The organism is Nocardia sp. CDC160, assembly GCF_035818795.1.
Taxonomy (GTDB): Bacteria; Actinomycetota; Actinomycetes; order Mycobacteriales; family Mycobacteriaceae; genus Nocardia.
The window spans coordinates 1371953-1429623 of sequence record NZ_JAYKYT010000003.1 but is presented as its reverse complement, the minus strand read 5'-3'; the positions used below and the strand labels follow the sequence as shown (position 1 = coordinate 1429623).

Here is a 57671-nt window from a genome sequence, read left to right as displayed (position 1 = left end):
ACCCCGGTGGTGCGGTTCATGGCGGGACGGCCCGGCGAGTTCGGCCGCTTCAACCAGACCATGGCCCTCGAGCTCCCGATCGGCATCGATCGCGCGGGCATCGCCGCCACCGTCGGCGCGGTCATCGACCGCCACGACATGCTGCGGGCGCGCCTGCGCCGGGTGCCGGACGCGGACTGGATCGTCGAAACCGGCGCGGTCGGAACCATCGACGCGGATTCGCTCATCGATCGCACCGAATTCGATGCCGCCGCCACCGACGAGCAGCTGTTCGAGATCGCCACGGCCGCACTGGATGCCACCCTCGACAAGCTGGATCCGGCCACGGGACAGGTCATTCGGTTCGTGTGGCTCGAGCCCTCGAACAACTCGCGCGCGGGACGTCTGGTCGTCGCCGCCCACCACCTGGTGGTCGACGGTGTCACCTGGCGAATCCTGGTGCCGGACTTCGTGACCGCGTGGGGCCAGATCTCCGCCGGACAGACCCCCGAACTGGTCGCGCCCGCCACCTCCATGCGCACCTGGGCGCACGCCCTCGAGCGCGAGGCGGCCACCGAGGAGCGGATGGCCGAGCTCGACTTCTGGCGCGGCGTCGTCGAGGGACCGGATCCGCTGCTCACCGAGCGCGCCATGGATCCGGCCGTGGACGTCACCGCCACCGTCGTCAAGCACAAGGTGGAGCTGTCGGCCGAGGCCACCAAGACCCTGCTGACCACCGTGCCCGCCCTGTTCCACGGCGGTGTCAACGACGGGCTGCTGACCGCACTCGCCTTGGCGGTGGCCAAGTTCCGCGCCGCCAAGGGTCTGGGGGAGAAGTCTGCCCTCGTCCGCCTGGAGGGCCACGGCCGCGAGGAAGAGGTCGTGCCCGGTGCCGACCTGTCCCGCACGGTCGGCTGGTTCACCGCCATCTTCCCGGTGCGTTTCGACCTGTCCGGCATCGACGTGGACGCCGCCCTCACCGGCGGACCCGCCATGGGCCGGGCCATCAAGGCGATCAAGGAGCAGCTGCTTTCGGTGCCGGATAAGGGCATCGGCTACGGCCTGCTGCGGTACATGAACTCCGAGACCGCCGCCCAGCTGCCCAAGCAGCTGCCGGGCCAGGTCAGCTTCAACTACCTGGGCCGCGTCAACGAGGGCGATGTGCCCGAGGCGCTGCGCGGCTTCGGCTGGATCCCGGCCCCCGAGCTGGCGAACCTGGCGGGCGAGTACGACGCGGACATGCCCGCCATGGCGCCGATCGATATCAACGCCATCGTGGTCGGCGACAAGCTGACCGCGAATATCGGCTACCCGAGCACGCTGCTCGGGGCCGAGGAGATCGCCGAGTTCGCGGGCCTGTGGACCGCGGCGCTGGAAGCCGTTGCCAAGCACGCGGATTCCGCGCAGGCGGGCGGGCACACCCCGTCCGACTTCGGGCTCGTGCGCATCACCCAGCGCGATATCGACGGCTGGGAGAAGCAGTACGGCGAGCTCGACCAGGTGTGGCCGCTGTCGGCGCTGCAGGCCGGTCTGCTCTTCCACGCCCAGCTGGCCGCCACCTCCGTGGACGTGTACACCGCGCAGGCGGTGCTCACCCTCGAGGGCCGGGTGGACGCCGACCGGCTGCGCGCGGCCGCGCAGGCGCTCATGGACCGCCACGAAATCCTGCGCACCGCCTACGTGAACGACGCCTCCGGCGTGCCGGTGCAGATCGTCCTCGACGGGGTGAAGGTGGCGTGGACCAACCACGACCTCACCGATATCGCCGACGAGAACGCCCGTGCCGAGCGCGCGGCGGAGATCATCGCCGCCGATCGCGTCCAGCGCTTCGACCTCACCGAGCCGCCGCTCATGCGGTTCACGCTGGTGCGTACCGGGGCCGAGAGCTACCGCCTGGCCGTGGCCAACCACCACATCCTGCTCGACGGCTGGTCCATGCCGCTGCTCATGCAGGACCTGCTGGTGCTCTACGCCACGCACTCCGACGTCTCGCTGCTGCCGCCGGTGCGGTCCTACCGCTACTTCCTGGAATGGGTTGCGGCGCAGGATCGTTCGGCCTCGCTCGCGGCGTGGCAGAAGTCGCTGCTGGGCGTGTCCGAGCCGACGCTGCTGACCCGTCCCGACGCGGGCCGCGAGATCACCGCCCTGTCCGGGGAGTACTTCTTCGACCTGGACGAGGCGGCCACCGCGCGCCTGACCGCGTTGGCCGCCGAGATCGGCGTTACCCCGAACACCGTGCTCCAGGTGGCGTGGGGCATCCTGCTCGGCCGCCTCACCGGCCGCGAGGATGTCCTGTTCGGCACCACGGTCTCCGGCCGCCCGGCGCAGCTGTCGGGCGTGGAATCCATGGTGGGCCTGTTCATCAACACCGTCCCGGTGCGGGTCGCCTTCGACCCGGCCGAGTCGGCGCGCGCGCTGCTTACCCGCACCCAGGGCGAGCAGGCCGACCTGCTCGACCACCACTATGTGGGCTTGGCCGACATCCAGTCGGCGGCGGGCATCGGCGGACTCTTCGACACCCTGGTGGTGTTCGAGTCGTATCCCGTGGACGCGGAAGGCATCCGGTCCCAGGCCGCCGATATCGACGGCATGGCCGTCACCGGCCTGGACGCCGCCGACGCCACCCACTACCCGCTGACCCTCATCGCCCAGCTCGACACCCGCCTGCGCATTCGCGCGGGCTACCTGCGCGACCTGTTCGACGAGGACACCGTCCGTCACATCGCCGACCGCCTGGTGCGTGTGCTGACCGCCATCACCACGGAACCCGCTGCGGCCGTGGGCGATATCGAACTCCTCGAGGCCGCCGAGCGCGCGCAGGTCGTCACCGAGTGGAACAACACCGCCTTCGACGTTCGGGCCGTGCTCACCGAGAGCAAGGCCGAGGCCGCGACCCTGGTCGCGATGTTCGAGGCGCAGGTCGAGCGGACCCCCGACGCGACCGCCGTCGTGTTCGAAGGGACAGCTCTGTCCTACGCCGAGTTCGCCGAGCGGGTGCACCGCCTCTCGCGCTGGCTCATCGAGCGCGGCGTCGGCGCGGAATCGTTTGTGGCGCTGGGCATGCGCCGCTCCATCGACCTGGTGGTCGGCATGTACGCCGTCACCGTGGCCGGTGCGGCGTACGTGCCGCTGGACCCGGATCACCCGGCCGAGCGCATCGAGTACATCCTGGCGACCGCGGACCCGGTCACCGTGCTGACCTCGGGCGAGGACCTCCCGATCGACACCGCGCAGGTGCGGATCGACCTGCTCGACCTCGCCAGCTACTCGGCCCGTCCGCTCACCGACGCGGAACGCCGTGCGCCGCTGCGGGAATCGAATAACGCCTACGTCATCTTCACCTCGGGTTCGACCGGTCGGCCCAAGGGTGTGGCGGTGCCGCACTCGGCCATTGTCAACCGCCTGGTGTGGATGCAGACCGCCTACGGTCTGACCGCCGACGATGTCGTGTTGCAGAAGACTCCGGCCACCTTCGACGTGTCGGTGTGGGAGTTCTTCTGGCCCTTGCAGATCGGCGCGAAGCTGGTCGTGGCCAAGCCGGAAGGCCACCGCGACCCGGCCTACCTGGCCGATCTCATTGCGCGCGAAGGCGTCACGGTCACCCACTTCGTGCCGTCCATGCTGGCGGTGTTCGTGGCGGAGGAGGCCGCCGCGCGGTGCACAAGCCTGCGCATGGTCTTCGCCTCCGGTGAGGCGCTGTCGCCGAAGCCATCGCACAAGCTGCGCGAGCTGACCGGTGCCGAGCTGCACAACCTGTACGGCCCGACCGAAGCGGCCGTCGACGTCACCTACCACCAGGTCGTCGACGCTGATGTCGATTCCGTGCCGATCGGCCGTCCGGTGTTCAACACCGAGGTCTACGTGCTGGATTCGCGTCTGCGGCCGGTGCCGGTGGGCGTCGCGGGTGAGCTGTACCTCGCGGGTGACCAGCTGGCCACCGGCTACGTGGCACGACCGGACCTGACCTCGGATCGCTTCGTGGCCAACCCGTTCGCCACCGGCGAGCGCATGTACCGCACCGGTGACCTGGTCACCTGGACCGCCGACGGTGAACTGGAGTACATCGGCCGCACCGACTTCCAGGTGAAGCTGCGTGGTCTGCGCATCGAGCTCGGCGAGATCGAATCCGCGCTCACCGCACTGGATTCCATCGCGCAGTCGGTGGTCGTGGTCCGCCATGACCCGCACGCCGGTGATCAGCTGGTCGGCTATGTCATCGCGGCACCGGGTCGTACCGTCGATGTCGAGGCCGTGCGCACCGAGCTCGGCGAGACCCTGGCCTCCTACATGGTGCCGTCGATCCTGATGGTGCTCGACGAGTTCCCGCTCAATGCCTCCGGCAAGCTGGATCGCAAGGCGCTGCCCGCGCCGGTGTTCGAGGCCGCGGTGTTCCGCGCGCCCGTGACCCCGGTCGAGCAGATCGTGGCCGGTGTGTTCGCCGAGATCCTCGGCCTCGAGCGCGTCGGCCTCGACGACGACTTCTTCGCCCTCGGCGGCAACTCGCTCATCGCCACCCAGGTGGCGGCACGACTGTCGGCCGCGCTCGACACCCACCTGGGCGTGCGCGAGATCTTCGAGTCCTCCACCGTCGCCGCGCTGGCCGCCAAGGCCGAAACCCATTCCGGCACCGGCACTCGCCAGCCGCTGGTCGCCCAGGAACGGCCGGAGCGGCTGCCGCTGTCGCTGGCCCAGCAGCGCATGTGGTTCCTCAACCGGTTCGATCCCGAATCGGCCGTGAACAACATCCCGGCGGCCGTGCGCCTGTCGGGTCTGGTGGACCGCCAGGCCCTGCAGATCGCCGTCGCCGACGTGCTGGCGCGGCACGAGTCGCTGCGCACCCGCTACCCGGAGATCGACGGCCAGCCGTTCCAGGAGATCGTCCCCACCGGCCAGGTCATTCCGGACCTGACCCCGGTCGAGGTCTCCGAAGCGACACTGCCGCAGGCGCTGTCGGAACTGGTGCTGACCGGCTTCGACGTCACCGTCGATGTGCCGTTCCGGGCTCGCCTGTTCGAGGTCAGCCCCACCGAGCACGTGCTCGCGCTGGTGGTGCACCACATCTCGGCCGACGGCTTCTCCATGGGCCCGCTCACCCGCGATGTCATGACCGCCTACGGCGCGCGCGTCGAGGGCGGCGAACCGGGCTGGCAGGCCCTGGACGTCCAGTACGCGGACTACGCGCTCTGGCAGCGCGCGGTGCTCGGCGACGAGAACGACGCCGAATCGGTGATCTCCCAGCAGATCTCGTACTGGCGCGACACCCTGCGCGGCCTGCCCGACCAGCTGGACCTGCCGTCGGACCGCCCGCGTCCCGCGGTCGCCTCCGGCCGCGGCGCCACCCACGTGTTCGAGGTGGACGCCGAAACCCACGCCAAGCTGGCCGAACTCGCCCGCACCCGCGGCACCACGCTGTTCATGGTCATGCACTCGGCGCTGGCCGTGCTGCTCTCGCGCCTGTCGGGTGAGCAGGACATCGCCATCGGCACCCCGGTCGCCGGACGTGGCGAACGCGCGCTGGACGACCTCATCGGCATGTTCGTCAACACCCTGGTGCTGCGCACCCAGGTGGACGGCGGCCGCGGCTTCACCGAACTCCTGGATACGGTGCGCGGCACCGACATTCAGGCCTTCGGCCACGCCGACCTGCCGTTCGAGCGCCTGGTGGAGATCCTCAACCCGGCCCGCTCGCAGGCGCGGCATCCGCTGTTCCAGGTCATGCTGTCGTTCCAGAACACCGGCATCACCGAACTGGAGCTGCCGGGCCTGACCGTGAGCGCGGTCGAGCTGCCCATCGACACCGCCAAGTTCGACCTGCAGCTGGTGCTGACCGAGCAGTTCGGCGCGAACGATGTCATCGGCAATGGCCACGGTGGCACCCCGGCGGGCATGAGCGCCGAACTCATCTACGCCACCGACCTGTTCGACGCCTCCACCGTGGCGCGCTTCGCCGACCGCTTCGACATCCTGCTGAAGGCCATTGCGGCCCAGCCGGATCGGGCCGTGGGCGATATCGACCTGCTGGTCGGCGGCGAGCGCACCCGCGTGCTGCGCGACTGGAACCGCACCACCGCCGACGTGGATTCGGTACTGGCCGAACTGACCTCGGGCACGCTGTCCGCCGAGACCCACGCGGGCGAGATCGTCCGCACGGCCTCCGGTGACGAGGGCGCGACGCTGGTCGCGCTGTTCGAAGCGCAGGCCGCGCGTACGCCCGACGCGACCGCCGTCGCGTTCGAGGGGACAGGTCTGTCCTACGCCGAGTTCTCCGGCCGCGTGCACCAGCTGGCCCGCAAGCTCATCGAGGCCGGTGTCGGCCCGGAGAGCCTGGTGGGCTTGGGCATTCGCCGCTCGCTCGACCTCGTGATCGCCATGTACGCGATCGTCGAGGCCGGTGGCGCGTACGTGCCGCTGGATCTCGACCAGCCCGCCGACCGCATCGACTACGTGCTCGAGACGGCTCGGCCGGTGTGCGTGCTCACCACCGAGCGCGATGGGTTCACCCACGACAGCGTGCCGACCATCGCCGTGGACACCGTGGAGCTGTCGGGCTACTCCGACGCCCCGCTGACGGACGCGGATCGTGTTGCGCCGCTGCATGCTTCGAACACCGCGTACGTGATCTTCACGTCGGGTTCGACCGGCCGTCCGAAGGGTGTGGCGGTGCCGCACGCGGCCATCGTCAACCGCCTGGTGTGGATGCAGGACGCGTACGGCCTCACCGCCGACGATGTTGTCCTGCAGAAGACTCCGGCCACCTTCGACGTGTCGGTGTGGGAGTTCTTCTGGCCCTTGCAGATCGGCGCGAAGCTGGTCGTGGCCAAGCCGGACGGTCACCGCGATCCGATGTACTTGGCGGAAATCATTGCCCGCGAGGGTGTGACGACCGCGCACTTCGTGCCGTCCATGCTGGCGGTCTTCGTCGCCACCCTGGCGGGCCAGGAATCTGGCGGGGCGGCGGCCTCCGCCGGTGACAGCCTGCGCCTGGTCTTCGCCTCCGGTGAGGCCTTGCCCGGCACCACCGCCCAGGAGCTGCGCCGGGTCACCGGTGCCGCGCTGCACAACCTGTACGGCCCGACCGAAGCGGCCGTCGACGTCACCTACCACGAGGTCGTCGACGCCGACATCGACTCCGTGCCGATCGGCCGCCCGGTCTTCAACACCCAGGTGTACGTGCTGGATTCGCGCCTGCACCCGGTCGCCCCGGGCATGGCGGGCGAGCTCTACCTGGCGGGCGTGCAGCTGGCCCGCGGCTATGTGGCGCGACCGGACCTGTCCGCGGACCGCTTCGTGGCCAACCCGTTCATTCCGGGCAAGCGCATGTACCGCACCGGTGACCTGGTCACCTGGACCGCGGACGGCGAGCTGGAGTACATCGGCCGCACCGACTTCCAGGTCAAGCTGCGCGGTCTGCGCATCGAGCTCGGCGAGATCGAGGCCGCGCTGACCGCCCACGAGTCGGTCGCCCAGGCCGTCGTGGTGCTGCGCTCGGACGCCCGCACCGGCGACGCGCTGGTCGCCTATGTCGTTCCCGCCGCGTCGAATTCGACCGAGCCGGTCGCGCTGGACGCCGACGCCATCGACGTCGAGGCACTGCGTGCGCACCTCGCCGCGCAGCTGCCGTCCTACATGGTCCCGGCCGCGTTCGTGGCCCTGGGCGCGTTCCCGCTGTCCGCCAATGGCAAGCTCGACCGCCGCGCGCTGCCCGAGCCGGAATTCGCCGCCCGCGAATTCCGGGCCGCCGCAACGCGAGCCGAGGAAATCGTGGCCAGCGTGTTCGCCGAGGTCCTCGGACTCGAGAGCCCGGTCGGCGCGGACGACGACTTCTTCGAACTCGGCGGCAACTCGCTCATCGCCACCCAGGTCGTCGCCCGACTGGGTGCGGCGCTGGATGCCCGGATCCCGGTTCGCGCCCTGTTCGACGCCCCGACGGTGGCCGCCCTGGCCGCCCGCGTGGACGCGCAGGCGGGCACCGGCGGCCGTGCCGAACTGGTGGCCCAGGAACGCCCCGATGAGATTCCGCTGTCGCTGGCCCAGCAGCGCATGTGGTTCCTCAACCGCTTCGACACCGCCTCGGCCGTCAACAACATCCCCCTCGCGGTCCGCCTCACCGGCGACCTCGACGTGGACGCCCTGCTGGCGGCCGTCGGCGACGTGCTCGAGCGCCACGAGGTGCTGCGCACCGTCTACCCGGAGAACGCGGAAGGCCGTGGCGTGCAGGTCATCCTGCCCGCCGACCAGGTCCGCCTGGACTCGGCCGCCAATGCCGGGATCCACGGTGGCGGCACCGGCCTGGCCCCGATCGCGGTGGCCGAGGCCGACCTGCGCGAGCGCATTGCCGAGCTGGTCCTCACCGGCTTCGACGTGACCGCCGCCGCCCCGGTGCGCGCCGGACTGTTCCGCGTCAGCGATGCTGAACAACCCACGCACGTCCTGGTTTTCGTGGTCCACCACATCTCCGGCGACGGCTGGTCGGTGCGCCCGCTGGCCCGCGATGTCATGGTCGCGTACGCCGCCCGCGCCAATGGCCAAGCGCCGCAGTGGGCTCCGCTGCCGGTGCAGTACGCCGACTTCGCGCTGTGGCAGCGCGAGACGCTCGGTGACGAGGACGACGCCGACTCGCTGATCGCCCAGCAGGTGTCCTACTGGAGCAACGAGCTGGCGGGTCTGCCCGACCAGATCGATCTCCCGTCGGATCGCCCGCGCCCGGCCGTGGCCTCCAATGCCGGTGGCGTGCACGAGTTCTCGATCGACGCCGACCTGCTGGCCGGACTCAACGGGCTGGCCCGCGAGCACGGCGCGTCGCTGTTCATGGTCGTGCACGCGGCCTTCGCGGCCCTGCTGGCCCGCCTGTCCAACAGCGACGACATCGCCATCGGCACCGCGGTCGCCGGTCGTGGTGAGCAGCAGCTGGACGACGCCATCGGCATGTTCGTCAACACCCTGGTGCTGCGCACGGCCGTCGACTCGGCTGAGCGGTTCACCGAGCTGCTGGCCCGCACCAAGGACACCGACCTGGCCGCCTTCGGCCATGCCGACCTGCCGTTCGAGCGCCTGGTGGAGATCCTCAACCCGGCCCGCTCGCAGGCGCGGCACCCGCTGTTCCAGGTCATGCTGTCGTTCCAGAACACCGGCGCGGCCAGCTTCGCGCTGCCCGGCCTGGAAGTGGCGGGCGTGCCGCTGGACGTGGTCACCGCCAAGTTCGACCTGCACCTCAACCTCACCGAGCGCGCCGACGGCGACGGCATGACCGCCGAATTCGCCTACGCCACCGACATGTTCGACGCGGGCACCATCGCCGCCTTCGGTGAGCGCCTGGTGCGCACACTGTCGGCCGTGGTCGCCGAGCCGACCGCCGTGGTCGGCGATATCGAACTGCTCGACGCCGCCGAGCGTCGGCAGGTGCTGCGGACCTGGAACGCCACCGAATACGACGTCGAGCGGGTCGCGTTGGGCGGCAAGAAGCGCTCCGCCTCCCCGCGCGTCGACGCCGAGGTCACCCTGGCATCGATGTTCGCGCAGCAGGCGAAGCAGACCCCCGACCTCACCGCGCTGGTGTTCGAGGGGAGCAGTCTGTCCTACGGCGAGTTCGCTGCCCGCGTCCACCGGCTGGCCCGCCACCTCATCGCCGAGGGCGTGGGACCGGATTCCTATGTGGCCCTGGGCATGCGCCGCTCCTTCGACCTGCTGGTCGGCATGTACGCCGTCACGCTCGCCGGTGGCGCGTACGTGCCGCTGGACCCGGATCACCCGGCCGAGCGCAACCAGTACGTGCTCGACACCGCCAAGCCGGTGTGCGTGCTCAGCACCGCGCGCGATGGCTTCGAAACCAGCACGCGCACACTGCTGATCGACGAGCTGGACCTGTCGGCATACTCGGACGCCCCGATCACCGACGCGGACCGGGTCGCCCCGCTGCGCGGCGACAACACCGCGTACGTGATCTTCACCTCCGGTTCCACCGGCCGCCCGAAGGGTGTGGCGGTCACCCACACCGCCATCGTCAACCGCCTGGTGTGGATGCAGACCGAGTACGGCCTGTTCGACGACGATGTGGTGCTGCAGAAGACCCCCGCCACCTTCGACGTGTCGGTGTGGGAGTTCTTCTGGCCCTTGCAGATCGGCGCGAGGCTGGTCATCGCCAAGCCGGACGGCCACCGCGATCCGGCCTACCTGGCGGACCTGATCATCGAGACCGGTGTCACCACCGCGCACTTCGTGCCGTCGATGATGTCGGTGTTCGTGGCCGGTCTGGAAGCCGACGCCGACAAGGCCGCCGCGCTGACCTCGCTGCACCAGGTCTTCGCCTCCGGTGAGGCGCTGCCCGCGCCGACCGCGCAGAAGCTGCGCGAGCTCACCGGTGCGCGTCTGCACAACCTGTACGGACCCACCGAGGCCGCCGTCGACGTCACCTACCACGAGGTCACCGACGCCGACACGCTGTCGGTGCCGATCGGCGCGCCGGTCTTCAATACCCGTGTGTACGTGCTGGATTCGCGTCTGCACCCGGTCGCCCCGGGTGTCGCGGGCGAGCTGTACCTGTCCGGCGTCCAGCTGGCGCGCGGCTATGTCGCGCGCCCGGATCTGACCGCCGACCGCTTCGTCGCCGACCCGTTCCACGACGGCGAGCGCATGTACCGCACCGGCGACCTCGTCAAGTGGACCGGTCGCGGCGAGATCGAGTACCTGGGCCGCACCGACTTCCAGGTCAAGCTGCGCGGCCTGCGCATCGAGCTCGGCGAGATCGAATCCGCGCTCACCGCAATCGATTCCATCGCCCAGTCGGTCGTGGTGGTCCGCGGCGACGAGCGGCTCGGCGAGCAGCTGGTCGGCTACGTCATCCCGACCACCGGGCACACCGTCGACCTCGACGCCGTGCGCGCCGAGCTCACCGACGCGCTGCCCGGCTACATGGTGCCGTCGGCGTTCGTGGTGCTGGATGCCTTCCCGCTCAATGCCTCCGGCAAGCTGGATCGCAAGGCGCTGCCCGCGCCGGTGTTCGAGGCCAAGGTCTTCCGGGCACCGTCCACCCCGATCGAGGAGATCGTGGCGGGCACCTTCTCCGACGTCCTCGGCGTCGGCCGGGTCGGCCTCGACGACGACTTCTTCGAGCTCGGCGGCAACTCGCTCATCGCCACCCAGGTGACCGCCCGCCTCGGCGCGGCCCTGGACACCCAGCTGGCGGTGCGCGATCTGTTCGAGGCCTCCACGGTCGCGGCGCTGGCCGCGCGCGTGGAACGCAATGCCGGATCCGGCGCGCGTCCGCGCCTGGTGGCGGGGGAGCGGCCGGACCTGCTGCCGCTGTCCCCGGCCCAGCGCCGCTACTGGTTCCTCAACCAGTTCGACACCAGCACCTCGGCCGTCGACAATATCCCGCTGGCCGTCCGCTTCACCGGCGCGCTCGACCTGTACGCCATGAAGCAGGCCATCGGCGACGTGATCGCCCGCCACGAGGTGCTGCGCACGGTCTACCCGCGCTCGGCCGAGGGCCCGCACCAGGTCATCCTGCCCGCCTCGCAGACCGACCTGTCGCTGGTGCCCGAACCGGTGACCGAGGCCGAACTGCTCGGCAAGATCATCGAATTCGCCATGACCACCTTCGACGTCACCGTCGAGGTGCCCCTCGCCGTCAAGCTGTTCCGCATCACCGACAGCGCGACCACCCAGCACGTGCTGGCCTTCACCGTCCACCACGTCTCCGCCGACGGCTCCTCCATGGGCCCGATGGCGCGCGACATCATGGCCGCCTACGTGGCGCGCGAGAACGGCGACGTGCCGCAATGGGCTCCGCTGCCGGTGCAGTACGCCGACTACGCGCTGTGGCAGCGCGCCGTGCTGGGCTCCGAGGACGACCCGGAATCCCTTGCCGCCAAGCAGGTCTCGTACTGGACCCGGGCCCTGTCCGGGCTGCCGGACCAGCTGGAGCTGCCCACCGACCGGCCGCGTCCCCCGGCGCAGTCGTTCCACGGCAAGGCGTTGCGCTTCGATATCGACGCCGAGCGTCACGCCAAGCTGCACGAGCTGGCCCGGGCCAACAACGCCTCGCTGTTCATGGTCGTGCACGCCGCCCTGGCGGTACTGCTGGCGCGGCTGTCCGGCACCGACGACATCGCGGTCGGCACCCCGATCGCGGGCCGCGGCGAACGCGAACTCGACGATCTGATCGGCATGTTCGTCAACACCCTGGTGTTCCGCACCCAGGTGGACGCGAACGCGACCTTCGCCGATCTGCTCTCCGAGGTCCGCGAACGCGACCTCGAGGCGTTCGCCAATGCCGACGTGCCGTTCGAGCGGCTGGTCGAGGTGCTCAACCCGGTCCGCTCCACCGCGCGCAACCCGCTGTTCCAGGTGGGCCTGTCGTTCCAGAACCTGGCCGAGACCGCCTTCCAGCTGCCCGGCCTGCACGTGGCCGCGGTCGAGTTCGACTCGCAGCTGGCCAAGACCGATCTGCACGTCACGCTCTACGACCGGTACACCGAGGACGGCACCCCCGCCGAGATCCTCACCGAATTCGGTTACGCCACCGACCTGTTCGACGAATCGACGGTGCGGTCCTTCGCCGACCGGTTCGTGCGGGTGCTCGACGCCATCCTGGCCGACACCACCGTCGCCGTCGGTGACATCGACCTGCTCGACGCGGACGAGAACACCCGAATCCTGCAGCGGTGGAACAACACCGCGCAGGACGTGGACTCGGTCTTCGACGGCGCGTCCGAGGCCACCCTGGTCTCGCTGCTCGACAAGTCCGTCGCCGAGGACCCGAAGGCCGTGGCCCTCGTGACCGACACCGCCGACGGCGTCGAGGCGCTGACCTACGCCGAACTCGACGCCCGCGTGAACCGGCTCGCCCGCGAGCTCATCGCGCGCGGCATCGGCGCGGAAGACCGTGTGGCCCTCGCAATTCGGCGCTCCACCGACTTGGTCGTGGCCATGTACGCGGTCGCCAAGTCCGGTGCCGCGTACGTGCCGATCGACCCGGATCAGCCCGCCGAACGCGTCGGCTACATCCTGGAGACCTCGGCTCCCAAGGCCGTACTCACCACGGCGGCAGTCGGTTTCGACACCGAGCTGGCCGAGGTCCTGCGCATCGACGAGATCGACCTGTCGGGCCACTCGGACAAGCCGGTCACCGATGCCGAGCGGGTGCGGGCGCTGACCGCCGCGAACACCGCGTACGTCATCTTCACCTCCGGTTCCACCGGCCGCCCCAAGGGTGTGGCGCTGCCGCACGGCGCGGTCGTGAACCAGTTGCTGTGGAAGGTCACCGAATTCGGCCTCGACCCGGCCGACGCGGTGCTGCTCAAGACCGCCGCCACCTTCGACCTCTCGGTGTGGGAATTCTGGTCCGGCGCGGCCTGCGGTGGCCGCCTGGTCATCGCCGCGCCCGACGGGCACAAGGATCCGGCCTACCTCAACGAGCTCATGGCTCGCGAATGGGTGACCACCCTGCACGTGGTGCCGTCCATGCTCGACGCACTGCTCACCAATGGCCTGCCGGATTCGCTATGGCGCATCCTGGCCATCGGTGAGGCGCTGCCCGGTCCGCTGGCCCAGCGTGTGCTGCGCGAGCACCCGCGCACCGAGCTGTTCAACCTCTACGGCCCGACCGAGGCCGCGGTGTCCATCACCAACCACCGCGTCACCGAGCGTGACGAGGTATCGGTGTCCATCGGTGCGCCCGAATGGAACTCGCAGGTGTATGTGCTCGACGCGCGCCTGCGGCCGGTGCCGGTGGGCGTGTCCGGTGAGCTGTACCTGGCCGGTGCGCAGCTGGCGCGCGGCTACTTCGACCGACCCGACCTCACCGCCGACCGGTTCGTGGCGAACCCGTTCGGCGGCAATGGTTCCCGCATGTACCGCACCGGTGACCTGGTGGCCTGGCAGGCCAACGGCGAGCTGGAATACCGGGGCCGCACCGACTTCCAGGTGAAGATCCGCGGCTTCCGCATCGAGCTCGGCGATATCGAATCGGCGCTGCTGCGCGTGGATTCCGTCGCCTCCGCCGCCGTGGTCGCGCACACCGATCCGGTGCTGGGCGACCGGCTGGTGGCCTACGTGGTCGGCACCGACGGCGAACCCGACAAGAAGGAATTGCAGTCCGCGCTGGCCGCCGAACTGCCGTCCTACATGATCCCGTCGGTCTTCATGCCGCTGACCGCGTTGCCGCTCAACGCCAATGGCAAGCTCGACCGCAAGGCGCTGCCCGAGCCCACCTTCGAGAAGGCGGTCTTCCGCGCACCCGTCAGCCCGATCGAGCAGATCGTGGCGGGCGTGTTCGCCGAGGTGCTGCGCGTCGAATCCGGCCGCATCGGCCTCGACGACGACTTCTTCGCATGGGGCGGCAACTCGCTGCTGGCCACCCAGGTCGCCGCGCGCCTCGGCGAGGCGCTCAATGCCCGGGTGCCGGTGCGCCTGCTGTTCGAGGCGTCCACGGTGGCCGCGCTGGCCGCCCGCGTGGAACGCGATGCCGGGGCGGGCCGCAAGGCGCTGACCGCCGTCACGCGACCGGAGAACATCCCGCTGTCGCTGGCGCAGCAGCGCATGTGGTTCCTCAACCGCTTCGACACCCAGTCCGCGGCCTACAACGTGCCGGTCGCGGTGCGCCTGTCCGGTGCCCTCGACGAGGGCGCGCTGCGGGCCGCCATCGCGGATGTCGTTGCCCGCCACGAGATTCTGCGGACCATCTACCCGCAGACGGAAGACGGCCCGGTGCAGGTCATCCTGCCGCCCGCGCAGGCCGTGCCGGAACTCGAGGTGCGCACCGTGCGCGCCGATGAGGTCGTGGGCGCGGTGGTCGAGCTGACCTCCACCGCCTTCGACGTCACCGTCGAGGTGCCGATCAAGGTGGCGCTGTTCAAGATCGAGGGCAGCGCGGCGGCCCCGGTCGCGGAGTCCGAGGCCGCGGCCCACGCCGCCGCCTACACCTTCGATTTCGCGGACATCGCGCCCACCGGCCAGTACCCGGCCGTGGATCCGAACGCCCCGGCGAGCGCGGAATACGTGCTCGCCCTGGTGATCCACCACATCTCCGGTGACGGCTCCTCGGTGGCCCCGCTGACGCGCGATCTGATGACCGCCTATGCGGCGCGGTCGATCAAGCAGAAGCCGGGCTGGACGCCGCTGGCGGTCCAGTACGCCGACTACTCCATCTGGCAGCGTGAACTGCTGGGCAGCGAGGACGATCCGGACTCGCTGGCCGCCAAGCAGGTCGCCTACTGGAAGCAGGCTCTCGCCGGTCTGCCCGATCAGCTGGACCTCCCGGCCGACCGGCCGCGTCCGGCGGTGCAGTCCTTCCACGGCGGCAAGATCGACATCCGCATCGACGCCGAATTGCACGCCGGGCTGGTCGAATTGGCCCGCGCCGAGGGCGCGACGCTGTTCATGGTCGTGCACACCGCGCTCGCGGTGCTGCTCTCGCGCCTGTCGGGCTCCGACGACATCGCCATCGGCACCCCGATGGCCGGTCGTGGCGAGGCGGTCCTGGATGACCTGATCGGCATGTTCGTCAACACCCTGGTGTTCCGCACGCAGGTCGACGGCGGGCAGCCGTTCAACGAGCTGCTGGCGCGTCAGCGCGAGACCGACATTCAGGCCTACGCCAATGCCGATGTGCCGTTCGAGCGTCTCGTCGAGGTGCTCAACCCGGCGCGTTCGACCGCGCGGCACCCGCTGTTCCAGGTGGGTCTGTCCTTCCAGAACCTGACCCGCTCCACCCTGGAACTACCGGGGCTGAGCGTGTCCGGGCTGGATGTGGACACCGAGCTGTCGCAGTTCGACCTGCACCTCATCGTGTCGGACATCTACTCCGACAACGGTGCGGCCGAAGGCATTACCGGCATCCTGACCTACGCCACCGATATCTTCGACCGCGAGACCGTGCACGGCTTCGCGGACCGGTTCGTGCACCTGCTGCGCGAGATCGTGGCCGCCCCGCGCACCGCGGTCGGCGAGATCGAACTGCTGGCCCCGGCCGAGCGGACCGAGATCCTCGACGTCCGCAACAACACCGCGCACCAGGTGGACACGGCCGCGACGCTGGTGTCCATGCTGGATGCGACCGTGGCGGCCAAGCCGACCGCTATCGCGCTCATCGGGCCCGACGGCGAAACGGTCACCTACGCCGAACTCGGCGCGCGGGTCAACCAGCTGGCGCGTGAACTCATCGCGCGGGGCATTGGCACCGAAGACCGTGTCGCCCTGGCCATTCGCCGCTCGGTGGACCTCGTGGTCGCCATGTACGCGGTCTCGGTGGCCGGTGCCGCGTACGTGCCGGTCGATCCGGATCAGCCCGCCGAGCGCGTGGGCTACATCCTGGAGACGGCCGCACCCGCGTGCGTGCTCACCACCTCGCGCGACGGGTTCGAGTTCGCCGGGGTCGAGGTCCTGTGCATCGACGAGCTGGCGCTGGCCGAGCATTCGACCGCGCCGGTCGCCGCTGGCGAGCGGGTGCGGGAGCTGACGGCCGCCAACACCGCGTACGTCATCTTCACCTCCGGTTCCACCGGTCGACCCAAGGGTGTGGCGCTGCCGCACGCGGGGATCGCCAACCAGTTGCAGTGGAAGACGGCCGAATTCGGGCTCGGCGCGGACGACGCGGTGCTGCTCAAGACCGCCGCCACCTTCGACCTGTCGGTGTGGGAGTTCTGGTCGGCCGCCGTGTCCGGTGGGCGACTGGTGATCGCGGCCGCCGACGGGCACCGGGATCCGGCGTACCTCAACGAGCTCATGGCGCGCGAGCGGGTCACCACGCTGCACGTGGTGCCGTCCATGCTCGACGCTTTGCTCACCGAATCCGAAGGCACGCTGAACGATTCGCTGCGGCGGGTGCTGGCCATCGGTGAGGCGCTGCCCGCCTCGGTGGCGCAGCGCTTCCGCGCGGGCAATCCGCAGGCGTCGCTGTTCAACCTGTACGGCCCGACCGAGGCCGCGGTGTCCATTACCACGCACCTGGTCACCGACGCCGACTCCGGTTCGGTGTCCATCGGTGCGCCGGAATGGAATTCGCGGGTCTACGTCCTCGACGCCCGGCTGCGGCCGGTGCCCGACGGCGTGGCCGGTGAGCTCTACCTCGCCGGTGCGCAGCTGGCGCGTGGCTACTTCGCGCGACCGGATCTGACCGCGGATCGTTTCGTGGCCAACCCGTTCGCGGTCGGCGAGCGCATGTACCGCACCGGTGACCTGGTGGCCTGGTCGGCCGATGGCGAGCTGGAATACCGGGGCCGCACCGACTTCCAGGTGAAGATCCGCGGCTTCCGCATCGAGCTCGGCGAGATCGAGGCCGCGCTGCTGGCGCTGCCGGAGATCGCGCAGACCGCGGTGCTGGCCCGCTCCGACGAGCGCACGGGTGACCGACTGGTCGCCTACCTGGTGCCGTCCGGCTCGGGTGTGGATGTGCCACTGGTGAAGTCGGCGCTGACCGCCGCGCTGCCGTCCTACATGGTGCCGTCGGCGTTCGTGGTCCTGGACGCCCTGCCGCTCAATGTGAACGGCAAGCTGGACCGCAAGGCGCTGCCCGAGCCCGAGTTCGAGACCACGGCCTTCCGCGCGCCGTCCACCCCGATCGAGGAGATCGTGGCGGGCGTCATCGCCGAGGTCCTCGGTGTCGAGCGAGTCGGCGCGGATGACGACTTCTTCGCCCTCGGCGGCAATTCGCTGCTCGCCACCCAGGTCGCCGCGCGCATCGGCGCGGCCCTGGACGCGCGGGTGCCGGTGCGGTCGGTGTTCGAGGCGTCGACCGTCGCCGGGCTGGCCGCCAAGGTCGAGCAGCACGCCGGTGCGGGAGATCGCAAGGCGCTCACCGCCGTCGAGCGGCCGGAGAACGTGCCGCTGTCGCTGGCACAGCAGCGCATGTGGTTCCTCAACCAGTTCGACACCGCGTCGGCCGCCTACAACGTCCCCGTGGCGGTGCGCCTGACCGGTGCGCTGGACATCGAGGCGCTGCAACAGGCCGTGGCCGATGTGATCGGGCGTCACGAGACGCTGCGGACCATCTACCCGCAGGTCGACGGGTCCGCCGCGCAGGTGATCGTGCCGGTGGCGCAGGCGATTCCGGATCTGACCCCGGTGGTCGTCTCGGCCGAGTCGGTGACCGAGCGCATTGCCGCTCTGATCACCACCGGCTTCGACGTCACCACCGAGGTGCCGGTGCACGCCGCGCTGTTCCGTGTGGAGGATGCCCCCGAGATCGAGCATGTGCTCGTCTTCGTCACCCACCACATTGCCGCAGACGGCTGGTCCATGGGCCCGCTCACCCGCGACGTCATGGTGGCCTACGCCTCCCGCGCCGCGGGTGTCGCGCCCGGCTGGGCGCCGCTGCCCGTGCAGTACGCGGACTTCTCGCTGTGGCAGCGCGAGGTCCTCGGCTCCGAGGACGACGAGCACAGCCTCATCGCCCAGCAGGCCGAATTCTGGCGCACCGCACTGGCGGACCTGCCCGACGAGCTGAACCTGCCCTCGGATCGCCCGCGCCCCACCGCGCAGTCCTTCCGCGGCGGCCGGGTGCTGTTCCCCATCAGCAATGAGCTGCACCGAGGTCTGCAGCAGATCGCGCGCACCAACAACGCGACCATGTTCATGGTCGTGCACACCGCCCTCGCGGTGTTCCTGGCGCGGCTGTCCGGCACCTCCGACATCGCCATCGGCGCGCCCATCGCGGGCCGCGGCGAGGCCGAGCTGGACAACCTGATCGGCATGTTCGTCAATACCCTGGTGCTGCGCACCGAGGTCACCGGACAGGACGGCTTCACCGAGCTGCTGGCCAAGGCCAAGGACAGCGACCTGGCCGCGTTCGCGCACGCGGACATTCCGTTCGAGCGGCTCGTCGAGCTGCTCAACCCGGAACGCTCCACGGCGCGGCATCCGCTGTTCCAGGTGGCGCTCTCGTTCGAGAACCTGCCCGAGAGCTCCTTCGAGCTGCCCGGACTGCGGGCCTCGGCGGTCGAGTTCGAGAACGAGATCGCCAAGTTCGACCTCATGCTCACCCTCACCGAGGCTCCGGCCGACGCGGACGCGGGTATGTACGCCGAATTCGGTTACGCCCGTGACCTGTTCGACCAGAGCACGGTCGAGGGCTTCGCGGACCGGTTCCTGCGTCTGCTCGGCGAGATCATTGCCGCGCCGCGCCAGGCCGTGGGCGATCTGGAAATCCTGGCCGCCGACGAGCGCGCCGACCTGGTCTCCCGCACGGGCGGTCCGGCCATCGCGCCGCGCACCCTGCCCGAGCTGCTTGCCGAGGCCGTGGCCAACAACCCGGTCGGCGAGGCCGTCGCCTTCGACGGCCAGGCCCTCGGTTACGCCGAGCTGGACGCGGCCTCCTCGCGCCTGGCGCGGGTGCTCATCGAGCGCGGTGCCGGACCGGAAACCCGTGTCGCCGTGGCCATTCGCCGCTCGTTCGAATCGGTGCTGGCCATCTGGGCCGTGGCCAAGTCGGGCGCGGCGTTCGTGCCGGTGGATCCGTCCTACCCGGCCGACCGCATCGCGCACATGGTCAACGACTCCGGCGCGGTGCTCGGCCTCACGGTCGACGCCGAGGTCGAGGGGCTGCCGCCGGTCAAGAGTCTGGCGGGCTGGATCTCGCTCGACGATCAGATGGTGCAGGCCGAAATCGCGTCGCACTCGGCCGAACCCGTCACCGACACCGAACGCTGGGGTGCCATCCGGCCCGAGCACGTGGCGTACGTGATCTACACCTCCGGCACCACGGGCATGCCCAAGGGTGTCGTGGTGACCCACGCCGGTCTGGCCAACTTCGCCACCGAGCAGATCGTGCGCTACCACCTCGACTCCGGTTCGCGCGCACTGCATTTCGCGTCGCCGTCGTTCGACGCGTCGGTGCTGGAGTACCTGTTGGCCATCGGCGCGGGCGGCACGCTCGTGGTGGTGCCGCCGGGCGTGTACGGCGGCGAGGAGCTCGCCGAGGTGATCAAGCGCGAGCGGGCCACGCACGCGTTCATCACCCCGGCCGCGCTGGCGACGCTGGATCCGAAGGGTCTGGATTCGCTGCGGGTGCTGGTCGCCGGTGGCGAGGCCGTCCCGGCCGATCTGGTCGAGAAATGGGCAATTCCGTTGGAGAACCGCACGATTCGCGCGTTCCACAATGGTTACGGTCCGACCGAGACCACGATCATGACCAATATCAGCGACGCGCTGGTGCCGGGCGATCTGGTCACCATCGGTGGCCCGATCCGCGGCATGCAGGCGCTGATCCTGGATTCGCGTCTGCGGCCGGTGCCGGTCGGCGTCGCGGGTGAGCTGTACCTGTCGGGTATTCAGCTCTCGCGCGGCTACCACGACCGTCCGGGCCTGACCGCCGACCGCTTCGTCGCGAATCCGTTCGTGGCGGGCGAGCGCATGTACCGCTCCGGTGACGTGGTCCGCTGGACCCCCACCGGCGAGGTGGAATACGTGGGCCGCAACGACTTCCAGGTCAAGGTGCGCGGCTTCCGCATCGAGCTCGGTGAGATCGACGCGGCGCTGGCCTCGCACGAGACCGTCGACTTCGCGGTCACGGTGGGTCACAAGACCGAGGCCGGGGCCACCATCCTGGCGTCCTATGTGCTGCCGGTCGCCGGGCGCAGCATCGACATCGCGGCGCTGACCGAGCATGTCGCGGGTCGACTGCCGGAATACATGGTGCCGACGGCCATTACGGTCCTGGACGCGATCCCGCTGACCCCGGTCGGCAAGCTGGATCGCCGGGCGCTGCCCGAGCCGGTGTTCACCGCGCGCGACTTCCGCGCGCCCGTCACCGAGGTCGAGGCCAGCATCGCCGAGGTGTTCGCCGATGTGCTCGGGGTCGAGCAGGTCGGTGCGGACGACTCGTTCTTCGCGCTCGGCGGTGACTCGATCCTGTCGATTCAGCTGGTCTCGCGGGCCAAGGCGCGCGGCATCGTGTTCTCCCCGCGCGACGTGTTCGAACAGCGGACCGTCGCGGGGCTGGCCGAGGTCGCCAAGCTGGGCGGGGACACCGCGCAGCAGAAGCTGGCGGAACTGCCCGGCGGCGGGGTCGGCGACATTCCGCTGACGCCGATCATGCACGCGATTCTGTCGAACAGCCCGTCCTACGAACGGTTCTCGCAGACCATGCCGCTGCGACTGCCGGACGGGATCACCCGGCCGGTGCTCGTGGGTGCCATCTCGGCGCTGTTCGACCACCACGATGTGCTGCGCTCGCGACTGCGCGGGAACGCTTCGGAGGGCTTCGAATTCGAGGCCCTGCCGAAGGGTGCCGTCGATGTGGACGCCCTGGTGCATCGGGTCGAGCTGGCCGCGGACATCACCGACGAGGAGCTGACCCGGGTCGGCAGCATCGAATTCGATGCCGCGCTGGGCCGTTTGGATCCGGCGAATGCCGCCATGGTGCAGTTCGTCTGGTTCGCCTTCGCGCCCGAGGGCTCCGACGAGGCGCGCGTGCGCCGCGACGTGCTGCTCATCGTCGCGCACCACATGGTCGTGGACGGCGTGTCCTGGCGCATTCTGATTCCGGACCTGGGTCTGGCCTGGTCGCAGGTGGCGTTCGGGCAGCCGATCGCGCTGCCCGAGACCGGCACCTCCATGCGGCGCTGGGCGCACGCCCTGGTCGAGGAGTCGCGCTCGGAGGCGCGGGTCGCGGAACTGCCGTTCTGGCAGCGGGTTACCGAGACCCCGGACCCGTTGCTGGGTTCGCGGGCCTTCGACCCGACCGTCGACACCTTCGCCACCGTCGAGCGCATCGAGGTCAGTGTTCCGGCGTCGGTCACCGAGGCCGTGCTCACCTCCGTCCCGGGCCTGTACCGCGGCGGTGTGAACGATGGTCTGCTCTCGGCGCTGGCCATGGCCGTCGCGCGCTGGCGCGGTGAGACCGCGGGCAGCTCGGCGCTGATCAAGCTCGAGGGCCACGGCCGCGAAGAGGAAATCGTTCCGGGCGCGGATCTTTCGCGCACCGTCGGCTGGTTCACCGCCGCCTTCCCGGTCCGCCTGGACCTGCACGGCGCGGATCTGGACGAGGCGTTCGCGGGCGGAAAGGCCCTGGGCGACATCGTCAAGACGGTCAAGGAGCAGTTGCTGGCGCTGCCCGACAAGGGTCTGGGCTGGGGTCTGCTGCGGCACCTGAACCCCGAAACCTCTTCGCAGCTGCGGGATGTCGGGCAGATCAGCTTCAACTACCTGGGCCGCATGTCGGCGGGCGAGGTGCCCGAGGGCATGGCCGAGCTGGGTTGGGTGCCGGTCGACGACCTGGGTCGCCTCGACGGTGACATGGACGCCGACATGCCCGCCAACGCGACGCTCGACATCAACGCCATCGTCACCGACGGCGAGGACGGGCCGCAGCTGGGCGCGGCCTTCTCCTACCCGAGCGGGCTGCTCGAGCGAGACCGCGTGCAGGAGTTCGCGGATCTGTTCGTGGCGGCGCTGACCGCGCTGGCCGAGCACGCCGGGCGTCCGGAGGCGGGCGGCTTCACACCGTCCGACCTGCCGCTGGTCAAGGTGGAGCAGTCCGATATCGAGGTGTGGGAGCGGACCTACCCGGCGCTGTCGGACGTGTGGCCGCTCTCGCCGCTGCAGTCGGGTCTGCTGTTCCACGCGCTGCTCACCCAGAATACGGTGGACGTCTACACGATTCAGACCGTGCTCGACCTGAGCGGTGTGGTGGACATCGACCGGTTGAAGGTGGCCGCGCAGGCCATTCTCGACCGGTACCCGAGCCTGCGGACCGCGTTCGTCACCGACACCGACGGCCAGGCCCACCAGGTGGTGCTCGACCGCGTGGAGGCTCCGTTCACCGTCATCGATCTGACGGATCTCCCTGAGGCCGAACGCAATCCACGCATGCGGGAGATGATCGAGGCCGATCGCGCCGATCACTTCGATCTGTCGCGGCCGCCGCTCATGCGGTTCAACGTGTTCCGGATCAACGACGAGCTGGTGCACCTGGTCATCACCACCCACCACATCCTGGTGGACGGCTGGTCCATGCCGCTGCTCATGCGCGACCTGCTGGTGCTCTACGCGGTGCGCGGCGACCTGTCCGCGCTGCCGCGGGTGGCCTCCTTCCGCAACTACCTGGCCTGGCTGGCCGGGCGGAACCGGGACGAGTCCATCGAGGCGTGGAAGCGCGCCCTGTCCGGCGTCACCGAGCCCACCCAGCTCGCGCCCGCCGCGACCCGGGACGAGACCTACGAAATCGGCCGCCACAGCCTGGAAATCGACGCCGAGCACACCCGCGCGCTCACCAAGCGCGCCGGGGAGCTCAATGTCACGCTGAACACGCTGATCCAGACCTCCTGGGCGGTGCTCATCGGGCGGCTCACCGGCCGCAGCGATGTGGTGTTCGGCGCGACCGTGTCCGGCCGCCCCGGCGATCTCCCGGGTGTCGAGTCGATGGTGGGTCTGTTCATCAACACGGTGCCCGTGCGCATTCGCGTCGATGACCGCCTGACCATCGGCGGGCTGCTGCAGCGTGTCCAGCACGATCAGGCCGACCTGCTCGAGCACCACCACATCGGGCTCACCGAGATCCAGCAATTGGCCGGTGCCGGAGCGGAATTCGACACCATCATGGCGTTCGAGTCCTACCCGGTCGACAAGGACGCCATCGCCGCGGCCAGCTCCATCGACGGCATGTCGGTGAGCGGTGTCGGCATCAACGACAACACGCACTACCCGATGTCGCTGGTGATCATGGCGGGCGAGACCATCGATATCTCCATGCGCTACCTCGGCAGCCGCTTCACCGCCGAGGAAGTGGCGACCCTGGCCGCCCGCTTCACCCGCATCCTGGACGCCCTGCTGGGCGATCCGGACGGGCTGGTCGGCGACATCGACATCCTCGATGCCTCCGAACGCGCCCGCATCCTCGCCGAAAGCGCCGTCACCCCGGCCGATTCGGCGGCCGACGCGGCGCGGGTGGGCACGGCCACGCTGGCCAATGTGCTGGCCGAGGTGGTCGAGGAGGATCCGCAGGCCCCGGCGCTGCTGTCGGAGGGCGAGGAGATCGCCTACCACGTGTTGGACCGCCGCAGTTCGCAGCTCGCGCGACTGCTCATCGATCGGGGCGCGGGCCCGGGTGACATTGTCGCCGTGGCGCTTCCGCACACCGTCGACGCGGTCGTGGCGGTGTGGGCCATCCACAAGGCCGGTGCCGCGGTGCTGTTCGCCGACGGGTTGTCCTTCGGCGACATCCTCGCCGCCGGAGCGGGTTTCGGCATCGCCCAGGAGCCTGCCGCAAGCTCGGTGCGCTGGCTGGTGCCGTCCGATCCGAAGGTGAAGGCGGACCTGGCGGCCCGCCCGGCCCACCCGGTCTCCTACACCGACCGGGTGCGCCCGCTGTCCGAAACCGATCCGGCCTTCGTCTACCGCGAGGGCGAAACCTGGGCGACCCTCACCCAGTCCGAGGTCCTGGACCGTGCCGCCACCCTGCGCGCGGACAACGAGGTCGACTACGAATCGACCACGTACACAACGGCATCCACCGGAACCGCCGCGATCGACGAATTCCTGGCCTCGTCCACCGCGGGTGCCCTGTCGGTGCTTCCGACCGGCGATATTCCGTCGGATCTGGAAGACGGCGAGGTGACCCATTGGTTCACCGCCGAGGGTGATCCGACCGACGAAGCGGGCGAGGAAATCCGCACCATCTCCAGCTAGCCGATACCGCTGGCCGACTCGCCGGTGACGAACACTCCGTTCGTTACCGGCGAGTTCTATTTGTAGGTGTTTCGTGTCGAACCACGATCAACCCGGCACATTCCCGCAATAAAGCTCAGCTATCCAGGAATTAGATACCGCATTCACTCATTTCGAGTACTGCTCCTGGGGAAGTGCTGATGCGCACTCGATTTCGCTGTCTCGTCGCGGCCGGACTCGTCGCGGCCGCGACCCTGCTGTTCGTGCCCGGTGCCGCCCGCACCGCACCGGAAAGACCGACGAGTGTGCTAGGCGACGACTTTCTCTGGGGTGTGGCGGCTTCCGGATTCCAATCCGAAGGCCAGTCACCCGACAGCAATTGGACCCGCTACATCGAAGCCAATCCCGGCTGGGACCGACTCGGCGATTCCGTCGATTTCCGCGACCGGTTCCGATCCGACATCGCACTGGCGAAGGACCTCGGCGTGAAGGTTTTCCGCATCGGCGTCGAATGGGCGCGCCTGGAACCGCAACCGGGAGTATGGGATCAGGCCGCCTTCGACTATTACGACCAGGTGGTCGACGCCATTATGGCGGCCGGAATGCGGCCCATGCTGACCCTGGACCACTGGGTGTACCCGGGTTGGGAAGCCGACCGGGGCGGCTGGAGCAATCCCGACATGGTGGGGGATTGGCTCACCAACATGCGCAAGGTCGTCGACCACTTCGCGACCCGCAACCCGATCTGGGTCACCATCAACGAGCCGGTCGCCTACATCGTCCACGAGGTCACCCTGAGCGGCACCGACGCCGACGAGATGCTCCACCGAGTAGCCCAGGCGCACAACACCATCTACGACTACATTCACCAGGTCCAACCAAATGCCTTGGTAACCAGCAATGTCGGCTACGTCGCAGGCGCGGAGTCCCAAGTCAACGGCCCTCTCATGGACCTGATCGGCCAAAAGCTCGATTTCATCGGCATCGACTACTACTTCGGCTACGAGCCCCCCAACCTGGCCGCCACCTCTCCCACCCCCACCGGCATGTGGGACCTCCCCGTCCACCCCGAGGGCATCTACTTTGCCCTACAACACTATTCACAACGCTTCCCCGGAAAGCCCCTCTGGATAGTCGAAAACGGCATCCCCACCCAAAACGGCACCCCCCGCCCCGACGGCTACACCCGCTCCCAACACCTCCAAGACACCATCTACTGGCTCCAGCGCGCCAAGTCCGACGGCATGAACGTAATCGGCTACAACTACTGGAGCCTCACCGACAACTACGAATGGTCCTCCTACACCCCAAGATTCGGCCTCTACACCGTCAACGCCTCAACCGACCCCACCCTCACCCGCACCCCCACCGACGCCGTAGCCACCTACCGCGCCATCATCACGAACGACGGCGTCCCCCCGAACTACCTCCCCTCCCACCAACCCGCCGACTGCAACCTAATCGACCCACCCGCCAGCTGCACCACCCCAGTCACGGCCCCTTAGCCGCCGCCCGCACCCGCGCCGCGAGCGCACCATGATCGACCTCTCGAGTGGTGTCAACCGACAGCACCGGCCCAACCCCAAGCGGCTCCGCCCGCGCGGCCCACTCATCCCAGTTCTCCGCCAGCCGCTGCTGATCCCGATAGATCAGCGGGCGCTCCCGCGCGACATACCTGGCTCTGGCGATGTCCGCAGGAATCTCGCACCACACCTCCACAACCCGCCGCGCCCCGGCCTTCTCGATCCCCGCCCTCGCAAACCCCAAATCCCGAGGCTTGAACCACCACGAGTCGACAACGACATCCCCCGCCGCCTGCCCCGCCAACGCCCACACCGCATCCATGGCAATACCACCCAATTCCGCTACCTCGGAGGCATTTTCGATGCAGTCGGCCAACCCCTCCTTGACCGCATCTTTCGACAAGAACCACGCCCCCAAGGCCCGCGAAAGCCCCACCCCCAACGTCGTCTTCCCCGCCCCAGGAAGCCCATTCACCAAAACCAGCACCCCATCCACCCCACGATCATGTCACCCCCAATTCCCCCCCGACGAGCATGCATTCTGGCAGTCAAACGTCGAGAAGACATGTGCTCGATTGCATGCTCGTGGGCGTTGGGCTGCCGAGGCGATCAGGCAGGGGTTGGTTTGATGGCGATGCTGTGCAGAGTTTCGGGCGATGTCTCGTTTTCCGCGCCGGAGACCGTGAGTCCTACCCTGCGGACGATACGCAAGGGCACGTCGGGGAGGACAAGGGTGACAGACGCGTTCTGCGCCTGCTGGCCGAAGTCCGGATTGCTCGCCATAAAGGCCGCGTCGACCGTCCACCGGTAGCGGATCGGCGCGTCGCCCGCCTGCGACCGACTGCCATCAAGCGTGACCACCTGCCCGCTGTACCCAGTCGTCGGCCCGTCGATAACCGCTCGAATCCCGCTACTCCTCTTGGGCGATCCCATGAGCGCGATCGTATCGGCGATGGGCCGATTCCTGCACAAACCGGCGCTTGCGGACAGGTTTCTGTCAATTCGTCTCTCTTAGTGCACGTTTTGGCCCATCTCGCCTCGAGCGTTGGTCACTTCGGTGCGGTGACAGGGGGCAGACAGCGATGATCGCCCAAGACCACTCGGCGACTGGATTCGCGGCTTAGGAGCGTGGGTGTGGGGGGAGGTGGTCTAGGGTGCCGGTCCAGTTCGGGGGGCGGTGGGTCAGGTAGGCGCGGACGCCTTCTTTCGCGTCTTGCTGGGACATCAGGTGGAGGTGGAGGGCGGTTTCGGAGGAGCCGATGTGGGCGGCGTCGTGTTCGAAGGTGGACCAGAGGAGGCGTTTGGCGGCTGCCACCGAGAGCGGGGCGGTGTGCACGGCTAGATCGCGGGCGAGCTCGTAGGCGGTGTCGAGTACTCGGTCCGCGGGGACCGACTGGGTGGACAAGCCCCAGTCGGCGGCCTGGCGGCCGTCGAAAGTTGTTCCGGTGAGGAGTAATTGGGCGGCTCGGGAGATGCCTATCAGGCGGGGGAGGGTCCAGTGGGAGTAGGCGTCGGGAAGGATGCCTCGGCGGACTTGGGGTATGGCGTATGTGGCGTCTACAGCCATGATGCGGAGGTCGCATTGGAGGGCTAGGGTCAGGCCGATTCCGATGGCGTGGCCGTTGACGGCAGCGATGACCGGTTTGCGGAGACGCCAGGCGGGTGGGTTCACACCGGCGGCGGAGAAGTCGGCGGCGGGGGTGGTGAAGACGGTGTCGCCGGGTGAGAGGTCCGCGCCCGCGCAGAAGGCGGGTGGGTGGCCGGTGAGGATGAGGACGCGGACATTGTCGTCGGTGTCGCAGGCTCGGTAGGCGTGGGAGAGCTCGGTGCCCATGTCCCGGGTGAAGGCGTTGCGGCGGTCGGGGCGGTTCAGGGTGATCGTGGCTATTCGGTCGGACACCTGAACGGTCAGGGTGGTGTATCTGGTTGTCGAGTCCATCGCATACCTCCGGGAGAAGCTAACCGGTAGAGACCGCCCCGGTGACAGCCCGGGTTCCACTGGCTGAAACGTCCCTCGTTGCGGTGGCGGGGTGCGTGGCGATAAGTCTGTGAACAGCGGCTTCGGACGTATCGTTGACCTTCGGAGCCACCGGATGCTCCAAGGAGGGGCAATGACGACCAATGGGCAGATGGCACTCGAGTTGGACGGGCTGTACAAGCGGTTCGGCGGGCCGTGGGTGGTCGACGGGGTGAGTTTGCGGGTGCCGCCGGGGTCGTTCTTCGGGCTGGTCGGGCCGAACGGGGCGGGTAAGACGACCACGCTGTCGATGGCCGTCGGGCTATTGCGGCCCGACCAGGGGACCGCGCGAATCTTCGGGACGAATGTGTGGGAAGACCCGGTCCGAGCCAAGACCGCGGTCGGCGTGCTGCCGGATGGGCTGGCGCTGCCCGAACGCCTGACCGGCCGGGAACTGCTGAACTACACCGGTTTGCTGCGCGGCATGGACAAGGCGACCGTGGTGGGCCGCGCGGACGAACTGCTCACCGTCCTCGAACTCACTGACGCGGAAAACACCGTGGTAGTGGACTATTCGGCCGGTATGCGCAAGAAGATCGGCCTCGCCACCGCCTTGCTGCACGCGCCCAAACTGCTGGTGCTGGACGAGCCGTTCGAGGCGGTGGACCCGGTCTCGGCGGGCACCATTCGCACGATCCTGCAGCGCTTCGTGGCGGCCGGGGGCTCGGTGGTGCTGTCCAGCCACGTCATGGCCCTGGTCGAGAGCATGTGCGACCGCGTCGCCGTCATTCACCGCGGCAAGGTGGTGGCCGGAGGCACCCTGGCCGAGGTGCGCGGCGAGGGGACCCTCGAGGAGGCGTTCGTGCGCTTCGTCGGCGGTCGCGTGGGCGGCGAGGAGGGGCTGTCGTGGTTGGCGTCCTGATTCGCATGCGGCTCACCATCACCCGGCGGCACATGCGGGAAGGCCGTGCGGCGCTGAACTTCTGGCTGGGCAGCGTCATCGGGCTGATCGCGGCGGCGGTCACCGCGCTGCTCATCGCGACGGCGCACAACAGTCTGCACGGCGGAGTGACCATTGCGGCCGCGCTGTTCGCGGCCTGGACCCTCGGCTGGATCTGCGGTCCGGCCATCACCGGCAGCAGTGACGAGACACTGCAACCCGAGCAATTCCGATTGCTGCCGTTGACCTCTCGGCAACTGGCGTACGGCCTCGCGGCTGCGGCTTTCGTCGGCCCCGCGCCCATTGTCAATCTGATCGCCTTCGGTGGATTGGTACTGCTGGCCGCACCGATCGGCCTGGGCGCCACGGGAATCGCGATCCTAGGCGCGCTGCTGCAACTCGTCTTCGTCGTGCTGCTGTCGCGGGTCGTGGTGGCCTGGTTGGGCGCGGCCATGCGGTCGCGGCGCGGCAAGGATCTGGGTGTGCTGTTGGCGGCCCTCATCGGATTGTCGTATTACCCACTGAACCTGCTGATCTCGGCGGTCGGACCGAAACTGGACGGCGACAATGGCGGCCTGTCGGTGACCCTGCGCGCGCTTCCGTCCGGCTGGGCCCCGTATGCGGTGGAGGCCGCGTCGCGGGGCGACTATCTCCTCGCGCTGCTGCCACTGCTCGGACTGGCACTGCTCGCGCTGGCGCTCTGGCAGGCCTGGGCGGTGTTGCTGGAACGGCGTCTGACGACCCCCGCCGCCCCGGCCGGACAAATCGTCGACACCGGCGGCGGTCTGCTGGACCGCTTCATCCCGCCGACACCGGTTGGCGCGATGGTCACCAAGGAGCTGCGCACCTGGTGGCGTGACGGCCGTCGCCGCGCGGCCCTGCTGCCGCTGCTGCTCATCGGCTTCGTCCTGCCGATCTTCCTGTCGGTGCGCTCGGGCGGTAGCGGAACCATCCCGTTCTCGGGCGCTTTCGTGGTCTGGCTGGCCACCATGTCCAGCACCAACCTGTACGGATTCGACGGCACGGCCGTCTGGCAAACGCTGGTGACCCCGGGCGCGGAACGCGCGGATGTCCGGGGCCGGGCCTACGCCTGGTTAATTGTGGTCGCGCCCGTGGCGGTGCTCGCCACACTCATCCTGCCCGGCGCGCTCGGCAAGGCGTACCTGTATCCGTGGGCCTTGGCGACATTGCCGGTGCTGCTCGGTGTCGGTGCGGGCAGCGTGGTGTTCCTGTCCACCCATGCCGCCTTCGCCCTACCGCCCCAGGGCGGCAATCCGTTCGCGAGCTCCGGGAATCCGGGCTGCACCAAGCTGCTGTTTCAGCTCTCGGTCGGCCTGGTGCAGTTGTTGGCCACCGCCCCGGTGCTGGCGATCTTGGGACTCGGTGCGGGCCTGCACATTCCACTACTCCAATGGGCGGCACCACCGGTCGGTCTTGTTCTCGGCGGGTGCGCCGCGATCCTCGGAATCCGCACCGCGACCACCCGATTGGAGACCCGCGGCCCCGAACTGCTCGCCGAGGTGAAACCGCGCTGAGCGCCGCTACTTGCACATGGAACGATCTACCGCCCGAATTCGGGTAGCGCACTACTGCGGAGTTCTCCCGCCGCACGACTCATTCTGGATCTCGCTCGCCGAGAGCTCGAATGATCTGGGAGACAGCGAAAGTGGATCAAGTCCTGTATTGGAACGCGGTGGCGCTCGAGTCGGATCGCATGGCGCACACCGAGATCAAACCCGTGGAACGCGGGTCCCGCGGTCCGGTCGGCAGTTCCCGTGCCCTGGCCCTGGTGCACCTGGCCATGCACGATGCCATCTTCAGTATTTTCGGTGCACCGCACGGCACCTGGTTGACCGCGCCCCCGGTGGCGGCCAATGGCGCGGCGCCCGACGCCGCCATTGCCGTGGCCGCCCACACCACCCTGTCCGCGCTGTATCCAGCGCAGACCGCGCGGCTGGACAAGGCCCTGCGTGAGGCGGGTCTGCGCGGACCGGGGACCGGGCGCGGCAGCACCCACGGGCAGGCGGTCGGACGCGCGGTGCTCAAGGCCCGCGCGGGCGATCCGGGCCTGAGCGATACCGACTATCACCCGGACACGTCCCCGCCCAACCACCGCCCCGACCCGGCCAATCCGAAACAGGGTTACTACGCACCGCATTACGGGGCCCGCTCCCGCTGCTTCGCGGTCACCAGCCGCTACACCCTCGACCCGCCGCCCAAGGACAACGATCCCCGCTACCTCGCGGTGCTGCGTGAGGTCCGCGCCAAAGGCGGTGCCTCGGCGGCCATCCCCGGACGCACACCCGACGAAACCCTGCGCGCCCTGTTCTGGGCCTACGACGGCGCGAAACAGCTCGGCACCCCGCCGCGCTTCTACAACCTCATCACCCGCGAGATAGCCATCGCCCGCGGCAATGACATCGAACAGAACGCCCGCCTGTTCGCCCTGGTCAATACCGCGCTGGCCGATGCCGGAATCCTGTGCTGGGACGACAAGTACCGGCACAACCTGTGGCGTCCGATCCTCGGCATTCGCGAATTCGACCCGACCCTGGGGCCGGAGGCCATGCCGGGCAATGGTCTCGACGGCGACTGCGATCCGGGTTGGCTGCCGCACGGTGCGCCCCGCAGCAATGAGATCGCGGTCAACCTCACCCCGCCCTCCCCGTCCTACCCCTCCGGGCACGCGACCTTCGGCGGCGCGGCCTTCCAATCGATTCGCCGCTACTACGACATCTCCGCCGACGGACCCGACATCCTCACCGACGGACTGGGTTTCGTCTCCGAGGAACTCAATGGCCTGACCACCGACAATCGCGGTGTGGTCCGCCCGCGCCACGTCCGCCGTTTCCCGGGCGGCCTGTGGCAGATGATGGAGGAGAATGCGCTCAGCCGCGTATTCCTCGGCGTGAATTGGCCTTTCGACGCCTTCGCCACCGATCTCGCCGGACACATGGACCTGTCACAGAATGTCGGCGGCGTCCGGCTGGGCCGCGATATCGCGGATGACCTGTGGGCCAGCGGATTACGGCAGGATCAGGCGGCCGGACCGCGCCTGCCCTGAGCCTGCCGTCACCGGTCGGCGTTCAGTGAAATACCGCGGGCAGCACGGTGAGATCCACCGTCTCCGCCATCGCCCGGGCTCCGGCGTCATTGAGGTGCATACCGTCGCCGCAGTCGTAGTCGGGGCGGATGAAATCCCGATCGTCCGGATTCTCCACCGCCGCGGCCACATCGAAGACGGCGTCGAACACGTCTGTGGTGCGCAGCCACTCGTTGACCGCGCGTCGCACCGGAATGCCGTCGGCCACAGACAGACCCGGGTAGATTGCCCCGCCGAACGGCCCAATGGTGTTGGCGTAGATCGGAAGTCCCGCCTCGTGTGCCCGCCGGGCCAGCTCGGTGAAACCGGCAATCAGCTGCTCGGCGGTCGCGGTACCGGCCAGGATCAGGTCATTGATGCCGAAGTTGGCCCACACGGCCACCACGCCCGGCACGGACAGCACATCTCGCTCGAACCGCGCGAGACCGTGCTCGCCGACCTCGTCGGTCAGCAATCGGTTTCCGCTGATGCCCTGGTTGGCCGCCCAGCCCCGGCCGAGCCGCTCGTTCAGCACATCCACCGAACGCCGGTTCGCGCCATGGGTGGAGCCCACGCCCTCGAACCACGAGTCGCCGAAGGCCACCAGCACGGGAGCTTCGGAATCGACAGCGACGTCGATCCCGGTGAGGAAGAACCGCGCCGCGGTCTCCTCGGCATCGGACGGTGCAGCGTCGCCCGTCCGATCGCCGGTGCTGATCCAGGCGCTCTCGACCGGGAACTGCGCGAAGGCGGGCAGCGCCGACTCCGGCAGATACACGCTGAGCGACAGTTCGGTTCCCGCCTCGAGGGGGAAGGCGATGGGATCGCTGACGATATCGGCCCCGGCCGGAATTCGAACCGACGTGGACCCCTCGAACCGCACTTGCCGCTGCGTCTCGGCCACGATCTCGCCTCCCGCCTTGCGCTGCGCGATCCGGGCCGTGCCGATCACCAGCTCCTCCGCGCCGTATCGGTTGGTCAGCCGCACCCGCAGCGCCGACCCGCCCCCGGCCATCCGCACGACCTGTCGGACCGTTTCTCCCGCGAAGGCGCGCGGCTCGGCCAGCTTGATCTCCTCGGCCGGATTCACCAGCGGCGCACGGTAACCCGCCACCCAGTGCTGCGTCGTCATTGGAACCTCCAGTTAGTTGCACTGCGGAATATTGCTCTGACAACAAAGATATCTCAGATGTTCCGCGTGTCAACTATCCGCGACGAAAACGTTTGGTTTACGCTGCTCACCGTGGATCCCAAGCATCTCTTCGACGACCCTCGCCTGACCGCGGTCGGGCTGCTGTACGAGGCGCACGACGGGCTCATCGCCCGGTTGGAGGAGACCTGGAAGAAAAACGGCCTCTCCGGCCTCGACCTGAATGCCCTCATGCGCCTGAGCCGCTCACCCGGCCGCAAGCTGCGCATGACGGACCTCGCCACCCAGACCAGCCTGTCCACCAGCGGCGTAACCCGCCTCGTGGATCGCTTGGAGCGCAACGGTTTCGTCCGCCGCGAGGCCGACCCCGCCGACCGCCGCAGCTCCTACGCCGTCCTCACCGCCGCAGGCGCAACCCGAGTAGCCCGTGTCCTCCCCGCCTACCTCGAGGGCGTAGACCGCTGGTTCACCAGCCTCCTCACCCCCGACCAGCTCGAAGCCCTGACCGCCAGCCTCCGCATCATCCGCGACGCCACCAACCCTGCCGCCACCCAGATGTCGGAATAGCCGCTGCTGTGAGATCGAGGCCACGGCCGTCGTATTCGGCGTCTAGCCGGTAGTTTTCAAACCGCAGGGTTGCTTTTGCGGCGGTGAGAAAGTGGGAAACGGGATGGCGAACGAACGTGCGTTGGTGCTCGGTGGGGGTGGGGTGGCGGGGATTGCCTGGGCCACGGGGATTGTGGCGGGGCTGGCGGATTCGGGGGTGGATGTGACGGGGGCGGATCTGTTGTTGGGAACTTCGGCGGGGTCGAATGTGGCGGCGCAGGTGGGGAGTGGGGTGGCGGTCGCGGAATTGGTTCGGTGGCAGGTGGATCCGGCGGTGCAGAGTCGGGAGATCGTGCCGTCGCTGGACAAGGTTGCCGCGCTGTGGGAGACCTATGCGGCGATTCTCGAAGAGACGCAGGGGAATCCGGAGGCGCGGCAGCGGCGCATCGGGGCGCTGGCGTTGAGCGCGGAGACCGTGGGTGAGCCGGAGCGGCGGGCCGTCATCGAATCGCGGTTGCCGGTGCACGAATGGCCCGAGCGGGACCTGCGGATCACGACGGTCAATGCCGAGACGGGTGCGGCGCGGGTGCTGGACCGGAACTCCGGCATCGGGCTGGTCGACGCGGTCGCGGCCAGTTCCGCAGTGCCCATGGTGTGGCCGTGCGTGACCCTCGACGACGGGCGCTATACCGATGGCGGCGTGCGGACCTCGACCAATACCGATCTCGCCGCGGGTTACGCCCGGGTCCTGGTGATCGCGCCCATGCCGGACGAGGATCTCGAGACGCAGGTGGCGGGTTTGGTCGCGGCCGGGGCGCGGGTCGAGGTGATCGTGCCGGACGAGGCGTCCATCACCGCGTTCGGAGCCAACCCACTCGACACCGCCACCCGCGTTCCGGCGCTGGAAGCCGGTCGCGCCCAGGCCAAGTCGGACGCGGCCCGCATCGCGGCGCTCTGGCAGGACTGAACCGGCTCAGCCGACCGCGCCAGCCGCCAAGGCCGCGCGCCAGCCGCCGTATTCGCTGATGTCCTTGGCGGATTCGGCGGCGGCACCGGCGCAGCCGAAACCGGTGTGCCAGGTGCCGTCGGCGAGCTCGACGGCACCGAGTTGCATCGGGGCGGGCAGCCTCGCGAGGAAACGACCCAGGGCGGCCGGGGAGAGCAGCCAGCGTTCCCCGGCCACGCGGACACCGGATTCGGCCTCGGGCACCCGGGTCACCGCGGGTTTCGGTGGAACGGTGTCCAAGGCCGTCAATCGATAGCTCGGCGCGGTCTCGACCGGACCGGCCCAGCGCGCGCCGAGATCAGTCAGCTGGAATTCGAGGGGCTGGCCACGCAGGTGCGCGCCGAAGACGACGAGGTCTTGCACGGGTGCGACGGCCGTCGGCCAGGAAGGGATTTCGAGCTGGGTTCCGGTGACCAGCGCCGCAATATCCAGTGCCACAGCGTCTTCGAAGGCTCGCGCCAGCACCGTCACTCCGAAGAACGGCTCTGGCGTCGGCACGGCGACCGCGCACAGGTCGAAGAGATTGCAGAAGTTCGTGTAGGTGCCGAGCCGGGAATTGACCGCGATCGGATCGGCCGCGACCTCGGCAATGGTGGGATGGGTCGGAACGGTGGGGGTCAGCAGGGCGTCCGCGCCCGCGAGGCTCGCCATGGCCACGCTGCGCAGGCGTTCCAGTTCCGCGAGGTCGGAGACCAGTCGGTGGGCGGGCAGGTCTCGAGCGCCGCGAATGATGGAACCGACCGTGGGGTCAACGGATTCGGGATGCGCGTCGACGAACGTGCCGACGGCCGCGTACCGCTCGGCGACCAGAGCGCCCTCGTAGAGCAGCTTCGCGGCGGCCAGAAAGGGAGCCGGATCCACCTCGACAATGGTCGCGCCGCGATCGCGCAGTGCGGTGACCGTCTCCTCGAACGCGTTGTGCCACAGTGGATCCAGGTCGGGGTGTTCGGAAAATATCGCCACCACCGGCTTCGGCGGTGCGGCCAACCGGGTGTCGGCGGGCCAGGCGCGTCCGGCCGCGCCCGCCGCCATCGCACCCATCGCCCGATCGGCCGTCCGCAGGTCGGCGGCGAAGATCGTCACACAGTCGTAGGACCGGCAAGCGGGAACGACACCCTCGGTGGAGACCACGCCCACGGTGGGCTTGATCCCGACCAGCCCGTGCAATGCCGCCGGAACCCGCCCCGACCCGGCGGTATCGGTGCCGATGGCGATATCCGCCGCGCCGGTGGCCACCGCCACCGCGGACCCGGAACTCGAACCGCCCGAGACATATCCGGGCCGCAGCGCGTTCTCGACAACTCCGAACGGCGAGCGCGTACCAACCAGCCCGGTCGCGAACTGATCGAGATTGGTCTTGCCCACCACAACCGCCCCGGCCGCCCGCAGCGCCGCCACCGCGGGTGCGTCGCGCTCGGGCTCGTAGGCGAAGTCGGGGCAGGCGGCGGTGGTCGGTAGCCCGGCGACATCCACATTGTCCTTGACTGCCAGCCGCAGCCCCGCCAAAGCGCCTGTTGCGGTGGCCGATTCGGCCGCCACCTCGGACTCGGATCGACGGTGGATCCACACGGTCATATGACAAACTCCTCGATCGGTGAAGCGAGTGAGCCGTACACGGCTCAGGGAGTCTCGGTGAGCTCGCCCGCCTCGCGCCAAGAATTGCGTTCGGCCGTAAAGGCTTCGGACTGCCGGGCCCGGAAGTCGGCGATGGACGCCGCGTTGTCGGCCAGAAACTTTCGGTAGTCGACGAGTCGGAACTCGCCGTCCTCGGCCTCGAGGCGGCCCCGTCCCGCGGCGGTGTCGGCGCGCAGGTCCAGGAGTTCCTCCGCGGTCACCGGATACCAGCTGATGCGGTCGAAATAGCGCAGCAGCCACGGGTCTTCGCCAATGCCGGTGGAGCGGTGGTTCCAGACCTGGGTGGTGCGGCCGACGAACTGGTAGCCGCCGGGTCCCTCCATGCCGTAGATGCACAGGTACGCGCCGCCGATGCCGACGGCGTTCTCCGGGGTCCAGGTGCGCGCGGGGTTGTATTTGGTGGTCACCAGGCGGTGGCGGGGATCGGTGGGGGTGGCGACGGGCGCGCCGAGGTAGACGTCGCCGAGGCCGAGCACCAGGTATTCGGCCGCGAAGACGGTGTCGAAAACCTCGTCCACCGAGGGCAATCCGTTCATCCGTCGAATGAACTCGATATTCCACGGGCACCACGGCGCATCGGCTCGGACGCCGTGCATGTAGCGGGTGATGGCCTCGCGAGTGGACGGGTCGTCCCAGGACAGCGGTAGCCGCACGGTGCGGCTGGGCACCACCAGCTCGTCGGCCGAGGGCAGCTCGGCCTCCACCTCGGCGAGCAGATCCAGCAGCTTGCGGGTGGGCAGCCGATCCGGATCATTGCGGACCTGCAGCGACCGCACGCCCGGGGTCAATTCGGTAATGCCCGGCTCGCGACGCTCCAACAGGGCCTGATGCAGGGCGTGGACCCGCGCCCGCAGCTCCAGATCCAGTGTCATATCACCGTATTCGACGAGCAGACCGTCATTGCCCGCCCGCCGATAGGTGACCGCGCTGTCCGCGCCGTCGCGGCGGGACAGTACCCCGTCGTCCCCATCGCCGCCGGTGGACAACACCACCGGCCACGCCGCCCGCCGCTCGGCCCCCAACTCCCGCAGCGAGGCCGCGCGATCGGCGCGCACCGGCACGAAACGCACACTGTCGCCGGGCGTGAGCTGGCCCAGTTTCCAGCGATCGGCCGCCACCACCGTCACCGGGCAGACGAAACCGCCGAGGCTGGGTCCGTCGGGACCGAGCAGGATCGGAGTATCGCCGGTGAAGTCCAGCGCCCCAATGGAATACGCGGTGTCGTGAATGTTGGAGGGATGCAGACCCGCCTCGCCGCCATCGAGCCGCGCCCACTGCGGTTTCGGGCCGATGAGCCGCACACCGGTCCGATCGGAATTGAAATGCACCTCGTAGTCGGTGCCGACAATGGTCTCGAAGTCGGCGCGGGTGAAGAACTCCGGCGCGCCGTGCGGTCCCTCGGTGACGGCCAGTTCCCACCGACGAGTGAGGACGGGCTGATCCTCACCGGTCACCCCGGCGGTGACGTGTCCGGGGGTACCGAGGCTGAACTCGTCGTCGATCGCCAGCGCCCGGCCGGTACCGCCACCGAACTTGCCCAGCGTGAAAGTCGAACGGCTGCCGAGGTATTCGGGCACCTCGAGGCCACCCGCGACCAGGATGTAGCACCGCATGCCCGGCCCGCGCACCATCCCGACATCCAGCACCCCGCCCGCGGGCACCAGCACACTGCGCCACTGCCGCACGGCCCGGCCGTTCACGGTGACCGGCACCGGCGCACCCGTGACGCACACCCAGGTGGCGGTGTCGAAGCGCAGCGCGGGACCGCCCAGCGTGCACTCCAAACCCGCAGCGCCCTCGGGATTTCCGAGCGCGCGATTGCCCAGTCGGAAGGAGAGGTCGTCCATCGGGCCGGAGGGCGGCACACCCACATGCCAATAGCCGACGCGCCCCGGCCAATCCTGCACGGTGGTCTGCATTCCGGGCCGCAGGACCCGGAAAGTAGCTGCGGGGCACGCCGTCTCGACTGCCTCCAACTCCGGTAGAACGGCAGTCATCGGGTCACCACCATCCGCACCGGCGTCGGATCGAAGCCATTGCAGGGGTTGTTGATCTGCGGGCAATTCGAGACCAGTACGAGCGTGTCGATCTCGGCGCGCAAGGTGATCTTCTTGCCCGGCGCGGACAGCCCGTCCACAATGCCCAGCGTGCCGTCGGCCTCCACCGGAACATTCATGAACCAGTTGATATTCGACACCAGATCGCGCTTGCCCAGCCCCCATTTCAGCCCCTCGGCGAGGAAGTTCTCCACGCAGGCGTGCTGATGCCGGGTGTGATGGCCGTAGCGCAGCGTATTGGACTCCTGTGAACACGCGCCCGCCACCGTGTCGTGATTGCCGACCTCGTCGGCGACGACGGTCATGAGCGGCGTGCCCGTCTCGGTCAGCAGCACGCTGCCGGTGCCGAGAAAGATATTGCGCTGCGCGGTGATCGTGGCCTGCGCGCTGTAGCGGTCGGTGTGATCGGCGGCGTTGTAGAGCAGGCAGTCCACGGCCTGATTGCCGTGGAGGTCGATGATCTCCAGCTGGTCCCCGGCGCGTACCACGGCCGACCAGGGCGCGCGGGCGGGAACGGTCTCGTCCAGGACGACGGTGCGAGCGGTGGTGATCATGCGAGGGCCTCCAGAGTGCGTGCGTGCCAATCCCGTTCGGTGTTCTCCACCGCGCGCAGGTATTCCGGGTCGGCGTTGTGGGTGGCCGAGAGCTCCTCGGGCGCGGACCAGGCCACCAGGTCGAGGTCGGTCGGGGGAGTGGGGTCCAAGGGGTGCTCGGCATTGGCCAGCAGCAAGGTCACCGGCAGGTGCACGAGTAGATCGACCGCGGCACCGGCGCCGACTCCACCGGTAACCGTCAGCGCCCCATTCGATTCCACCCGCACACCCCGGAAGAACGACACCGTCGGCGCGATATCCCGTGGCTCGAGCCCCTGCTTGACTCCCGCCAGCCGCAGCCGATCCCGCGCGCGGGGCGAAGGCCCGCACAGCGTGTCGTGACGACCCGACGAATCCGCCACCACCGTGGCCAGCACCCGCCCCTGATCCGACAGCAACGGATGCCCGACACCCAGGTACGCCTGCCACGGCACCTTCACCGTGTCCGCGACATTCAGCCGCTCCCAGGGCGATTCGGCACGCAACAGCAGCAGATGCGCACACGCCGCGCCGAAGGGATCCGACAATCGCACCCGGGTACCGCGCGCCAACACCACGTTCGCGTACCCACCGGCCGGAATGCGCTGGGCGACAGTGATTCGCGCGTGGTCGACCCCGGCGGGCAGTTCGGGCCCGATCCGGGTCGCGGCGGCCGCCTGGGCGCGGGCGTGCTCGCGCGCACCGGTGGTATCGGCTGTGGTCATTACTCCTCCGTTCCTCGAATGTCTGCGGCCGCCCGATTCGCGGGCGGGGCAACGGGGTTCAGGCGATCTGGGTGGCGGGTGCGGCCTCGACCAGTCCGCGCGCGGGCGTCACGATGCGGTGCACGACCGCGCCCACCGCCACGGTGATCAGCACGAACAGCGGTGCGGCCCAGAGCATCCACCAGCCGCCACCGGTCGGGGTGTAGACCGCGCTGCGCGGCCAGGCCAGGTTCACCGCCATGGCGATGCCCCACACCACGGCCAGGGCATTGATCGCAATGCCGTAGCGGCCCAACGCGAACAGCTTCGTGCCCGCGGCGTCACCGGCGATATCGGCGGGCCAGCCCTTGATGCGGCGCACCAGCAGCGGCACGGTGACCAGCAGGTACGCCAGGTACAGCATGACGATGCAGACGCTGGCCAGGGTCGCGAACATGGCGGCATTGCCCAGATTGAGCGCCAGCAGTCCGATGCCGAGCACGCCGATCACGACGGCGGGCCACACCGGGGTGCCGAAGCGCGGATGCACCGTCGAGAGCCGCGTGGCGAAGGGCAGTCGACCGTCGCGCGCCATGGAGAACAGCAGCCGCGAGCCCGCCGTCTGAATCGCCAAGGTGCACACCGTGATCGCGCAGGCCACACAGGCCAGCACGATTTTGCCGGGCACGGTGCTCAGCTTGGCCTCGATCACGTACGCCAGACCGCCGCTGGCCAGCGAGCCGTCGGTCAGGCTGGGGGCGGCCATGAGCGCGCCCAACAGGATCAGCCCGCCGCCCAGTGCCGAGACCGCCAGCGCCGACAGAATCGTGCGCGGCGCGACGTGCCGCGGATTCTTGGTCTCCTCGGAAAGCTCACCGGCGGAATCGAATCCGACCATCACGTAGGCGGCCATCAATCCGGAGGCCAGGAAGGCGGCCCAGTACGGCCCGCCCGCGGCCTGATCGGTGTGGGTGACCACGCCCGGCCCGCGATCGGTGTGGGTGAAGAAGACCGCGATCACCGCGCACACGCCGACGATCTCGATGGTCACGCCGAGGGAGTTGAGGCGCGCCATCCAGTCGATGCCCACGACATTGACGACCGTGGTGAGCACCAGTAGCACGCTGCCCAGCAGCACCGCGTTGGAGGCGCCGTCGCGCGAGGTGAGATCGCTGTCGGTGCCGATGAGCTGGAATCCGGACCAGATGGTCGGCAGCACCACCTGCAGCGCGATGGCGGCCGCCGCGGCGGTGACGACCTGCGCGATGATCATCATCCAGCCCGCGAACCAGCCCACCACCTCCCCGGCCAGCCGCCGCGACCACTGGTAGATGCAGCCCGAGATCGGGTAGCGCGCCGCCAGTTCCGCGAAGTTCAACGCGACCAGGAATTGGCCCGCGAACACGATCGGCCAGGTCCAGAAGAAGGCCGCGCCACCGAAGGAGTAACCGAAACCGAAGAACTGGAAGATCGTGGTCAGGATGGAGACGAAGGAGAATCCGGCCGCGAAGGAGGCGTAGCGGCCCAGCTTGCGATGCAGAACGGGCTGGTAGCCGAAGCGCGCGAGGTCGGCGCTGTCGGCACTGGTGAGGTCGTCGGGAAGGCTCGGCGGGTGGTCGGGGGCGATGGCATCGGCGGAGGCAACCATGGCGGCGGGTCTTTCGCGAGGGGAATATCTATCGATTGAAAGTTTTCCGTCCGCGATCGCTCACCCGGTGACGCCGATGTATCGGTCAGATGGCCCGCCGTAACTTCTGTATTGCCGCTATTTCTATCAAGTGACAGGAAACTCACCTCGCAGGTCGGCCCGGCGGGTAGGACAGAATGGCATACGTGACCCAACTCGGACCCGGCCGTCCTCGACTCGAACCCCGCCGCCGCGCAGGCCAGACCCCGCGCGCCGAAATCCTCGACGCCGCCGCCGAGTTGTTCACCAGCCATGGCTACGGCAATACCTCCACGCGCGCGGTCGCCGACGCGGTCGGCATCCGGCAGGCCTCGCTGTACCACCATTTCGCCGCCAAGGACGACATTCTCGACGCCCTGCTCGGCGAAACCGTCACGACGCCACTGGAACTCGCGGGCAAGCTGGTCGACCGGCCCGAGCCCGCGGCGGTCAAGCTGTACGCGCTGGCCTGGTTCGATGTCAGCCAGTTGCGCGCCAGCCGCTGGAATCTCGGCGCGCTGTATCTCCTACCCGAGCTGCGCAGCGAGCGGTTCACCCGATTCCGGGAGCGCCGCGACGAACTGCGCGGACACTACGAAACCCTGTCCGCGGCCGTCATCGCGGAGGCCGGGACCGATGCCGTGGCCGGGGCCGAACTGCTGCCGTTCCGGCTGGTCGAATCGGTCATCAATATGCGCTCCGACGAGGGCGCGGCGCCGGAGTACGCCGAACAGCTCATCCCCGACGCCATTCTGCGGCTGCTGTGCTGGCCCGGATCGTTGGCCGAAGTCCGCGCGGCCGGACTGGAATTGGCGGCGCAGTTCCCGCCCGAGGAGGGCTGATCCGGCGGGGCTTCAGGACTTGCCCTTCGAGGTGCCCCATTTCAGACCCCACCCGTACGCCTGATCGACGGCCAGCTTGCCCCAGAAGCGTCGGCCCTCCGGCGGCCGCACGAACCGGCCCTCGCGGCGCACCACCAGCTCGCCGCCGTGGTTCTCGATGAGCGCGAGCACCATTTCCCGCGAATCATCGTGGCAGCCGGTCACTTCCATCTCGATGGGCGGCGAATTGCGGGGGTACAGGGTCGCGGTCGCGTGCACGCCGCGGAAGTCCTGCGCGCCCTCGTAGAGCGAGGCGAAGACCAGGATGCGGCGGAAGTCGGCGGTGTGATCGAGATTGATCGACAGGTTCTCACCCGCCGCGCTGCTCCCGGTTCGATCGTCCTGATCCAGGGCGATGAACGGCGGCTTGTGCAGATTGCCGAAGGTGTCGAGCGCGCTCACGCAGCCCTTGGACCCGTCGGCCAGCTCCCAGAACGCGCACAGATCCAGATCCAGCCCGCCGGTGCCGCCGCGCTTGCGCCCGAACAGCCCGCCCGAACTCGGGACCGACCAGTTCAGATTGACCCGCATAATGCCGCCGGTCGCACCCTGTTTGGTCAGCGAGACCGCGGGGGCCTCCATGGTCAGGGAGATCTTGCCGAGATTGACCCGGGGCTCGGGGGTGGGCGGCACGATGGGCTGCGGAGGCATTGGGGGCGGGGGCGGTGCGATCGGCTGCGGGGGCAGCGGCGGTCGCTGGGGCGCGATGGGCTGAGGCATCTGCGGTACCTGCGGTGTAATCGGTTGGGGCGCGGCCGGTTCGTCGACCGAGATGCCGAAATCGGTTGCCAGTCCCGCGAGTCCGGAGTCGTAGCCCTGACCGACGGCGCGGAATTTCCAGCCGCCGTCGCGGCGGTACAGCTCGCCGAGCACGAAGGCCGTCTCGGAGGAGGCGTCGGTGCTGTCGAAGCGGGCCAGCTCCGTGCCGCGCGGATCCACCAAACGCACGTGCAGGCCCCGGAATTGGGCGAAGGTGCCGCCGTCGGCCGAGGCGGCCAGCACAATCGTGTCGATCTGCGGCTCCACGCGCGCCAGATCCACCGAGAGCACATCCACCACCTGCGGGCCCTGCTGCTTGCCGTGGTGGCGGACCGCGCCCGAGGCGTGCGAGGGCTGGTTGTAGAAGACGAAATCGGCGTCGGAGCGGACCCGCCCGCCCGCGAGCAACAGGGCGGAGGCATCGGCGTCGGGAACCCCGGGTCCCGTCTGCCATCCCAGCTCGATCCGAACCTCGGAGACCGCCACCGGAACGTTGGAACCCTTCAACATCGACACATGATCCAACGTATCCGATCCGCCCAAACCACGTTCCGGGGCGAGTGGTCTGCAAATGTTCAGCTGACCAGACACCTGCACCTAGACTGTCAACCGGTCATGCGGCACATTGGTGGCCATCTGCGCACATCGGGTTCTTCGGACGGCTGTTCAGGAGCGATGGATGACGGAAACGCAGCTAGACCTGGGTCGCAAGAAATGGATCACCCTCGGCGTGCTCGCGCTGGGGCTGTCCATGGTGGTGCTCGACGGCACCATTGTCGCGGTCTCGCTGCCCGTCATCATTACTGAGCTGCAGCTGAATTTCACTCAGGCGCAATGGATCAACAGCATCTACGCGGTCGTGCTGGCCGCGCTGCTGATCACCAGCGGACGCCTGGGCGACCGGCTCGGGCGACGGACCATGTTCGCCCTGGGCGTGGTCGTCTTTCTGCTCGGCAGCGTGCTCGCGGCGCGGGCGCACGGGGCCTGGCCGCTGATTCTGGGCCGCATCGTGCAGGGCATCGGCGCGGCCGGGGTCATGCCCGGGACGCTGGCCACCATGAACGCCCTCTTCCGCGGGCGCGACCGGGTCATCGCCTTCGCCGTGTGGGGGTCGGTCATCTCCGGTGTCGCCGCCATCGGGCCGCTGCTCGGCGGCTGGCTCACCACCTACTTCACCTGGCCCTGGATCTTCCTGGTGAACCTGCCGCTGGGCGCGGTGGTGCTCATCGGGCTGGTGCTGTTCGTGCCGGAGACCCGCATGGGCAAGGCCGCGCCGGGACTCGACGTGGACGGATTCCTGCTCAGCGCAGCGGGTTTCGCGCTGTTGGTGTTCGCGCTCATCGAGGGTCAGACCTATGGCTGGTGGAAGCCGCTGCGGGAATTCCCGCTCGCCGGATGGGACTGGCCGACGACCGCGCCGATGTCGCCGATTCCAATCCTGCTCGCGCTCGGGGTGATCGCGCTGCTGCTGTTCGTGCGCTGGGAGAAACACCGGGTGCTGATCGGGCGGTCGGCACTGCTGGATCCGGCGCTGTTCACGATTCCCAGCTTCCGGTGGGGCAATATCACCGCGTTCCTGGTGGCGCTGGGCGAATTCGGGCTGCTGTTCGTGCTGCCGCTGTTCATGGTGAACGTGCTCGGGCTCTCCACACTCGGCGCGGGTTATGTGTTGGCGGCCATGGCGGTCGGCGCGTTTCTCGCCGCGGGCATCGCCGAGGGACTGGTGCGCGCGGTCGGTCCGGTGCGGGTGGTTCAGCTCGGCCTCGCCGTCGAGGCCGTCGCGGTGGCCCTGGCCGCGCTGTTCGTCACCCCGCACATCTCCGGCTGGTGGCTGGCCGTGCTGTTGATCGGTTACGGCATCGGGCTCGGCATGGCGTCGGCGCAGCTCACCGGGACCGTGCTCGCCGATGTGCCGCCGGACGATTCGGGTCGGGGCTCGGCCACCCAGTCCACGGTGCGGCAGGTCGGGTCGGCCTTCGGTACCGCGCTCATCGGTGCGCTGCTGTCGGCGGCGCTGGCCCACGATCTGCCCAGGCGACTGTCGAAGGTGCCGGATCTGTCCCGGCAGTCCGCCGACACCCTCGCCATCGCGACCCGGGAAACGGCGGGTGGCGCGATCGCCGGGGTGCGCGAACACCACGGTGCCGCGGCCATTCTGGACGCGCTCACCCGGGCATTCACCGACTCCACCCGCACCACCCTGTTGGCCGCCGCGCTGTTCCTGCTGATCGGGCTCGCTTCGGCGACGCTCATTCCGAACCGGCCCTACACCGGGGAATCCGCCGACAAGACTCAGAGCAGCTGACCGTCCCGGCACATGCCGGAGGAGCGGGTCGACGACTTCGGTTGCACCACACCGGGATCGAAGGTCCAACCCGACACCGGGCCCGCGGACTTCCACAGCAGGCCGCCGCTGGTAGGTACCGCCTCGAATTGATCCTCGACGCCGGAAATGAGCTGGTCGCCCACGCAGTAGTCGTCGTAATCGGTGCCGGGCTGCCGCGCGCCCGCGCTGAAACGACCCGCCGGATTCGAATCCGCGCCCGGATTGGGTACCGTGCTCGCGCCGCCCGGACCACCGCGGAACCAGTGCGGTCCGGCGGCATCGCTGCCACAGGTGTAGGCGAACCCGCCCGCGACGACCTCCGACCCCTGCGGGTGCGCGCCGCCCGCCCACAGACAGGCGGCGTCCATCCGGGTGTCGGCCACCGTTCCGAAGCCGAGGCCACCCGTGGCCAGCGCGGCCGCGGCGAGCAGAGTAAGCGGTTTGATCACTGCAATCACCCTTGATTCGGTGCGATCCGGAATCCGGACGACCGCGTCCACCGCGGATCCGGTTGGCGGAGATGCCATTCAGGAATAAGCGGAGGGGTTACAGACCCTGCTTCGGCAGGGATTGGGAGTTCGAGGGCCTCGCCCTCGAGCACTCATTTGGTGATTCAGTCGATCAGGCCGAGGGCGTGCAGGCGGCGGAAGACCAGTAGCGATCCGGGGGCGACCTCGTCCATGGCGGCGTATTCGTCGAGGGTGAACCAGCGCAGTTCGGCGATTTCGCCCGACGGCTCGGGCGCGGCGGTGAGTTCACCCAGGAAGCAGGTCATGTGCAGGCGGGTACCGGGGGCGTGGCCGTAGGCCTCGGCTTCGAATACCCCCAATTCACTGACGGCGGTGGCGCCCACGCCGAGCTCCTCGCGAATCTCCCTGTGCAGGGCCATTTCCGGTGTCTCGCCCGGGTCGATCTTGCCGCCCGCCATATAGAAGACGGTCTTGCCGGTGGATCGGGTCTGCAGCATTCGCCGATCCCGGATATGAGCCAGCGCCGCGGTGCGAATCACCCCTCCCACCCTAGCCAGCCGAGATAGCGCGGGGTTAGCAGGCCACCCGTCCGGGTTTGCGCTCGGACCCACCGACGGCCCGCACCGCGGCCGCGAGCGCCACCACCGGAGGCACCCAGCGCGCCTCGTGGGGCATGACACTCCAGGCGATCGCACGGCCCGGACCCGGCAGCGGCACCCGCGCGCCCTCGGTGTGGACGATCGCCCCGGCGGCCCGCAGACTGTCGAGGGCCCGCGCGGCCTTGGCCACGCCGACGACCAGATGGATCTCCCGCCGCTGCGGTCCCATGACCTCGAGCACCGGGCCGGACAAGTTGTTGGCGCGCAGGTATCGGCGCACCCCGGCGGCGACGGAGCCGGTCAGTTCGAGGGCGGCGATCCGCTCGTCGGTGATCAAATCGAGGCCGTCACCCGCCATCTCGATCGTCCATCCGTACCGGCGGAAATCCTCCGCCGCAACGCTCAACGCCACGATCAACACCCTCACACCTGCCGCTGTGCATCCCATCCGTCGTGGCTGTGAGGTTCTATAGAGAACGCTGCGATCACCGGCCACCCCAAGGATTTTGGCGGCGCGGTGCGGTGCGGACATCCCCCTGCGGTCGCCGATGCCTCAGGGATTTCCCCTAGGTGGGCGGTCGCGGGCTCAGCGGGTGGGCGGCGCGATCTTCCAGTGGTACCGCAGGGCTTCGGCGATCTCCGGGAGAACGGTCACCGGAATCCGCTTGTGCCGCAGAATGGTTCGAATCTCATTGACCTGCTCGCGTTTGCGCATGTCATAGGCGTTCGAAATCGGCCGCACCACAGGCGGAATCGACAGCAGCACCAACTCCCGATGCGGCTCGTCCCCGCCATTGAGATCCAGCGCCAGCGTCCAGCGCCCCTTCTCCCCGAGCGTGAACCGCCCCGCGACCACCCGCTCCCACGCGACGGTCGACGCACCCCACGGCGTCCGCCGCACGATCGCGTCCTCGGTCAACTCCACCCCATCCCGCCCGAACAGCACGATCAGCGCGCCGACGGCCACGGCCGCCCCGAAAAACAGCCCGGTGAATATCCGATTCACCCCGAACGCCCCCACCGTCCCCACACAAACGACCCCCACCAAGACCAACCCCACGACCGCGTACCCGGCCACCCGCCGCCCCGGCACCACGCCCGCCCGCACCATCCCGCCACCGCCTCCCGAAGCCAACTGCCGGTCACCGTACCCGCAAGCACCTACAGTGCAGGCATGAAGTACGTCCTGTTCTACGACTCGGCCCCGGATGTGGCCGCGCGGGCGCCTGCCTACTTCGCGGAGCACTGTGCGCGGTGGAAGGAATTCGCCGATCGCGGTGAGCTCCTCATGATCGGCACCTTCGCCGATCCGCAAACCGACGGCTCCATGGCCGTTTTCACCACCGAGGAATCCGCCCGGCAATTCGCCGAGAGTGACCCCTTCGTCCTGCACGGCGTGGTCAGCGCCTGGCGTATCAAACCCTGGAACGAAGCACTCGCCTGAGCCGGGCGGATTCCGGTGCGGGGGTGGGGGCTCGGGCCCGGGCCGGATGGGTCAGTTCAGGTCGGAGCCCGAGGCGACGACGACGCCGTAGAGGTCGGCGATCGTGGCCAGGGCGGCATTGTGCAGCTGCTCCGCGGTGACCTCGCCCGCCGCCGATTTCAGGGGGCGGGTGGCGGAGGCGTCGGCGACGACGGTGGGATGGTTGCCGCGCAGGAACGCGCCCTCGGTGGTGAAGGTGACGCACATGTGGGTCATGAAGCCCGCGAGAATGAGGTTCTTGTTGCCCGCGGCGTCGACGCGGTCGGCGAGGTCGGTGTCGACGAAGCCGTTCGGAACCGTCTTGACCACAACGGGTTCGCCGTCGCGGGGAGCCACGCGCGGATGGATCTGGCCGATCTCCTCGCGGATGTCGTAGGGGGTGCCGACACCGCCGTCGTTCATGACGTGAATGACCTTCGCACCCGCCGCGCGGGCCCGGGTGAGCAGGGCGGCGGCCGCGTCGAGGGCGGGCTGCCAGCCGGTCAGTTCCATGACGCCGCGGGTGTAGGTGTTCTGGTAGTCGATCAGGATCAGGGTGGAGTCGGCCAGGGTGGCCGGGGTCTGATCGAGGCCGCCGAGGTCACGCAGGGTCTGCGCGGACATGGATATTCCTCCTGGTTACAGGTCCGAACCGCCGTGTGCGGCGGACGTTTTCCACGCTATGGCCCGGCGGCCGTGTCGGAAATGTCATGTAACCTGCAGATCCGGACATTGCCGCGTCGACCCGACGGAGGACCGTGGGCACCATCGAACGATTCGTCGTGATCGCGCTGTTCGATCGCGTCGATCTGCTGGACGTGACCGGGCCGCCGGAGGTGTTCGCGCTGCTGCAGCGAGAAATGAACGGGGAGACCGGATATCACGTGGTCCTCGCGGCGGAGACGCTGGATCCGGTGACGACCTCCGCGGGTGTGCGGGTGCTGCCGGATGTCACCTTCGCCCAGATCGCCGACCGCGCCATCGACACCCTCGTGGTACCGGGTTCGGTCGAGGTCGACGGGGACGGGCGGGTGCGCGCGCTCAGCGATCCGGGCGTGGTCGAGTGGGTGCGCACCCTCGCCGCGCACACGCGCCGCATCGCCTCGGTGTGCGTGGGCGCGCACATCCTCGCCGACGCCGGGCTGCTGGACGGCAAGCGCGCCACCACGCACTGGTCCACGGCACAGCAGCTGGCGGCCGAGCATCCGGCCGTCGCGGTCGACGCCGACCCGATCTTCATTCGCGACCAGAACGTCTGGACCGGTGCGGGACTCACCGCCTGCCTGGATCTGGCGCTCGCGCTGGTCGCCGACGACTTCGGTGACGCGCTCGCGCTGCGCGTGGCCCGCCAGCTCGTCATGTTCCTGAAAAGGCCCGGCGGACAGAGCCAATTCAGCGTGACGCTGGAACCGATCTCGACGACGCGGCGCATCGACGATCTGCGGCACTACATCACCCGCAATATCGCCGGGCAGCTCACCGTCGCCGAGCTGGCGGCCCAGGCGCACGTCAGCGAGCGACAGCTGACGCGCATCTTCAAGACGGATCTCGGCACCACCCCGGCGGCCTATATCGAGTCCGCCCGGGTCGAATTCGCGCGCCATCAGCTCGAGACGACCGACAACACCCTGGAACGGGTCGCGACCCTGTGCGGTTTCAATACCACCGACACCCTCACCCGGGCCTTCCGGCGCACCCTGGACACCACGCCGACGGAGTATCGAAACCGCTTCCGGATCAACTGATCACGCCTCGAGCGTCACTGTGGTCACGCCTCGAGTGCGACCGCCGCCTCGGCCGTGTACACCAGGAACGTCAGGCTCTCCTGGAAGTACAGCTGCACCGACTCCGCATCGTGCGAGAGATAGCCGATAGACAGATCCTGGCCCAGCTGCAGATCGAAATCCCCACCGCGCGTGGACAAGACGAACGCGCCGTCGATGGCCGGGGCCCAGATGATCTCGCCGTCGATGAGCCGCTCGATATGGGTGCGAATCGGGTGGCCGTGGTCGGAGGTCTCGCTCACCGCGGTGTACAGATCCGCGGACAGCAGCACCGAATACGGGCCGTCCACACCGGCCAGCCGCAGCTTGCTCAGCGCCTGCGCGACCGCCTCGGGGGCCAGCCGCGGATCGCCGGGCAGCTTCACCGACTCGCTCGAGGTGCTGGCCCGAATGCCGGTGATGCCCGCCGCCGGATAGCCCTCGAAAATGGCCCGGTCCTCGGCGAACGCGATCTTCTTGGCGGCGTCCTTCACCGCGTCCAGATCGGTGTCGCGGGCGCCGCGCTCGACATTGTCGAGCTGCTCGCGCGAGAGCGTGAACGGCACCCGCAACTCCACCACCGGGACCACCACGCGCTGGCGGGCCTGCACGCCATCACCGGGGGAGCCGATGAGGGTGGTGCGGCCCACGCCGACCGCGGAGAAATCGGTGCCGTGCGGACCGGACAGATCCACCACCCGGCGACCGGCGATGTGCCGCTTGAAGGTTCGCGTCGCCTCCTCCTCGATGGCCGACCAGGCCTCCGAGGTAATGGGCGCGAGTTCGCGGTGCAGGTTGTTCATGCCTCAACTCCTTCTCAGCGTCCCGATACCCAGAGATCCGTCCCTGGACACCACGCCATTGGTTGCGGGAGATTCCCGGAGTACTGCCGCCGCCGGGGCGGGAGCGTCCGGCAGCGCGTCGAAAAACCCCGCGGCCGGGGCGAAGAACGAGGTGCCGGTGACGGCGGTGGAGAAATCCAGGATGCGGTCGTAGGCGGCGTCCGGGCTGCCCAGGAACATGCGGGTCAGCATGGTCTCGGTGACCGCCGGATCATCCGCGTAAGCGATGAAGTACGTGCCGAATTCGCCGTCCTTGACCGACCCGAACGGCATGTTCGCGCGGATGATAGTGCCGTTGGTGTCCTGATCGTTCACGGCCACATGGGAATTCGCGGGCTTCTCGTCGTCGGGCAGTTCGAAGTCGTCGAGTTTGGTTCGCCCGATGACCTTTTCCTGCTCGGTGACCGAGAGCGCCTTCCACGAGTCCAGATCGTGCAGGTACTTTTGCACGGTGACGTAACTGCCGCCCGCGAATTCGGGATCCTCATCACCGACCAGCGCGGCGGTGATGCCGAGCTGACCCTCCGGATTCTCGGTGCCGTCCACGAAACCGAGCAGATCGCGCTGCTCGAAGTAGCGGAAGCCGACCGTCTGATCCACGATGGTGGCCGCGCCGGAGAGCCGCTCGGCGATCTTCATCGCCAATTCGAAACAGGCGTCCTGGGTTTCGGCCTTGAGGTGGAACAGCAGATCGCCGGGCGTGGCGGGAGCCTGATGCTTCTCACCGAGGAATCCCGGAAACTCGTGCAGCTGCGCGGGTTTCGGCCCGGAGAATAGGCGATCCCACGCCTGCGAGCCGATGCCGGTGAGGCACGCGAGCCCCGAACCGGGCACCCGGAAGCCGACCGAGCGGCGCAATCCGGGCAGATCTGCGAGCAGATCCCGCACCACCGCCTCGCCACCCTCGTCGATCGTGGCGACGAGGAAGATCGCGGCCGGTGTGAGCGGGTCGAGGATCGGCTGTGGCTCACCCATGATCATCAGCCTAGGCCCAGGCCCCGACAGCCGACGCGCGCGGTGGGTCGGTGTCCGCCGGGCTACTTGGCCACGGTCAGGAGAAACGCCACGTCATCGATGGCCTTCACGCTGTGGCGGGCGTTGGGGATCACAATCAGGTCCCCGGCCGAGCCCTTCCACTCATTGGTGCCGCTGATCAAGGTCAGCACTCCGGACAGGACGATGAGCGTCGCCTCGCCCGGATTCTCGTGTTCGGCCAGCGTCTGTCCGGCCGTCATGGCGATCACCGTCTGGCGCAGACTGTGGGTGTGGCCACCGCAGATGGTCATCGAACTGCGTCCGCTCGAGGCCGTGGCCGCCAGCTTGAGCTGCTGGCGAGCGACCGCGGTCAGCGATTTCTTGTCCATGGACTGCCTTTCGCCGGAATATCGCTGAGTATGCCGGACGCGGCCGGACGGATCGGCTGTTTCGAGACGTGTGTGCGGGAATTGCCGCCGCTCCGCCTCCCCGCGCTTGTGGGATGAGCATCCGCGTTATCGGACTTACCGCGTATAACGACGGAAGCGGTAGCGCAGACCCTTCTTCGACTTCCGCCACTCGCTGTCATCGGCCTGCCATTCCGGGTCGATCACCGGGGCCAGGGTGTCGCCGTCGATATCGGCGTCCACCTCGGTGACCATCAGCTCGGTGGCGAGAGGCATTGCGGCACGGTAGATTTCGCCGCCGCCCGCGATCCACACCGACCTGTCACCGGCCAGCTCGAGCGCCTCGGCGAGCGAGCCCGCCCGCTCCGCGCCCTCGGCCGACCAGTCGGATTGCCGGGTCACGACGATATTGCGGCGGCCCTCCAGGGGGCGGAAACGCGCGGGCAGCGAATCCCAGGTCTTGCGACCCATCACCACCGGATGCCCCCAGGTGACGTCCTTGAAGTGCGCCATGTCCTCGGGTATGCGCCACGGAATCGCGTTGTCCCGCCCGATGATTCCCTTCGGCGTCTGGGCCCAGATCAGCCCGATCGTGCGGCTCATACGGCGACGGGGGCCTTGATCGCCGGATGATGCTGGTAATTCTGGACTTCCACGTCCTCGTATTCGTAGTCGAACAGCGAGGTGGTGGGCCGCAGGTGCAGCGTGGGGAACGGGTACGGCTCGCGGGTCAGCTGCTCGCGCACCTGCTCCACGTGATTGTCGTAGATGTGCACATCGCCGCCGGTCCAGATGAAATCGCCGGGCAGCAGCTCGGTCTGCTGCGCCACCATGTGGGTCAGCAGGGCGTAGCTGGCGATATTGAACGGCACGCCCAGAAACAGGTCCGCGCTGCGCTGATACAGCTGGCACGACAGCTTGCCGTCGGCCACATAGAACTGGAAGAAGGCGTGGCAGGGGGCCAGGGCCATCTTGTCCAGCTCCGAGACGTTCCACGCCGAGACGATCATGCGGCGCGAATCCGGGTCGGTGCGCAGGGTCTGCAGCACCTGCGAGATCTGATCGATGTGGGTGCCGTCCGGCGTCGGCCAGGACCGCCACTGCACGCCGTAGACCGGGCCCAATTCGCCATTGCGGTCGGCCCATTCGTCCCAGATGGTGACGCCGTGCTCCTGCAGCCACTTCACATTCGAATCGCCGCGCAGGAACCACAGCAACTCGTAGACGATCGACTTGAGATGCACCTTCTTGGTGGTGATCAGCGGAAAGCCCTGCGACAGGTCGTAGCGCAGTTGATGGCCGAAGATGCTGCGGGTACCGGTACCGGTCCGATCCGCCTTGGGGGTGCCGGACTCCAGGACCAATCGGAGCAGGTCCTCGTACTGGGTATCTCGGGCGCTCTCCACGCCTGGCAAGCTTACGCACCGTGCGGAAGTTGTATGTGATCGGAATCGGGGCTGGGGATCCCGACCAGGTGACGGTGCAGGCCATCAAGGCGATGCGCCAGGTAAACGTGTTCTTTGTCATCGGCAAGGGCGCCGAGAAACAGGAACTGGTGGACGTGCGCGCCACCATCCTGGCCGAACACGCGACCCAACCGCACACGATCGTAGAGATCACCGACCCGCCGCGCGACCGGAGCGTGCCGGGCCGCGGTGCGGATGCCGCCTATCAGGGCGCGGTCGCCGATTGGCACGAGGCGCGCGCCGAACTCCTGGAACGGGCCTTCACCGAAACCGACGGCGTGGGCGGCATTCTCGTGTGGGGTGACCCGTCGCTATACGACAGCACCCTGCGGATCGTCGAGCGCGTATTGCAGCGCGCGCGAATCCGGTTCGACTACGAGGTGATCCCCGGCATCACCAGCGTCCAGGCCCTGGCCGCCGCGCACCGCATGGTCCTGCACGAGATCGGCGAACCCCTCCACATCACCACCGGCCGCAAACTCCGCGACGACGGCCTGGCCCCCGGCCAATCCACCCTGGTCATGCTCGACGCCGACTGCTCCTTCACCCAGATCCCCGGCGACGACATCCACATCTGGTGGGGCGCCTACCTCGGCATGCCCGACGAACTCATCATCGAAGGCCCCCTGCGTGCGGTCGAAGACGAGATCGTCCGCCGCCGCGCCGCCTTGCGTGCGGTCAAGGGCTGGATTATGGACACGTACTTGCTGCGCCGCGGGCTCTGACCCCTCCCGCGATGCCGTCCTGGCGTCAGCTATTGACTCTTACTGGCGAGGCGTCAATAGTCGCTGCATGACATCCCCGATCCAGCGCGCGGAACAGCTTCGTGACGAGTACGGTGCGCCCGATGCCAATGCGGCCGAGTTGTTGTGCGACCGGCATCCTGCCGATGCGGTTGCTTTCACCTTTGTGCAGCCGGATTTGAGCAGTGTGGACGTGACTTTCGGGGAGTTGCGGGAGAAGTCCGAGCGGGTCGCCGCCGGGCTCGCGGAACTCGGTGTGGTGGAGGGGGATCGGGTTGCCACGCTGATGGGAAAGTCGCAGGAGTTGGTCATCGCGCTGTTGGCCATCTGGCGGCTCGGCGCGGTGCATGTGCCGCTGTTCACCGCGTTCGCGCCCGGCGCGATTGCCATGCGGGTCACGGGCAACGGCACCAAATTCGTCATTACCGACGGGGCGCAGCGGGCCAAACTCGCACCGGGAGAGGACCTTCCGGCCGATCGGGAGTGGCGGGTCATCACCACCGGTGCGCCCGAGGGTGATGATGTGGCGTTCGGGGAGCTGCTCGAAAATACCGGTCCCGCACCGAAATCCGTGTCCATTGGCGGTGACGGCGTGCTGGTCGAGCTGTTCACCTCCGGTACCACCGGGACGCCCAAGGCCGTGCCCATGCGGTTGGGCGGCATGGCGGGCGTGGTCATGTATCTCGAATACGGCATCGACTACGCCGAAGACGATGTGTTCTGGAATATCGCCGATCCCGGGTGGGCGTACGGGCTCTACATCGCCATCCTCGCGCCGATGGCCAAGGGGCGGCGCAGCCTGCTGGTGTGCGCGGCCTTCGATCCGGTCTTGACCTGGCGGGTGCTGGCACGGTTCGGTGTCACCAATTTCGCTGCCGCGCCGACGGTTTACCGGGCATTGCGCAATGTTCCCGTCCCCGAAGGGGTGTCGCTGCGGCGGTTGTCCTCGGCGGGCGAGCCGCTCACGCCGGATGTCATCACCTGGTCCGAGCGGACGCTCGGCGTGGCGATTCGCGACCACTACGGGCAGACCGAGACCGGTATGACCGTCGTCAATGCCTGGCATCCGGATCTGCTCGCGGACATCAAGATCGGGTCCATGGGGCATCCGATGCCCGGGTACACCGTGGAGATCCTCGACCTGGACTCCGAGGAACCCGCCGCACCCGGCGCGGCCGGGCGGGTGGCCATCGCGACCTCCAGCCCGCTGCTCACCTTCCGCGGCTACCGCAACGCACCCGAGGCCAGCGCCAAGCGCTTCACCGCCGACGGCCGGTGGTACCTGACCGGCGATGTGGCGTCCCGGGATGAGGACGGCTACCTCACCTTCGCCTCCCGCGACGACGACGTGATTCTGATGGCGGGCTATCGGATCGGGCCGTTCGAGGTGGAAAGCGTTCTCGCCGGGCATGATTCGGTGTCGGAGGCGGCCGTGATCGGGGTGCCCGACGAACTGCGCGGCGAGGTGCTGATCGCGATCGCGGTGGCCGCGCCGGGCGTCGAGCCCGATGACGCCTTGGTCGCCGAACTCCAGCAACTCGTCAAGCAGAAGCTGGCCGCACACGTCTATCCGCGGCGCGTCCACTTCGTGCCCGAACTGCCGAAGACGCCCAGCGGCAAGGTGCAGCGGTTCCTGCTGCGAGAGCAGTTCCGCGACTGACGGATTCACGTCCCGGGGCCGCGTTCACTGGTGGGCGGCGGCCCTGGCGCGTTCGATCTCGTTGATGTGCTCCTCGGTCCACTGTCGCAGGGCGGCAATGGGTTCGGCGAGGCTGCGGCCCAGCGGGGTCAGTTCGTACTCCACACGCGGGGGAATCGTGGGATGCACCGTGCGGGTGAGGAATCCGTCGGCCTCCAGGCTGCGCAGGGTCTGGGTGAGCATCTTCTGGGAGACGCCGCCGATGCGCCGGGCCAGATCGGTGTAGCGCAAAGTGCCTTGCTGCAGCAGCGAATCGATCACCAGCACGGTCCATTTGCCCGCGATGTGGTCGAGGACCTGCCGGGTGGGGCATTTGGCCGAGTAGACGTCGGCGGGGAGGCCGGAGGATTCGACGATTGTCACCTTGGGGAGAGTAACGCACTAATTAGTGCTGTCTTTCCGAAAGTGTGTCACTCTCCGATGGTTAGTGGCATGACCACGATGAGCGTCGCCGAGGCGATCCGCACCCGCCGCACCGTCCGCCACTACCGCCCAGACCCCATCGCGCCCGAGACCCTCGAAACACTCCTCGAGTTGGCGATGGAAGCCCCGTCCAGTTGGAACCTCCAGGACCGGTCCCTGGTGGTGGTCACCGATCCGGCCCGGCGCGAGGACCTGGCGTGGGCGACCGACGGGCAGCCACAGCCGCGGGAGGCCCCGGTCATGCTCGTCTTCGTCGCCGAACCCCAGGCCTGGCGCGCCGACCGCACCGACATCTTCGACCTGGCCCGCCGCAACCACGCCTGGAACGACGAGTTCATCGCCGAATTCGCCGCCGCCTCCACCGAATTCCAGCGGTCCCTCGCCGACCGCGACCTGCTGCGCGAATACGCGGTCAAGGACGCCATGCTCGCCGCCGCCTACGTCATGCTCGCCGCCACCGCACTCGGCCTCGCCACCTCTCCGATGAACGGCTGGGACGAAACCAAGGTCAAGAAGGTGATCGGCATCGAGGACCGCGACGACCTGGCCATCGCCCTGCTCATGTCGGTCGGCCACCCGGCTGAAACCCGACGGCACCCGGGCCGCCGCCCCCTCACCCACACCGTCTTCCGTGACACGTACCCCAAGCCTCGAGCAAGCTAGCGGCACGCCACCGATCGTGGAAGGACAGTGTCGGTCCTGGTCGGTAGGCTGCGGTTGTGCCCGAGTTGCCGGAGATCGTGGCCCTGGAACAATTCCTGGCCGAGCATGCGGTGGGTGCGGTCGTGGGGCGGGTCGATGTGGCGGCGCTGAGTGTGCTGAAGACCTTCGATCCGCCGGTGACCGCACTGCAGGGCCGTGACGTCACCGGGGTGGGGCACTGGGGCAAGCATCTCGGGATGGATTGCGGCGGGCTGTGGTTGATCACGCACCTGTCGCGGGGCGGCTGGCTGCGCTGGATCGACGAGCCGGGAGCCAGTCCGCCCAAGCCCGGCAAGGGGCCGCTGGCCCTGCGGGTGCACTTCTTCACCCCCGAAGGGGCCACGCCCGCATTCGATCTCACCGAGGCGGGCACCAAGAAGCGGCTGGCCGTGTGGGTGACCGAGGACCCGCTCTCGATTCCCGGCATCGCCCGCCTCGGCCCCGACGCCCTCGCCGTGAGCGAACCCGAATTCGCCGAGATCCTGCACGGCACCTCCGCGCGCGTGAAGACCGCCCTCACCGACCAGACCCTGATCGCGGGCATCGGCAACGCCTACTCCGACGAAATCCTGCACTCGGCAAAGCTTTCCCCCTTCGCGAACTCCGGCACCCTGGACGCCGAACAGCTGGCCCGCCTCTACTCCGCCATGCGCGCCACCCTCTCCGACGCCATCCAACGCTCGGTGGGCCAGGACGCCGCCCGCCTCAAGGGCGAAAAGCGCTCCGGCTTCCAGGTT

The 57671-nt window shown here is 68.7% G+C and carries 36 protein-coding genes (2 of these 36 running past the window's edge); 15 read left to right on the top strand and 21 right to left on the bottom strand.

Features of this window, described 5'->3' with window-relative positions; all coding sequences use genetic code 11:
* Nucleotides 1–24600, top strand: the 3' portion of a protein-coding gene (locus tag VMT40_RS21220; RefSeq protein ID WP_326360178.1) for a non-ribosomal peptide synthase/polyketide synthase. It extends 19503 nt beyond the left edge of the window; only the last 24600 of its 44103 coding nucleotides appear in the window; the start codon falls outside the window, past its left edge; it ends in the stop codon at nt 24598–24600.
* 179 nt (nt 24601–24779) lie between these two features.
* Nucleotides 24780–26084: a family 1 glycosylhydrolase gene (locus tag VMT40_RS21215; RefSeq protein WP_326360177.1), complete on the top strand. Its 1305-nt coding sequence runs from the start codon at nt 24780–24782 to the stop codon at nt 26082–26084.
* Here VMT40_RS21215 and VMT40_RS21210 read toward each other — a convergent pair.
* From VMT40_RS21210 to VMT40_RS21200, 3 genes are all read right to left on the bottom strand, one after another.
* On the bottom strand, nt 26071–26598 hold the full coding sequence (locus tag VMT40_RS21210) for an AAA family ATPase (RefSeq protein WP_326360176.1): 528 nt from the start codon (nt 26596–26598) through the stop codon (nt 26071–26073). The two genes, VMT40_RS21215 and VMT40_RS21210, sit on opposite strands and share 14 nt — an antisense overlap.
* Before the next feature lie 113 nt (nt 26599–26711).
* Nucleotides 26712–27035 carry a hypothetical protein gene (locus tag VMT40_RS21205; RefSeq protein WP_326360175.1) on the bottom strand — a complete coding sequence of 108 codons (324 nt, stop codon included), beginning with the start codon at nt 27033–27035 and terminating at the stop codon, nt 26712–26714.
* A gap of 187 nt (nt 27036–27222) precedes the next feature.
* Entirely contained in the window at nt 27223–28041 is an 819-nt protein-coding gene (locus tag VMT40_RS21200; protein WP_326360174.1) for an enoyl-CoA hydratase/isomerase family protein, read from the bottom strand.
* 172 nt (nt 28042–28213) lie between these two features.
* Here VMT40_RS21200 and VMT40_RS21195 point away from each other — a divergent pair, with 172 nt between their 5' ends.
* The 3 genes from VMT40_RS21195 to VMT40_RS21185 all read left to right on the top strand — a co-directional run bounded on the left by VMT40_RS21195 (nt 28214) and on the right by VMT40_RS21185 (nt 32063).
* A complete protein-coding gene (locus VMT40_RS21195; protein WP_326360173.1) occupies nt 28214–28981 on the top strand; it encodes an ABC transporter ATP-binding protein in 768 nt (255 codons plus the stop codon).
* A complete protein-coding gene (locus VMT40_RS21190; protein WP_326360172.1) occupies nt 28966–30534 on the top strand; it encodes a hypothetical protein in 1569 nt (522 codons plus the stop codon). The genes VMT40_RS21195 and VMT40_RS21190 overlap by 16 nt, the downstream gene beginning before the upstream one ends.
* A gap of 110 nt (nt 30535–30644) precedes the next feature.
* Complete coding sequence (locus VMT40_RS21185) at nt 30645–32063, top strand: vanadium-dependent haloperoxidase (protein WP_326360171.1); 1419 nt, start codon at nt 30645–30647, stop codon at nt 32061–32063.
* A gap of 22 nt (nt 32064–32085) precedes the next feature.
* Here the strand turns inward: VMT40_RS21185 and VMT40_RS21180 are convergent, their stop codons facing one another.
* Complete coding sequence (locus tag VMT40_RS21180; RefSeq protein WP_326360170.1) at nt 32086–33213, bottom strand: GDSL-type esterase/lipase family protein; 1128 nt, start codon at nt 33211–33213, stop codon at nt 32086–32088.
* A 111-nt stretch (nt 33214–33324) separates the two neighbouring features.
* On the opposite strand from VMT40_RS21180, the gene VMT40_RS21175 reads away from it, so the two are divergent.
* Nucleotides 33325–33798: a MarR family winged helix-turn-helix transcriptional regulator gene (locus tag VMT40_RS21175; RefSeq protein ID WP_326360169.1), complete on the top strand. Its 474-nt coding sequence runs from the start codon at nt 33325–33327 to the stop codon at nt 33796–33798.
* 103 nt (nt 33799–33901) lie between these two features.
* Nucleotides 33902–34744, top strand: a complete 843-nt coding sequence (locus VMT40_RS21170) for a patatin-like phospholipase family protein (RefSeq protein WP_326360168.1) — start codon at nt 33902–33904, stop codon at nt 34742–34744.
* A 6-nt stretch (nt 34745–34750) separates the two neighbouring features.
* On the opposite strand, the gene atzF is transcribed toward VMT40_RS21170, so the two are convergent.
* From atzF to VMT40_RS21145, 5 genes are all read right to left on the bottom strand, one after another.
* A complete protein-coding gene (gene atzF, locus VMT40_RS21165) occupies nt 34751–36358 on the bottom strand; it encodes an allophanate hydrolase (RefSeq protein ID WP_326360167.1) in 1608 nt (535 codons plus the stop codon).
* A gap of 44 nt (nt 36359–36402) precedes the next feature.
* Nucleotides 36403–38337 (bottom strand): 5-oxoprolinase/urea amidolyase family protein, encoded by a 1935-nt coding sequence (locus tag VMT40_RS21160; RefSeq protein ID WP_442790030.1) that lies wholly within the window; start codon nt 38335–38337, stop codon nt 36403–36405.
* A 74-nt stretch (nt 38338–38411) separates the two neighbouring features.
* Nucleotides 38412–39029 (bottom strand): urea amidolyase associated protein UAAP2, encoded by a 618-nt coding sequence (locus VMT40_RS21155; protein ID WP_326360164.1) that lies wholly within the window; start codon nt 39027–39029, stop codon nt 38412–38414.
* Complete coding sequence (locus tag VMT40_RS21150; protein WP_326360163.1) at nt 39026–39772, bottom strand: DUF1989 domain-containing protein; 747 nt, start codon at nt 39770–39772, stop codon at nt 39026–39028. The genes VMT40_RS21155 and VMT40_RS21150 overlap by 4 nt, the downstream gene beginning before the upstream one ends.
* A 58-nt stretch (nt 39773–39830) precedes the next feature.
* A complete protein-coding gene (locus tag VMT40_RS21145; RefSeq protein WP_326360162.1) occupies nt 39831–41399 on the bottom strand; it encodes an amino acid permease in 1569 nt (522 codons plus the stop codon).
* A gap of 185 nt (nt 41400–41584) precedes the next feature.
* On the opposite strand from VMT40_RS21145, the gene VMT40_RS21140 reads away from it, so the two are divergent.
* Nucleotides 41585–42259 carry a TetR/AcrR family transcriptional regulator gene (locus VMT40_RS21140; protein WP_326360161.1) on the top strand — a complete coding sequence of 225 codons (675 nt, stop codon included), beginning with the start codon at nt 41585–41587 and terminating at the stop codon, nt 42257–42259.
* Nucleotides 42260–42271: 12 nt separating this feature from the next.
* Here the strand turns inward: VMT40_RS21140 and VMT40_RS21135 are convergent, their stop codons facing one another.
* Nucleotides 42272–43567, bottom strand: coding sequence for a TerD family protein (locus VMT40_RS21135; RefSeq protein ID WP_326360160.1), 1296 nt, complete (start codon nt 43565–43567; stop codon nt 42272–42274).
* A gap of 169 nt (nt 43568–43736) precedes the next feature.
* On the opposite strand from VMT40_RS21135, the gene VMT40_RS21130 reads away from it, so the two are divergent.
* Nucleotides 43737–45362 (top strand): MFS transporter, encoded by a 1626-nt coding sequence (locus VMT40_RS21130; protein WP_326360158.1) that lies wholly within the window; start codon nt 43737–43739, stop codon nt 45360–45362.
* Here VMT40_RS21130 and VMT40_RS21125 read toward each other — a convergent pair.
* The 4 genes from VMT40_RS21125 to VMT40_RS21110 all read right to left on the bottom strand — a co-directional run bounded on the left by VMT40_RS21125 (nt 45350) and on the right by VMT40_RS21110 (nt 47587).
* Nucleotides 45350–45832, bottom strand: a complete 483-nt coding sequence (locus VMT40_RS21125; protein ID WP_326360157.1) for a hypothetical protein — start codon at nt 45830–45832, stop codon at nt 45350–45352. The two genes, VMT40_RS21130 and VMT40_RS21125, sit on opposite strands and share 13 nt — an antisense overlap.
* Nucleotides 45833–45996: 164 nt before the next feature.
* A complete protein-coding gene (locus tag VMT40_RS21120; RefSeq protein ID WP_326360155.1) occupies nt 45997–46392 on the bottom strand; it encodes an NUDIX hydrolase in 396 nt (131 codons plus the stop codon).
* Between the two features lie 34 nt (nt 46393–46426).
* Entirely contained in the window at nt 46427–46864 is a 438-nt protein-coding gene (locus VMT40_RS21115; protein ID WP_326360153.1) for a hypothetical protein, read from the bottom strand.
* A gap of 174 nt (nt 46865–47038) precedes the next feature.
* Nucleotides 47039–47587, bottom strand: coding sequence for a hypothetical protein (locus VMT40_RS21110; RefSeq protein WP_326360152.1), 549 nt, complete (start codon nt 47585–47587; stop codon nt 47039–47041).
* A gap of 39 nt (nt 47588–47626) precedes the next feature.
* On the opposite strand from VMT40_RS21110, the gene VMT40_RS21105 reads away from it, so the two are divergent.
* Complete coding sequence (locus VMT40_RS21105) at nt 47627–47896, top strand: YciI family protein (RefSeq protein WP_326360151.1); 270 nt, start codon at nt 47627–47629, stop codon at nt 47894–47896.
* 51 nt (nt 47897–47947) lie between these two features.
* On the opposite strand, the gene VMT40_RS21100 is transcribed toward VMT40_RS21105, so the two are convergent.
* On the bottom strand, nt 47948–48538 hold the full coding sequence (locus VMT40_RS21100; protein WP_326360150.1) for an isochorismatase family protein: 591 nt from the start codon (nt 48536–48538) through the stop codon (nt 47948–47950).
* Nucleotides 48539–48672: 134 nt separating this feature from the next.
* Here VMT40_RS21100 and VMT40_RS21095 point away from each other — a divergent pair, with 134 nt between their 5' ends.
* Nucleotides 48673–49659: a GlxA family transcriptional regulator gene (locus VMT40_RS21095; protein ID WP_326360149.1), complete on the top strand. Its 987-nt coding sequence runs from the start codon at nt 48673–48675 to the stop codon at nt 49657–49659.
* Between the two features lie 23 nt (nt 49660–49682).
* Here the strand turns inward: VMT40_RS21095 and VMT40_RS21090 are convergent, their stop codons facing one another.
* The 5 genes from VMT40_RS21090 to VMT40_RS21070 all read right to left on the bottom strand — a co-directional run bounded on the left by VMT40_RS21090 (nt 49683) and on the right by VMT40_RS21070 (nt 53307).
* Entirely contained in the window at nt 49683–50480 is a 798-nt protein-coding gene (locus tag VMT40_RS21090; RefSeq protein WP_326360148.1) for a family 1 encapsulin nanocompartment shell protein, read from the bottom strand.
* A gap of 3 nt (nt 50481–50483) precedes the next feature.
* Nucleotides 50484–51494: a Dyp-type peroxidase gene (locus tag VMT40_RS21085; RefSeq protein ID WP_326360146.1), complete on the bottom strand. Its 1011-nt coding sequence runs from the start codon at nt 51492–51494 to the stop codon at nt 50484–50486.
* Between the two features lie 62 nt (nt 51495–51556).
* Nucleotides 51557–51883: a cupin domain-containing protein gene (locus VMT40_RS21080; RefSeq protein ID WP_326306118.1), complete on the bottom strand. Its 327-nt coding sequence runs from the start codon at nt 51881–51883 to the stop codon at nt 51557–51559.
* Nucleotides 51884–52018: 135 nt separating this feature from the next.
* Complete coding sequence (locus VMT40_RS21075; RefSeq protein WP_326360144.1) at nt 52019–52504, bottom strand: dihydrofolate reductase; 486 nt, start codon at nt 52502–52504, stop codon at nt 52019–52021.
* The gene (locus VMT40_RS21070; protein ID WP_326360143.1) at nt 52501–53307 is read right to left on the bottom strand and encodes a thymidylate synthase; all 807 of its coding nucleotides are present in this window, start codon (nt 53305–53307) and stop codon (nt 52501–52503) included. Before VMT40_RS21070 ends, VMT40_RS21075 begins: the two co-directional genes overlap by 4 nt.
* Nucleotides 53308–53327: 20 nt before the next feature.
* Here VMT40_RS21070 and cobF point away from each other — a divergent pair, with 20 nt between their 5' ends.
* Nucleotides 53328–54092 carry a precorrin-6A synthase (deacetylating) gene (cobF, locus tag VMT40_RS21065; RefSeq protein ID WP_326360142.1) on the top strand — a complete coding sequence of 255 codons (765 nt, stop codon included), beginning with the start codon at nt 53328–53330 and terminating at the stop codon, nt 54090–54092.
* 67 nt (nt 54093–54159) lie between these two features.
* The gene (locus tag VMT40_RS21060) at nt 54160–55770 is read left to right on the top strand and encodes an AMP-binding protein (RefSeq protein WP_326360141.1); all 1611 of its coding nucleotides are present in this window, start codon (nt 54160–54162) and stop codon (nt 55768–55770) included.
* A 24-nt stretch (nt 55771–55794) separates the two neighbouring features.
* On the opposite strand, the gene VMT40_RS21055 is transcribed toward VMT40_RS21060, so the two are convergent.
* The gene (locus tag VMT40_RS21055; protein ID WP_326360139.1) at nt 55795–56172 is read right to left on the bottom strand and encodes a winged helix-turn-helix transcriptional regulator; all 378 of its coding nucleotides are present in this window, start codon (nt 56170–56172) and stop codon (nt 55795–55797) included.
* 69 nt (nt 56173–56241) lie between these two features.
* Here VMT40_RS21055 and VMT40_RS21050 point away from each other — a divergent pair, with 69 nt between their 5' ends.
* Entirely contained in the window at nt 56242–56895 is a 654-nt protein-coding gene (locus tag VMT40_RS21050; RefSeq protein ID WP_326360138.1) for a nitroreductase family protein, read from the top strand.
* Between the two features lie 56 nt (nt 56896–56951).
* Nucleotides 56952–57671: the 5' portion of an Fpg/Nei family DNA glycosylase gene (locus VMT40_RS21045; RefSeq protein ID WP_326360136.1), read on the top strand. Its footprint extends 147 nt past the window's final position; the window shows 720 of its 867 coding nt (coding positions 1–720); the start codon lies at nt 56952–56954; its stop codon lies beyond the right edge, outside the window.

What these genes read in the sequence shown, in the direction of transcription:
- VMT40_RS21215 (WP_326360177.1), top strand. Translation starts at nt 24,780, where the DNA reads ATGCGCACTCGATTTCGCTGTCTCGTCGCGGCCGGACTCGTCGCGGCC.
- VMT40_RS21205 (WP_326360175.1), bottom strand. Translation starts at nt 27,035, where the DNA reads ATGGGATCGCCCAAGAGGAGTAGCGGGATTCGAGCGGTTATCGACGGG.
- VMT40_RS21200 (WP_326360174.1), bottom strand. Translation starts at nt 28,041, where the DNA reads ATGGACTCGACAACCAGATACACCACCCTGACCGTTCAGGTGTCCGAC.
- VMT40_RS21195 (WP_326360173.1), top strand. Translation starts at nt 28,214, where the DNA reads ATGACGACCAATGGGCAGATGGCACTCGAGTTGGACGGGCTGTACAAG.
- VMT40_RS21185 (WP_326360171.1), top strand. Translation starts at nt 30,645, where the DNA reads ATGATCTGGGAGACAGCGAAAGTGGATCAAGTCCTGTATTGGAACGCG.
- VMT40_RS21180 (WP_326360170.1), bottom strand. Translation starts at nt 33,213, where the DNA reads ATGACGACGCAGCACTGGGTGGCGGGTTACCGTGCGCCGCTGGTGAAT.
- VMT40_RS21170 (WP_326360168.1), top strand. Translation starts at nt 33,902, where the DNA reads ATGGCGAACGAACGTGCGTTGGTGCTCGGTGGGGGTGGGGTGGCGGGG.
- atzF (WP_326360167.1), bottom strand. Translation starts at nt 36,358, where the DNA reads ATGACCGTGTGGATCCACCGTCGATCCGAGTCCGAGGTGGCGGCCGAA.
- VMT40_RS21160 (WP_442790030.1), bottom strand. Translation starts at nt 38,337, where the DNA reads ATGCAGACCACCGTGCAGGATTGGCCGGGGCGCGTCGGCTATTGGCAT.
- VMT40_RS21155 (WP_326360164.1), bottom strand. Translation starts at nt 39,029, where the DNA reads ATGATCACCACCGCTCGCACCGTCGTCCTGGACGAGACCGTTCCCGCC.
- VMT40_RS21150 (WP_326360163.1), bottom strand. Translation starts at nt 39,772, where the DNA reads ATGACCACAGCCGATACCACCGGTGCGCGCGAGCACGCCCGCGCCCAG.
- VMT40_RS21145 (WP_326360162.1), bottom strand. Translation starts at nt 41,399, where the DNA reads ATGGTTGCCTCCGCCGATGCCATCGCCCCCGACCACCCGCCGAGCCTT.
- VMT40_RS21135 (WP_326360160.1), bottom strand. Translation starts at nt 43,567, where the DNA reads ATGTTGAAGGGTTCCAACGTTCCGGTGGCGGTCTCCGAGGTTCGGATC.
- VMT40_RS21130 (WP_326360158.1), top strand. Translation starts at nt 43,737, where the DNA reads ATGACGGAAACGCAGCTAGACCTGGGTCGCAAGAAATGGATCACCCTC.
- VMT40_RS21105 (WP_326360151.1), top strand. Translation starts at nt 47,627, where the DNA reads ATGAAGTACGTCCTGTTCTACGACTCGGCCCCGGATGTGGCCGCGCGG.
- VMT40_RS21100 (WP_326360150.1), bottom strand. Translation starts at nt 48,538, where the DNA reads ATGTCCGCGCAGACCCTGCGTGACCTCGGCGGCCTCGATCAGACCCCG.
- VMT40_RS21090 (WP_326360148.1), bottom strand. Translation starts at nt 50,480, where the DNA reads ATGAACAACCTGCACCGCGAACTCGCGCCCATTACCTCGGAGGCCTGG.
- VMT40_RS21085 (WP_326360146.1), bottom strand. Translation starts at nt 51,494, where the DNA reads ATGGGTGAGCCACAGCCGATCCTCGACCCGCTCACACCGGCCGCGATC.
- VMT40_RS21080 (WP_326306118.1), bottom strand. Translation starts at nt 51,883, where the DNA reads ATGGACAAGAAATCGCTGACCGCGGTCGCTCGCCAGCAGCTCAAGCTG.
- VMT40_RS21075 (WP_326360144.1), bottom strand. Translation starts at nt 52,504, where the DNA reads ATGAGCCGCACGATCGGGCTGATCTGGGCCCAGACGCCGAAGGGAATC.
- VMT40_RS21060 (WP_326360141.1), top strand. Translation starts at nt 54,160, where the DNA reads ATGACATCCCCGATCCAGCGCGCGGAACAGCTTCGTGACGAGTACGGT.
- VMT40_RS21050 (WP_326360138.1), top strand. Translation starts at nt 56,242, where the DNA reads ATGACCACGATGAGCGTCGCCGAGGCGATCCGCACCCGCCGCACCGTC.